Here is a 56,125-nt window from a genome sequence, read left to right on the forward strand (position 1 = left end):
CCGTGCGCAGTGCGGCCTTCGCCACCGGCCTGCTGAGCTTCGCGTAGGCCGCCCTGGTCAGCAGATAGAAGTCACTCACGGCTGCGCCTCCCATGCGGTGGCCAGCAGTTGGCGGGTGTCGCGCAGCAGCTGCGGAATGATCTTGGAGCCGCCGATGATGGTGATGAAGTTGGCGTCCCCACCCCAGCGCGGCACGACGTGCAGGTGCAGGTGCTCGGCAAGGGATCCCCCCGCGGACCTGCCGAGGTTCAGTCCGACGTTGAAGCCATGCGGCCGCGACACACCCTTGATGACGCGAATCGCCTTCTGCGTGAACGCCATCAGCTCGGCGCTCTCCTCGACCGTTAGGTCCTCGAGTTCGGACACCCGCCGGTAGGGCACCACCATCAGGTGTCCCGGGTTGTACGGGTAGAGGTTGAGCACCGCGTACACGAGTTCACCGCGGGCCACCACCAGGCCCTCTTCGTCGGACAGCGTCGGGATGTCGGTGAACGGTTCGGTGGACGCCGCCGAACCACCCTGCTCGCCCTTCTTCATCGGCGACTCGGCGATGTAGCTCATCCGGTGCGGCGTCCAGAGGCGCTGAAGATGGTCGGCTTCGCCTACACCGTGATCGACGATCCCGGTCTCATCGCTTCGCGCGGGGTCTTCCGTCACGGTTTGGCGCCCACCTCGAGCAGTTCCGCAGTGGGAGCGGCATTTTCGCGCGCGGCGATCCAGGCCGCGATGGCCTCGACCGCCTCGTCACGCGGCACCCCGTTGATCTGCGTGCGGTCGCCGAACCGGAAGCTGACCGCGCCCGCGTCGACGTCCTTGTCGCCGGCGAGCAACATGAATGGGACCTTCTGGTTGGTGTGGTTGACGATCTTCTTGGCCATGCGGTCGTCACTGGCGTCCACGTCGACTCGGATGCCGCGCGCCTTCAGTTGCGCCGCAACGCCTTCCAGATATTCCACGTGCGCATCGGAAACCGGGATGCCCACCACCTGTACCGGTGCCAGCCAGGCGGGGAACGCACCCGCATAGTGCTCGGTGAGGATGCCGAAGAACCGCTCGATCGAGCCGAACAGCGCACGGTGAATCATCACCGGGCGTTGCCGGGAACCGTCGGCGGCGGTGTACTCGAGCTCGAACCGCTCGGGGAAGTTGAAGTCCAGCTGGATGGTCGACATCTGCCAACTACGGCCGAGCGCGTCGCGGGCCTGCACCGAGATCTTCGGACCGTAGAACGCCGCGCCACCCGGGTCGGGCACGAGTTCCAGACCCGACTCGGCGGCCACCTCGGCGAGCGTGGTGGTGGCCTCCTCCCAGATCTCGTCGGAGCCGACGAACTTCTTTGGATCCTTCGTCGAGAGTTCCAGGTAGAAGTCCTGGAGGCCGTAGTCGCCCAGCAGATCGAGGATGAACTGCAGCAGCGAGGTGAGCTCACCGCGCATCTGATCGCGCGTGCAGAAGATGTGCGCGTCGTCCATGGTCAGGCCGCGCACCCGGGTCAACCCGTGCACCACGCCCGACTTCTCGTACCGGTATACGGAGCCAAACTCGAAGGCGCGCAGTGGAAGTTCACGATACGACCTGCCGCGAGCCCGGAAGATCAGGCAGTGCATCGGGCAGTTCATCGGCTTCAGGTAGTAGTCCTGACCGGGCTTGCGCACCGTGCCGTCCTCGTTGAACTCGGCGTCGATGTGCATCGGGGGGAACATCCCGTCCGCGTACCAGTCGAGGTGGCCCGAGGTGTGAAACAGCTGCGCCTTGGTGATGTGCGGGGTGTTGACGAACTCGTAGCCCGCCTCGATGTGCTTGCGCCGCGAGTAGTCCTCGAGTTCGCGGCGGACGATGCCGCCCTTGGGGTGGAAGACCGGCAGGCCGGATCCGATCTCGTCGGGGAAGCTGAACAGGTCCAGCTCGGCGCCGAGCCTGCGGTGGTCGCGGCGCTGCGCCTCCTCGAGCAGTTCGAGGTGGCGGTCGAGCGCCTCCTGCGACTCCCAGGCGGTGCCGTAGATGCGCTGCAGGCTGGCATTCTCTTGGTCACCGCGCCAGTACGCGGCAGAACTACGGGTCAGCTTGAACGCCGGGATGTACTTCGTCGTCGGGATGTGCGGTCCGCGGCACAAGTCGCCCCAAACTCGTTCCCTGGTGCGGGGATTCAGGTTGTCGTAGGCGGTCAGCTCAGCGCCGCCGACCTCCATGACGTCGGGGTCGCCGGACTTGTCGTCGATCAGCTCCAACTTGAATGGCTCGTTGGCCAATTCCTCGCGGGCTTGGTCCTTGGACTCGTAGACGCGCCGGTCGAACAGCTGCCCGTCCTTGACGATCTGGCGCATGCGCTTCTCGAGGGCCTCGAGGTCCTCCGGAGTGAAGGCCCGCGGCACGTCGAAGTCGTAGTAGAAGCCGTCGGTGATCGGCGGGCCGATGCCGAGCTTCGCCTCGGGAAACAGGGCCTGCACCGCCTGCGCGAGGACGTGCGCAGTCGAGTGCCGGATGACGCTGCGCCCGTCCTCGGTGTCGGCGGCGACGGGGGTCACCTCGACGTCGACTTCGGGTACCCAGGACAGATCACGCAGCTGGCCCTCGGCGTCGCGCACGACGACGACGGCGTCAGGCGCTCCCCTGGTCGGCAGCTCCGCAGCACGAACCGCCGCCCCTGCGGTCGTCCCGGCAGCGACCCGGATCGGGGCTGCTAGGGCTGGGCTGGCGGCGGCGCTCATCGGTGGATCTCCTCAATGCGGGTGTGCGGGGTTTTCTGACCGCGACCATGCTATCGGTGCGGGTGGTCAGGACCCCAGACCGATGGGGCTCTTCAGTGCCGCGGAGTCGAGGCCCACCAGACCCGCGGCCCAGGCGAGCGCTCCGAGCAGCCACAGCGTGCCGAGCACCACCGCGGCGGTGAACGCGACGCCCAGGGCCTGCACCCACAGGCCTTGCCGCTTGAACCAGGCCATCACGCGGTCGTAGCGGTCGCGGGTATATCGCAGCAGCCGGTGTGCCCACTCGAACTCGGTGGCCAGGATGGCCAGGCCGATGAAGACGATGGCCCAGCCGGGACCCGGGTACGGGATCGCCAGGATTCCCGCGACGAGCACGATCAATCCGATGACCCCGACCACGATGCGGTAGGTGAAGTCGGCGGCGGGCCGGTCGCGCAGCTTGTCGCGCCACCGAGCCCAGCGCCGCTTCAACTCGTTGGTCTTGCTCATGGCTGCCCCGGCTTCAATTTCACGAACAGTGCTTCGGCGTCGCAGAGCACCGCGTCGCCGTCGAGCAGGCGCCCCGAGACGAAGATCTTGCGGCCGTCGATCCGGTCGATACAAGACTCGACCTGCAGTTCCTTTTCGACCGGTGCGACCCGCCGGTAGTTCACGTGCAGGTAGGCCGTGCGTTGGTAGCGCGTCTTGCTGAGCTTGAACGCGGTGAAGCCCAGCAGCGAATCGAACAGCAGCGCCACGGCGCCGCCGTGCACCGCGGCGTTGCGGCCGAGGTGGAACCGGCGGAACTTCGCGGTGCCACCGACCCGGCCGTCTTCTGTGACGACGAGGTCGACGGGCACCTGCATGATGTTGCCCCGGTTGGGCAGGTCCATCCGCCGTCCCGACGGCGATTGCCACTCATCGGCGTCGTAGGGCGCCAGCAGGTGATTGAGGTCCTCGAGCATGTCGGCGGCCTTGGCGATCACGTCGTCGGGCGCGTCGGCGGCACGGGCGTGGTCCTGCAATGAGCGCACGGCCTCGACGAATCGCCCGTAGTCCGGGCCGCCGCGGTTGGTGGGCACCGGCGGGTTGAATCCGCCGCCGCGGTGCTCGTCTTCGGGATCGGGTTGCACCAGGCCACCGTATGCGTTCGCGGTGGGCCGTGACGGTGCCGGCATGTCGAAAAGCTCCCCATTCCGGTTCAAGTGCGGCTAGAAACTGACTCCGGGGAACGTTTCGGTGGGGGGTGCGTGATGACGCGTCAGCAGGGGGCGGGCCGCCCAGACGGCGGAGTGGATCTTTCACTTGCCGAGCGGGCCTTTTCGCGAGTCTCGGTTCCGCCGGGCTCGAGTCGGTGGAGAAAACCCGCCAGCGAGGAGCCGCCGCAGATTCGTCAGCGCCGTCGACTGCACGGGCTGTTCTGGGCTGGACTGGTCGTCGGCGGCGTGCTGGTGGCGATCGGCCTGTGGCTGACCCACATTCGCACCGCCGGATGCGCGGAATTCCAGATTGCGTCCCAGCTGGCCGGAACGTCGGATCGGCTGAAGAGCGCGGTGGTCGGCTGTGCGGCGAACCCGTCGGGCTGGGAGTTGGTGAAGTGGGACTTCCTCCTGCTCGTCGGGTACGGCCTCGTTGGCTGCCTGGTGTTGATCGCCGGCTGGTGGCGCTACGAGGCGCAGGCCTTGCGCCGCGCCTCGTTCGTCATCTGGCTGCCCGCCATTGCAGCGCTGTGCGACCTCGTCGAGAACTTCGTGTTGTGGGCGGTCATGAAACCAGGACCCGACAGGCACCCGGTATTCGACTATTCGGGTTGGCGCGTCCAATGGTTCTTCGAGACGGTGCTCCTCACCGCCGCATGGTTGAAGTGGATGTGCCTGGCCGTGGCGGCCGTCGCAATCGTCATGGCCATCTCGGTGTGGGTCGCCCGGCGTGCCGAGCTGTATCCCCTGTTGCCACTTGAAACAACGGTGACCGAGTCAGGAACCGAGACCCCCGCCGTTCCAGCCGCACCCGAAGGCGATGAGCGAGTGGTCGGTGTCTGCGTGAGCGGGGGTGGGATTCGCGCGAGCGCGTTCGCGCTCGGGGTGTTGAGCGAATTGGAGCCGGGGGGCTCGGCTGCGACGCCGGCGCGGAAAGCGGACGGTCCGACGGGACGGGTGGGCGCCGGAGTCGGTCGCGCGCTGGACACCGCATCTGCACCCGCGGATCAAACGAGGAGTGGTTCGATCACCGCAGATCCCGGCCGTCACGCCGACCGCCGCCGAGAGCTCGACCACCCCGGGGCGGACGACGATCCCGAACTCTTGCCGAGCGCGAGGACCGGGGCGCCGACGGCCACGAGCGTTCGGAGCGTCTCGCCCGACCACCACTCCGTCCCGGCGTTCGATCCGTGGGGCCCCTTGAGCGAGGCACGTTATCTGGCTGCGGTATCGGGTGGGGCGTGGGCGGCGACCGCTTGGACCCTGCAAGAAGCGTCTACGAATTCGCGAGAGAGCAATCCGTCGGCTGACCGCACCAACAGTGCCGACGCCGTGATCGACGGATTGGTCGCCCCATCGTTCTCGTCGCCCTACCAACGGCAGAAGTACTTGTTGAACAGCCGCCACGGCTTGTTGCCAACGCTTGCGTGGGTGCTGTGCTGCTCGACAACCAACATCCTGTACGTGTACTCGCTGCTCTTTCTCATCGCATGGCCGCTGGGCTGGTTCATCGATCGTCCGGTGATTTCGTGCAGGTACGCACCCGGCTGCCACGGTGGGGCAGGCGTTCCGGAAGCGCTATTTCCGAGCGCCGGGCTCGCAGTGGTTGCCGTTGTGGCCCTGCTCGCCTGCGGGATGCGTCCACGGTGGGCGGCCAAGTGGCCCATCGGTGCCGCGCTCCTTGGGCTTGCCCTGCTGTCCGCGGTGTTCTTGGCCGCCTTGCCCGCACTGTTCAAACTGATTGAGGACGGTGCGGACGCATGGGTCTCGCTGTGGTCCACGATCAGCACGTCGGTGGCGCTCAGCATCGGCGGGATCATCTGGAAGCTCTTTGGCGGCCCACTGCTGCATCAGGTGCAAGGACGAGTGGCCCGCATGCTGCCGCGCTTGTTGGGTGTGCTGCTGACGGTTCTGTTCGCCATCTGGCTGCTTACCGTGATGTACATCTCGGCGCAGGGCTGGTGGCCGACGTGGGTGGTCTTGATTCCGGTGGCACTGTTGCTTCTCATCTCCATGGTGCTGAGCCCGAACTGGCCGACGTTGCACAACGTCTTCTCCAAGCGTCTGCGCACGTCGTTCGATCCGACGGCCGATGCCTACCACGGCGAACCCAACTTGGCGGCCGCCTGGGACTGGGGCCGACTCGAAAGTCGCACTCGCGGAAGCGATGAGCCGGGACGCTCGGATACGGAGGTTGTACCCGAACTCCTGCTGTGCTGCGCCCAACAGCGCAACGGGATTGCACTCGGCGGACTCCGCGCAGAGACGTTCACCGTCTCTCCGAGGTGGATACGTCAGGGCGGCCGCACCATGCCCACGCAGGACTACCTGAACGTCGCCGCCGGCATCCGCCGGACCATGGGCAGGGGCGGATTCGAGGACTTGCAGTACGTCTCATCGTGGTTGGCGACGACGGGCGCAGCGTTCTCCTCTGCGATGGGCCGGTCCAGCCTGGGGAGCACGAACGCCTTTCTGGCAACCATCAATGCCGACCTCGGGATCTGGCTGCCCAGTGTGATCGGACTTCAAGAAGGTGGCCACCCGTCGTCTCAGACAGCGTGCCAGGCAGCCGCCAGCGACTCAGGCGGGTGGCGGCGAATTCGACACAGGTTGAGTGGTTCCACGCTGCCCCGACCACACATGGGCTATCTGCTCAAGGAGATTCTCGGCTGGTACAGCAATTACGACAAGTACGTCTTCGTGACCGATGGCGGGCACTGGGACAACCTCGGACTGGTTGAACTACTTCGCAGGAATTGCAACGTGATCTACTGCGTGGATGCCAGCGGCGATGCCATTGGTACCTTTGCGACGCTTCGCCAAGCGCTCACGTTGGCGTCCCTCGAACTGGACGGTTTCGAGGCTGACGACATGGACGTCGAAGACGCGCTGGCTCAACTGAAACCGGTCAACGACGGTATGGCGCTGACCAATGTCACCAAGATACCCATCCACCGCCGGATCGGCGGACAACCCATTACCGTCGAGATTCACTACGTGAAATTGCAGAGCTGCCAGGCAATGTCGAAGAATCTTCGTCGATATGCCATCGCCGATCCGGGCTTCCCCCACTACTCCACGGCCGATCAGTTTCTGACGCCCCGTCGCTTCGACCATCTGGTCGAGCTCGGGAGGGATTCGGGGTACCGGTTGCGCATGGCAAGGTGAATGGGGTGACTCGCCGGAACCGACTCAGCGACCTCGCCACCCTTCCCCTGACCTACACCGAGGTCGGTGCGACCGCAGGGCCGCTTCCCGCGGGCTACCACCACTTGGACGCATCCGCGATGATCGGGCACGGCAGGCAGCGCTTCGAGGAAGCCGCCGACGCGGTGATGCGGTGGGGCATGCTGCGGGACGCCGGAGTCCGGGTCGAGCCCACGACGGAGGTCGCGGCGGTCGGCTCTGAGGTGCTCGTCGGCCTCGGCCCGCTGCGGGCCCCCTGCCGGGTGGTGTACGTGATCGACGAACCCGATCGGCGCGGATTTGCCTACGGCACCCTGCCCGGGCATCCGGAGACCGGTGAGGAACTATTCGCCGTGCGCTACGACCCGGCGAGCCAGGCGGTGTACGCGGAGGTGACGGCGTTCTCCCGGCACGGAACCTGGTGGAGCCGTCTTGCCGGCCCGATCACGTCCGTGGCGCAACGCGTGATCAGCCGAAGGTACCTGCGGGCGCTGTAGGTGGTGAAGGTCCGCGAGCCATTGACGCACGCCGAAACTGCTGGGAGATCGCGAAAATCGCCCGATCGACGATCTCCTAGCAGTTTCGGCGCGGTATGTGGAGGTTGGGCGCGGCGGGTGGAGGTCGGGCGCGGTAGATGGCGCGTGAAGGTCCCCGAGCCATTGACGAACGCTGCTCATATCAGTAACTTGTTGGTCAACCAGTTAGTTACGACGACCGGAACGGGTGCCCATGCTGACCGAAGAACTACGTGAGCGCCGGCTGGCGGTCATCAAGGAACACATGGACACCGAGGTGACGCACGACTTCGACCGCACGCTGGCGACGTTCAACGGCCACCCGCACTACGAAATCATGGCCACCGGTCAGGTGTTCGACGGCGATGGCGACGTCATGGGCTACTACCGGACCACCAGAACGGCCTTCCCCGACCAGCGTCACGACAACTCCCGCTTCCACGTCGCCGACGACGCGGTCATCGTCGAATTCGACCTGCTCGGAACGAATCTCGGCGAGTTCTACGGGCTCCCGCCAACCGGGAAGGCGTTCCGCGTGCCCATCATCGCGGTGTTCTTCTTCGAAGGCGACCGCATCGTCAACGAACGCATCTACTTCGACTCCGCCAGCCTGGTGACGCAGATCGGGCGCGGTGAGCTGCTCGCCATGGCCGGCGTCCCGAATGCCGAATGACGGATTCCCGTCGCACACAGGAGGAACGCCGCGCCGAGGCCGAACAGCGCCTGCTCGCGGCCGCCGCGGAACTGATCGCCGAAATCGGGCCCACCCGCGTGACGCTCGCCAACATCGGCGAACGCTCGGGCTACAGCCGCGGACTGGCGACCCACCACTTCGGCTCCAAGGGCGCGATGATGCGGCGACTCGTCGACTCGGTGACCGTACGCTTCCGCGACGAGGTCGTCGCCTCGAGCGCGTCGGACTCGGCACTCGACGAGCTTCTGGGCTTGGTGCGCGCCTACTTTCAGGTGCTCGCAAATCCGAAGCCTGCCAACCGCGCACGGCTCGTGTTGTGGGCGGACGCGGCGGCCACCGACTCGCCCGACGTCCGACCCGCCATGGTCGCGTCGGACCGCGAGTTCCGCGAGGAACTGGCGAAGGGCATCGAACGGGGCGTCTCCTCCGGCGAGTTCGCGAAGTCGACGAATCCCATCGGTCTCGCCACCGTGGTGATCGGCACGTTGCGTGGTGTCGCGTTGCAATCGATGCTCGACGACGACGTCGACCTGGACGCGTGCCGCCGCGAAGTGGAGACACTGCTCATCGGAAGGCTCGCGCCATGAAGGTGCACCACCTCAACTGCGGCACGATGGACTTCCCCGGAAGCCCGCTCGTCTGCCACGTCCTGCTGCTTGAGACGGACAACGGGTTGGTACTCGTCGACTCCGGCTACGGGCTTCGCGAGTGCGCCGAGCCGTCGCTCATCGGGCCCCTGCGCCATCTCGTCCGGCCGCGATTCGACGTCGAGGAGACCGCCGCGCGCCAAGTGGAACGACTCGGGTTCCGCAGGGACGACGTCCGACACGTCATCACGACCCACTTCGACGTCGACCACATCGGCGGCATCGCCGACTTTCCCGACGCCCAGATCCACGTGACCGCCGCCGAGGCACTCGGAGCGATGCGGCCGCCCACCCTACGGGAGAAGATCCGCTTCAACTCGTACCAGTGGGCGCACGGCCCCAAGATCGTCGAGCACGACGCCGACGGCGAGCCGTGGCGAGGATTCGCCGCCGCCAAGGAACTGGTCGGGATCGCCCCGGGGATCGTCCTGGTGCCGCTTCCCGGGCACACGCGCGGCCACTCGTGCGTCGCGGTCGACGCAGGCCACCGCTGGATACTGCACTGCGGCGACGCGTTCTACCACCACGGTACGGTCGACGGCCATTCGCGCGTGCCGATCGGCGTCAAGCTCTTCGAGACGGTGGTCGCGTTCGACCTGAAACGCGTGCGCGACAACCACTCCCGGTTCGCCGAACTCAACGCCCGCGGTGAGCCCGACCTCTTCGTCGTCTCGTCGCACGATCCAGTTCTGTTCGCCGACGCGGTGGCCACCTCCGCGTAGCCGGTCTAGGCGATCGCTCCGGAATCCTTGAGCGCTTCGATGCGGTCCCAGTCGAGGCCCACCTCCATGAGCACGATCTCGGTGTGCTCCGACGCCTGCGGCGCCCGCGTCGTCTCCAGCGGCTCGTGGTTGAACTGAATGGGCCCACGCACCACCTTGAACGGCGCTCCCCCGTCGGCCGCCTCCACCTCGACGATCATGTCGTTGGCGATGGCCTGCTCGTCGGTGCCCAGATCGACCAAACTCTGGAACGGCGCCCACTGCCCCTTCATGGTCTTGAGGTGCTGGCGCCAGTAGTCGAAGGGCTTGCTGCGAATGGCCTGCGATATCAATTCAGCTGCCGCGTCGGCATTCTCGATCAGCGGAAGGACCTCGGAGAAGCGCGTGTCGTCGGCGGCCTCGGGAATGCCGAGGTGCTCGAAGGCATCGCGGATGTAGCCGGTGGGGCTGACGATGCACAGGTTGATGGTTCCACCGTCGGAGGTCGTGTAGTTACCGAGGAACGGGTTCACCGACGGGCCAGTCGAATTGGGCATCAGGGAGCGCATGGTCTCACCGGTCTCCATGCCCTGCGTCACGCTCGCACCCGCAGCCCACCAGGCCGTACTCAGCAGCGACACGTCGATCTCGCTGGGCTCGCCGGTACGCTCCCGGTGGAACAGTGCGGCGGAGATTCCGCCGGCGATGTTCATCCCGCCGATCGAGTCGCCGAAGGCCGGAATGCCCTGCGACAGTGCGCCACCCAGTTCTTCCGGAGTCAGGGCGTGGCCCACGCCACTGCGCGTCCAGAAGGCGGTGCCGTCGAAGCCGCCGGTGTCGCGTTCGGATCCCTTGTCGCCGTAGGCACTGCCGCGTGCATAGATGATGTTGGGGTTCACCGCCCTGATGTGTTCGACGTCGAACTTGTTCTTCTGGCGCTGCGCGGGCATGTAGTTGGTGAGGAACACGTCGGCGGTCTTGGCGATCTCGTAGAGCACCTCCTGGCCCTCCGGTTTCGACACGTCGATGCCGACGCTGCGCTTGCCGCGGTTGGGGTGCTCGATCAGCGGATGCCGGTCCGGGTTGAGTTCGAAGCCGCCCATGTTGATGAAGCCGCGCTGGGTGTCGCCGCGCACCGGGTGCTCGACCTTGATGACGTCGGCACCCCAGTCGGCGAGGATCGCCCCGGCGGCGGGCACGAACGTGAACTGGGCAACCTCGAGGACCCGAACGCCCTGCATCACCTTGGTCAACTCAACCCCTTACCGTAACGACGTCAGTTATATCGCCTCCCACCTTATGCACACCCGCAACGTCGGCGGCATACGGCTGGGCGGGGCGCCCTACGATCGTTGCCGCGCAGCGCATGAAGGTCCACCGCCGAGGTGTTCGGCGGTGGACCTTCAGGGGCCATTCCGGTCAGCCGGCCATGAACTGCGCGTACGCCGACGCGAGCTCGGGTGACAGGACCTGCACGTTGCACTGGCGCTGCTTGTCACCGAGCGGCGCGAGGATGCCGCGCAGCTCGTAGTACTCCTGCGGGTTGGCGGTGAAGTAGCCGCGCACGTTGGCCTCGGCCTGCGGTCGCGGCTGGGTGTAGGCCGCGGTCACAACCTGGTTGGCACCGGGGTGGTTGCCGAGGTACTGCTGCGCCGCCCCGGTCACCGAGCTGACGGTGGAGGCCACCGCGTCGGCGCTGCACGGGTCCGGCGCTGCGGACGCCGTGGGCGCGGCGATGGTCGCCGCGGCCAGCCCGCCACCGATGAGGCAGGCGGCCCCCATGCCGACGATCCGGCGACGCGTGTTGACACCAATGAATCTCATGATCGAATTTCCCTCACTTGCGAATGGTCACCAATGCCCCCGACCGCTCTCCAAGCTACCCACGCCGTCGGCCAGGTAGGAGGGAGGAAGAACCGCCGAGTGAGCAAGTGCCGCAGCGTTACAGGCTCGACGGGTGAATTGGATCCCAATATCGGTGGGTTCGATAAGCGTGCGACCAGACTTCGCCGTCGTTTCTAAGATTTCTTAAAGTATCGGTACGAATGAAGGAGTGCCGCCGAAACTGAATCGTTATGTCGCCATTCATGATCAAGCGGCGGCACACCGACGAGAGCGACGCGGTCAGCCGCTCTCGCCGGGCAGCGGGAATCGCATTTCGACGGTCGTCCCGGTCGGTGCGCGCTGCACCAACACGGATTCGCTGACCGCGTCCATCATCGGGAGTCCACGTCCCCGCAGTCGGGTGTCGCCCGAGGGCGTCTTCCACTTGCCGTCGTCGACGACGTGGACTTGAACGGCGCCGTCGACGATGCGGGCATCGACACCCATGATGCCCGCGACGCTGTCGACGTACGCATGCTCGACGCAATTCGTGGCAGCCTCGTTGACCACGAGCACGATGTCGCTGGCCAGCTCGTCGGGGATAGCCACCGCCCGCAGCCAGGACCAAAGTCGTTGGCGCACTTCGCTCAATCGCTCCGCCTCGGCGGGAAGCTCGAACCGAAGCGGCGCATGAAGGTCCCGGTACACCACGATTGCCACGTCGTCGTCGTACCCCTCGGCCGGCGCCATCTCGCGCAGCACTTCGTCGGCGACGGACTCGGCAGTCAGGCCCAACGTGTCGTTCAGGACTTCGGCGACCTGCTCCAGTCCGGCGTCGATCGAGCTGTCCCTGCGCTCGACGAGGCCGTCGGTGAAGAGGATCAACGTCGCCTCTGGCGCCAGTGTTCGCTGCGCCTGGGGGCGCGTCGTGCCGCCGCGTACGACGAGCGGCACGGATTCCGCATCGGTCAGCATCACCGCTGGCGAATCCGGCGAGGCGAGCACCGCGGGCATGTGGCCTGCGCTGCTGTACTGCAACACTCCGGTGCTGGTGTCGAGGATTGCCGCGAAAGCAGTGGCGCAGTAGGCATCTGGGATCAATGCCGCCACGGAGTCGAGTTCTTCGAGTAACCGTCCGGGTTCGGCCCCCGTCAGGAACAGCGCACGTGCCGAGCTGCGGAGCTGACCCATCACCGCAGCGGCGGCCAGTCCGCGCCCGACGCAGTCACCGACGATGATGCCGATGCGGTGCTCTCCGAGGGACAGCACGTCGTACCAGTCACCGCCGATCTCCAGCGGACGGACCGCCGGCTCGTAGCGCACCGCGAATCCGCGAAGCGGTCGCGTCGGCGGCAACATCGCCCGCTGCAGCGTCAACGACGCTTCGCGGCTGTACTCGAATTGCTTGACGTGTTGGATGGCCACGCTGAGGTGACCGACGAGGGCGGTGAGCAACAGCCGATCGTCGGCGCTGAACTCCCGGGGCCCTTCGTGTTCCAGCCACACCGTGACACCTGCGGAGTCGGAGAGTGCAACCACGATGCCGCGGACCATCCCGGAACCCCCCGGCGGGCGGGCCGGCTGGACCGTCAACGCGGGTGCCTCACGCGCGTCCTCGAGGATCGCACGCAGGCCCGGGTCGAGGTCTCGCCAACTCGAGACGAACGGCTCACCCGCCATCTGAATCGTCGGTTCGCCTTCGCTCGTCGGCCAGGTGACCGCCACCACCCGGCGAAGGTCGATGGCCGAGCGGCATTCCTGAAGCAGCATGGCCAACACCTCGGTGACGCTGTTCGCCTTCCCCGTCGCGGTGGCGAGGCGCATCACCGCGCTGCTCCGCGCCGCTGAGGCCCTGGCATCGGTCACGTCACGGACCGTGCCGACGAACGTCTGGCGGTCGGTCGCCGCGGCGGTCACCGCGTTGATGCTGACGGCAACCCAGGCCTGGTGCCCGTCGCCGCACCGGATTTGGGTCTCATAGGTGGCGCTGCCGGTTTCGATCAGTTGCGCGAGACGCTCCGCGGCGGTCGGTTGATCGGCCACCCACGGATGCGGCCACGCATAGGGCAGCCCGTCCTGGTGGTAGCCGGTGATCGCGCCGAACGCTTCGTTGACCTCGATCACGGTGCCTTCGTCGTTGGCGACGAAGAATCCTTCCTGGAGTGAGTTCACCAACGCCGTCCGGAAGGCGTCGCGGTCGGCGAGGTCGTCCGCCCGCGCCCGCTGTAGTTCGTAACGCCTTGTCCCGTCGACGAATCCGCGGGTGGCGACGTCGAACGTCGCCAAGGTCTGCAGCAGGAACTGCAGCGCCGTGGAGTGGTCGTCCTCGCTCAGCGGAGAGACGTCCTCGAGCAATCGGAAGTGGCCTTCGACGATCTCCAGCATGCTGAGCTGGGTCTGCAGCGCGAGCCGGCCCAGCTCGTGTCCCACGGCGAGGGTGGCTTCGTCGCGCATGCGTAGGTGGACGTGCAGCGCGTGCGCGTAGCGATCCTGGAAGCCGGCGTCGTTCGTCACGGGAGCCCCCGGTGGCGGGCCACCAGGACCAGCGCGTCGTCGGTGAACTTGCCGTATTGATCGAGGATGCGTTCAGCGGTGGCCTCGGCGGACGCGGCGAAGTCGAGGCCGGCGACGTGATCGTCGGCGATCCCGTCGCTCGCGACGACCAGCAGATGCCCCGGCCGGATCGCAATGTCCTCCGGTGTGGGCAGGTCGGGCAACTGGTAGCCGACGATGCCGCCGAGAAGACGCGCCGACGATCTGGTCTCCATGCCGCTGGACGCGCGCGCAACGAGCGTCGCCGTCACGTTTCCCACGCCCATCCAACGTAGGAGGTCGGCGCGTAGATCGATCTGTGCCAGCGTCATGGCGGCACCCCGGGTGCGAGCCAACTCGCGGTGGCAAGAACCGATCAGTACGTCGAGAGGATCGGCGGGCGTGCGGCTGAGCACTTGCGCGGCCCGCTTGGCCGCCGTGGCGGCTGCCGCCCCGTGGCCGAGTCCGTCGATCACGCCGAGCAGAGCCAGATCGCCGTCATGATCCACTGCGATCGCCCGGTCGCCGGACTCGGTTTGTCCGGACATCGGTTGCGATGCCGTGGCCCATTCGATGGGTCCCAGCCGTCCGTGTTCGACGATGGACTCACCCATGGCCGGGCGTCCATTTCCACATCTCGACGACGGTCCCTCGGCCTGGGGTCGACTCGATGAACATCCGGTCCATCAGTCGGCGCGCTCCTGGGAGCCCGAGTCCGAGGCCACGGCCGGTGGAGTATCCGTCCTCGAGCGCACGCTCGATGTCGACGATGCCGGGACCGTCGTCCTCGGCGCGTACCACCAGCGCCTTGCGTCCCTCCCGATCGGCGACCGCCACCCGGATCGCGCCACGTCCCGCGTAGCTGGTGATGTTGCGCGCGATCTCGGAGATCGCGGTCGCGATCATCGTGACGTCGGTCAGTGAGAAGCCGAGTTGGCGGGCCAGTTGGTGGCCCGCCTGGCGAGCGGCGACGATGTCGTCGGGGTTGTTGACGTGAACGACGACGTCATCCGCCACCATCGCGTCCATCCGTCAGCTTCTTCGGCTCGAGGTGGCGGTTGAGCAGCGCCAGGCCCTCCTCGAGGTCCAGCGCGGTATGCATGCCGTCGAACGCGAGCCCGAGTTGGACCATCGCGAACGCCACCTCGGGCTGCAGACCGACGATCACGGTGTCCGCACCCCGCAGCCGGGTCATGTGCGCGATGGTCCGCAGGGAGCGGGCCGCATACGAGTCCATGACGTCGATGGCGGTCAGGTCGACGATGATTCCGTGCGCACGGAAGCGACTGACGCGCTCCATCAGGTCGTAGCGCAGCCGCTCGGTGTCGGAGTCGGTGAGGGCCGCCTGCACCGTCGCGATGAGGATGGTGCCCTGTTTCAGAATCGGTACTGGCATGAAGTCTCACAGCTGCGTCGGAGGCCGGGGCCCTCTAGCCGTTTTGTTCTCCGGTGCGACTGACTTCGTAGCCCAGCAGGCGTTCGGCTTCTTCGATACCGCCCTGCAGGTCACCGACTGCGTTCATCTTCGAGAGGTCCAACCCGATCGTCACCAGGGTCAACGCGATTTCGGACGACAGGCCGGTGATGATGACGCTGGCACCCATCAGCCCCGAAGCATCGACGGTCTGCACGAGGTGGTTGGCCACGGTCGAGTCGATGGTCGGCACACCGGTGATGTCGATGACGACCACCTTGGCGCGGTTGGCGCGGATCGCCCGCAGCAGCTGTTCGGTGACCTGGCGGGCGCGCTGGCTGTCGAGCACGCCGATGATCGGCAGAATCAGCAGCTGTTCACGCACCTGCAGCACGGGGGTGGACAGCTCGCGGATGGCTTCCTGCTGCTGTCGAATGATGCGCTCGCGTTCCTGCACGAAGCCGACCGCCACGGTGTTCGCGATGCGGTTCGCCGCCGGCTCGTAGGCGTCGAGAACGCGGTTCAAGAGGTCGAAGTCGGTTTGGTACTTCTCGAACAGCGAGCGCGCCAGCACGTCGCGCAGCAACAGCACGATGCCAACGACTTCGTCGGTTTCGACGCCTCGCGGGATGATGCGTTCGGACAGGTCGCGCGCATAGTCCTGCAGCGCTTCGACGCTACCGGTCTCCAGCACCTCGACGTAGCTGTCGTACACCGTGGTGGCCTCGGAGAAGATCTCCTCCGGTGACATCGCGGTGAGGAGTTCGGCCTCGGTGATGCGGCGCGCCCACTCCTCGCGCAGCACGGTGCGATTCTGGCGCAGATGTTTGACGAGCTGTGGCAGCAGCCCTTCGCTGGAGCCGACGCCGCCAGCGGTGACGTCAGTCGGTGAATCGCTCAATGTGCTCTCCCGATCCCGCCCGCGCGTTGCTCACCGCGCGAGTTGCAGTGCTGAGACTAGCCTGAGCACCGAGGCCAAACAGGTGGTTTGTCAACGCCATACGATAGCGCGGGTTACGCTCCCCCGTGTTCGCTGCACACATGAAGGATGGTCGGTGCCCACACCCGATGCGATGAGTACGTCTGTCGAGCACCGCGGCGACATCGCGGTGCTCACGGTGAGTGGCGTGGTGGATCTGGCGACCGCGCCTGCACTCGAAGAGGTGACCGACCAACTCGTCGGCCAGAAGCCCAGCGCACTGGTCATCGACGTGCGCGAGGTGACGTTCCTTGCGTCGGTGGGCCTGAAGATCCTGGCGGCCACGCACCGTGACCTCGCGCCGACGGGATGTTTCGCGGTCGTTGCGGACGGCCCCGCGACCAGCAGGCCGATCAAGTTGACCCATCTCGACGAGGTCTTCCCGCTCTACGCCACGCTCGACGACGGATTGGCCGCGGTTCGCAACGAACTGTCCAATCGCTGAGCCATGACCGGACGTCGGTCACGACGTGTGAATGGTTGTCGCCTCGGCGGGTATTCGATGGAGCGTGAAGTCAAGCAGCGCTCTGGGCGGTGCCGCGGCGTTCGTGCCGGACACCGACGAACTGTCCAAGCTCGCGGATGCCGCGCAGTCGTGCCGCGGCTGCGAGCTGTTCAAAGCCGCCGACCAGACGGTGTTCGGTGCGGGCCCGAAGACGGCCAGGATGATGCTCGTCGGCGAGCAGCCGGGCGACCAGGAGGACCGGGCGGGCAAGCCGTTCATCGGGCCTGCAGGTCGGCTGCTGGACAAGGCACTGGATGCGGCCGGTGTCGACCGTGGACCCGTGTACGTGACCAACGCGGTCAAGCACTTCAAGTTCGTGCCGGCCGAACGTGGCAAGCGCCGCATCCACAAGACGCCCAGCCGCACTGAGGTGGTGGCCTGCCGCCCCTGGCTGCTGGCCGAGTTGCAGTCGATCCAGCCCGACGTCTTGGTCCTGCTCGGCGCGACGGCAGCGAAATCACTGTTGGGCAACGACTTCCGCCTCACCGCGCACCGCGGCGAGGTGATTCACCTGCCGTCGGACGACGCCATGGACACCGTCGATCCCGACGTGGTCGTCACGATCCACCCGTCCTCGGTGCTGCGCGGGCCGAGCGAGGCCCGCAACGAGGCGTTCGACGGCCTCGTTGCGGACCTGCGCTTGGCTGCGCGACTCCTCGCTAGTTGACGATTCCCGGGGTCTCACCACCGGAATCCCTTGCGGTGCGAGCGGTTTCGGTGTCGCGCGTGAGCACCACACCGAGCCCGATCATTCCGACCGATAGCACCAGATGCAGCCAGTTGTCCGCGACGTTCACCGGCACGAAGTTGGCGGCACTGTCGTGGTCGATGAACAGTCCGTACAGGAAGAGAACCAGGTAGATCACGCCGCCACCGATCAGAAACGCGCGGGCACCGGTGATCGACCGGGCCATGGCGACACCGGCGATGCCGAATAGCAAATGCACGACATTGTGCAGGATCGAGACGCCGAAGATGCCGAGAAGCGCGGCGTTCGACTCGTGGCCCGCGAACGTGAGCTGGTCGAAGTTGGACGTCACGCCTGGTACGAAACCGAGCACGCCGACGAGCAGGAACACTGCACCCACTGCGAGGCTGGCCCACTGGACCGGGTGCCGTCGCGTGGACACATTCGATGTGGAGGGACGATTCGGTGCACTCATCGGGGTGCCTTTCCACTAGCAGTTGTCGAGCGGGCACCGAATACCCGTGGCGTTGGCTGGCAAACAAACTAGGCGAGCTCGTGTTCCCCGCCGATCCCGGCCGAATGCTGCCGATCTTGTGGCGGCGGCCTCCGTCACGGCAAGCTCAACGCCAGGAGGTGAGGTCATGGCGGATCCAGACGACGTCAGCGCGACGGACGGCGGGTACCCACCGATCGGTCGAGGGGCGTTGCCGGTCGAGGACGTGGGCCGGCTGTTGTTGCGCTGTGCCGATCGGCCGGGCCTGGTGTCGGCCGTCAGCACCTTCCTCGCCGCGGCAGGCGCCAACATCGTCTCGCTGGATCAGCACTCCACCGAGCAGTCGGGTGGAACGTTCGTGCAGCGGACCATCTTTCACCTTCCCGGATTGACCGCCGCCCGAGACGCGTTGGAGCGCGACTTCCGAGAGCAGTTGGCCGCCCGGTTCGACATGGACTTCAGGCTCACGGAGGCGGCCAAACCCAAACGGGTGGCCATCATGGCGTCGAAGGACGACCACTGCCTACTGGACCTGTTGTGGCGCAACCGCCGTGGCGAGCTCGACATGTCGGTGGTGATGGTGATCTCCAACCATCCCGATCTTGCCGATCAGGTGCGCCCATTCGGTGTGCCGTTCCTGCATGTGCCCGCCACCAAGGACATTCGCGCGCACGCCGAACAACGCCAGCTTGACCTGTTGCGCGGCAACGTCGACCTGGTGGTGCTGGCCCGCTACATGCAGATCATCACGCCGACGTTTCTGGCCGACGTGGGGTGCCCGATGATCAACATTCATCACTCGTTCCTTCCGTCGTTCATCGGCGCGGCACCGTATCGGCGCGCCAGGGAGCGGGGCGTCAAGCTCGTCGGCGCCACCGCGCACTACGTGACCGAAGATCTCGACGAAGGACCGATCATCGAGCAGGACGTCGTGCGGGTGGACCACCGGCACGGCGTCAGCGACCTCGTCCGGCTCGGTGCCGACGTCGAACGCGCGGTGTTGTCACGGGCGGTGCTGTGGCACTGCGAGGACCGCATCATCCGATACGGCAACCAGACCATCGTCTTCTGAGCTATCGCGCTGCCACCATCGGCGTGTCGACCCCGATCGCACCGGTCGCTTGTGACCCGCCCGGCGCTCCGATCGGCGCGTCGCGCCCGGTGAGCACGTCGGTGAAGAACCGCCGGTTGTCCTCGACGAAGTCGAGGTCGTCGTCGCTCACCCGGCGGTCCTGACTGATCGCCTCCACCGGGCAGACCGGTTCGCAGGCACCGCAGTCGATGCATTCCTTCGGATTGATGTACAGCTTGCGGTCACCCTCGTAGATGCAGTCCACGGGGCATTCCTCCATGCAGGACTTGTCCATCACGTCGATGCACGGCCCTGCGATCACATACGGCATGTCGTCTCCTTCCCGTCCGGGGTGCTCACGCGGGGGCGAGCGTCGGCGCCGGTTGCTCGTCGGTGGAGTGACCGGGGAACAGTTGCGCGCGAGGGTCGATGTGCACGGCGGCGTTGTTGACCGCGGTTGCGACTTCACCGAAGCCGACGGAGATCAGCCGTACCTTGCCGTCGTAGTCGACGACGTCTCCCGCGGCGAAGACTCCCGCGCGTCCGGTCCGCATCGCCGAATCGACGACGATGTGCCGGTTGTCGCGGAGGTCGAGACCCCACTCGCGCAGCGGGCCCAGGTTGGCGATGAAACCCAGTGCTGCGACCACCCGCTGACACGCGATGCGACGGACGCCGTCGGTGCCCTTGATCGAGACGTCTGCATGCGCGACGGCGCCGTTGCCGCCAAGGGCGCTGACCTCGGCGTCGGTGATCACTTCGACGCCTGACCGCTCGACTTGAGCGACGGTGCCTGCGTGTGCGCGAAACGCGTTGCGACGATGCACGACCGTCACCGACGACGCGATGGGCTCCAACATGAGCGCCCAGTCGAGGGCCGAGTCACCACCACCGACGATCACCACGTCGGCCGCGGCGTATGGGCTGGGATCGGGAACGAAGTACTCGAGTCCGCGGCCAAGGAAGTCGTCCCCGGCGGGCAACTTGCGCGGCGTGAAGGTTCCTATACCCGCCGTGATCACGATTGCGCCACAGCGGATCTCATCCCCGCTGCTGGTCGTGATGGTGTGGGTGCCCGACGAATCGGTCGAAAGCTGCTGCGCCGCCTGGCCGAGCAGGTAGAGCGGGCTCGCCGACGTTGCCTGTGCGGCCAGTGCGTCGACCAGGTCGCGACCCTTCACGGCCGGGTAGCCGGCAACGTCGAAGATCTGCTTCTCCGGATACATCGCAGTGACCTGGCCACCGAGCTGGGAGAGCGAATCGATCAGGGCGACGCGCATTCCGCGCACTCCGGCGTAGTAGGCGCCGTAGAGGCCCACCGGTCCGGCTCCCACGATGAGTAGATCGATGGAGTGGATCGTCATTGCAGCACTTCCGTTCTGGCGCGCTCGAGCATGATCTCGCGGACGCGGAATCGCTGTAGTTTGCCGGTCGCAGTCTTCGGCAGCTCTTCGGCGAAGTCCACTGATCGCGGTCGCTTGAAGGCCGCGAGACCTTCACGGCACCAGGCGATCAGGTCGTCGGCGCAGACGTCGCCGTGACCGGGCGAGCGCACGATCAGGGCGGCGGGTTTGTCGATGCCATCGCCGTCGGGCAGTCCGACGACTGCGGCCTCGGCCACACCCTCGTGTTCGAGCAGGCGTTCCTCGACCTCGGTGGGAGCCACCCAGATCCCGCCCGCCTTGAGCAGATCGTTGGACCGGCCAAGGCAGTGGTAATAGCCGTCGTCGTCGAGCACGTACGTGTCTCCGGTACGCAGCCACTCCCCCTGGAACACAGTCCGATTGGCGTCGGCGCGTCGCCAGTATCCGAGCGCGATCGATTCGCCGCTGACGTAGAGATCCCCGGGTGTCCCGGGCGTCACCACCGCGTGCCCGTCGGCGTCGCGCAGTTCGACCTTGTAACCGGGAACCGGCTTTCCGGTGGTGCCCGGTCGAATGTCGTCGGGGTCATTCGACAGGAAGATGTGCAACGCCTCGGTGGAACCGATGCCATCGAGGATGTCCACACCGAACCGGTCCTTGAACCGGCTCTGCACCACCTCGGGCAACGTCTCACCCGCCGAAACACACATCCTGACCGAGGCGAACGCCTCGGCGGGCAGTTCGGAGGTCAGGAGGGCCGAGTAGAAGGTGGGCACCGCGAAGAACAGACTCGGCGACTCGGCGATCAACCGTTCGCCGATGGACTCCGGCGTCGGACGCAAGGGCTGCAGGATCGCCGTCGCCCCTGCACCGAGCGGGAAGAACAGGCTGTTTCCGATTCCGTAGGCGAAGAACATCTTCGCCACCGACAGGCAGCTGTCGTCGGCCTCGATTCCGAGAGTCTGCTGGCCGTACGTCTCGTACACGTGAAAGATGTTCGCGTGCCGATGCATTGCCGCCTTCGGTGTGCCGGTCGTTCCCGACGTATAGAGCCACAACGCCCACGAGTCGGGCTCGGTGGCCGCGGGCGGCTCGCCGGCACCCAGCAGGTCCGTCCATTTGGTGACGGTTACGTCCTCGGGGATCGACGGGGAAACGCCTTGGTAGTCCCCCGCGATCACCAGGTGTGCCACGTCGGGTGACCCGCCGACTGCTGATGCGACGGCGTCGAGGAACTCCCGCGTGGCGATGACGACCCGTGCGCCCGAGTCCGCAACGATCTTCGCGAGTTCGCGATCGTTGAGCATCGTCGACACCGGGACCGCGACGAAGCCACCGTGAAACGCGGCCAGGATGCTGGTGGCCATTTCGACGTCGTCGGCCATCACCAGCACGATGCGGTCGTCGCGGCGCAGACCGAGACCGCGCAGGCCGCTCGCCAGAGCCGCGACGTCACGCGCGAGTTCGCCGTACGTGCGCGTCCGCGAACCACTCAGTGCGAGCTTCTCTTCGGCTCCGTCTCGAACGTGGCGGTGCACCAGGAAGTCGGCGGCGTTGAAGGCGTTCACCGCTACACCCGCTTGGTGTCGAAGCTGGCACGCTGGCCGGTGCCGTATCGCCGCAACGCACCTTCCGGGCCGGCCGCGTTGGGCCGCACGAAGATCCAGTTCTGCCACGCGGTGAGCCGCCCGAAGATCTTGGTCTCCACCGTTTCGGGCCCGACGAATCGGTGATTCGCCTCCATACCGGTCAACGAGTCCGGCGACAGGGACGCCCGTTCCTCGAGCACGATGCGAAGCTCGTCGGCGAAGTCGATGTCGTCGAGGGCAGTGGTGACCAGACCGAGCGCGTCAGCGTCGGCCGCCACCAACGACGTATCGATGCGGTCGCTGATCGCCGCCAGTTGCTCGGGATGACCGTAAAAACGGGACTCGATGCGGGACAACCCATTGCCCATCGGGTAGGCGCCGAAGTTGGACTCGGTGACCTCGATCGCCGCAGGCGTCGCGTCCGGGTCGATGTCCTCGTACACGCCGTCCAACATGTATTGGCGGTCGCTGGCGAGCGCCAGCTCGAGCAGCAGTCCGACGAACGCGCTGCCGGGTTCGATGACCGCGAACAGGCTGCGGCTGGTGACGTCGAGGCGCTTCAACGTCCGCTTGTAGTACAGCCGCACCTCGTTGATGAACCAGTTGTCGGCGTGCTCTTGCAGTTGCCGGTCGTAGGCGCGGACGAGTTCGGTGTCGCCGACGACGCGGAAGACCCATGTTCCGAGTTCGGGCTCGTTGGTTCGCAGTTGCAGGATCAGGTCGTCGAGTTCACGTGTCATCGCCAACGGCCAATAGTCCACGCCTTGCGCGACGGCGCCTTCCGCGTCCGCAGGCGGTTCGGCGGTGGGTCCGGTGACCGTGATGTCGACGCGCCGGTCGGCACGGTTCAGCGTCGCATGGACGTGGTCGTACCGGATGACGTCGCCGTCGGTGTGCCGGGCCAACGGGGTGAGGGCGACACCGGTTGCGTCCGAGGGCCGCAACGATTTCAGGCTGGCTTCCGCGGCGCGGGCCTGCACCCGCTCGTCGAAGCGGGCGCGCGGCACGGCCTCGTCGACGAGTCCCCATTCGGCCGCGGTGGCGCCGCGCAGCCCCTCGGACCTGGTCGCGAAGACGTCGGCGCGATCCTTGCGTACCTTGCGTTTGTCGACGACGCGGGTCAAGCCGCCCGTGCCGGGAAGCACGCCGAGCAACGGCACCTCGGGCAGCGACACGGCCGACGAGCCGTCGTCGAGCAAGACGATCTGGTCGCACGCGGCGGCCAGCTCGTAGCCGCCGCCGGCGGACGTCCCGTTGAGTGCGGCGATGTACGTCTGACCGGAGTGCTCCGTCGCGTCCTCGATGCCGTTGCGCGTTTCATTGGTGAACTTGCAGAAGTTGACCTTCCACGCGTGCGTCGACTGCGCGAGCATGCGAATGTTGGCACCGGCACAGAACATCCGATCCAGACCACCGGTCACGACGACGGCCTTCACTTCCGGATGTTCGAACCGCAGACGCTGCACGGCGTCGTAGAGCTCGATGTCGACGCCGAGGTCATACGAGTTCATCTTCAGCTCGTAGCCGGGCACGAGGCCACCTTGCGGATCGACGGCCAACGTGAGCGTCGCCACCGCTCCGTCGAATTTCAGTCTCCAGTGCCGATACGCCGACGGCTCGGTGTCGAAGTCGACCACCGGGACGTCCGTCGCCGTCGACGGCTCGGGGATAAGCGTTGCTGTCATCAGTTCACTCTCTTCATTGATCCGGTGTCGAGCTGGAGGCCGTCAGGCCAGTGCTTCTTCGCGCAGGTGTACGTAGTCGAATTCGACTGGCTGGTCGTTGATTCCGGTCTTCGGCGCGGCGATCCAGCCCGCGAACTCACCTGGCTCGTAGTGGGCCACCATCAGTTCGGCGACTCGCGCACGGTCGTCGTCGCTGGGCAGCCACTGCGCCGCGTGGCGATTCCAGTCGTCCTCGCCGAGGACCTCGCCGCTGGGCGAGACGAAGTGACCGGAGAAATTGCCGACCCTGCGGTTGAAGCCTTCGTGCGGCAGGTACAGCCGCTGCTCGACACCGGCGTCCTCGAGCGCCTGGTTCCAGCGCCGAACACCGTTGCGGCAGTCCGCAACGTACTCGTCGCGCAGGTCGAGATTGAGTGCCGTCAGGTAGGGCACCTCTTCTTCGACGATGATGTCGTCGCGAACGGTCCGCACCGTGTACGTGGCATCCGCCAGGACGTGATCGTCCTTGCGGCGCGCCTCCTGCCAGCGTCCCTTCAAGCCCCCCGTGTAGTAGGCGGCGGCGTTGGTGGACTGCTCGGAGCCGAACAGGTCCATCGACACCGAGTATTGAAAGTTCAGGTAGCGCTGGATGACGTCGAGCGGTATCCCGCCGTGTTCGAAGATGTCAGCCGTCTGGTGCCTGGCCATCAGTTCGGCGGTGCGCTCCACGGTGCGCTGCACACCGGTGGTCCCGACGAACATGTGGTGAGCCTCTTCCTTGAGCATGAACTCACAGGTCCTGGCCAGCGGGTCGAACGCCGATTCCTTCAGCGTGCCGAGCTGATACTTTCCGTCCCGGTCGGTGAAGTAAGTGAACATGAAGAACTGCAGCCAGTCGGTGGTCTCCTCGTTGAAGGCGCCGAGGATGCGGGGTGAATCGAGGTCGCCGGAGTTTCGCTTGAGCAGTTGCTCGGCTTCTTCGCGGCCCTCGCGGCCGAAGTAGGCGTGCAGTAGGTACACCATCGCCCAGAGGTGGCGGCCCTCTTCGACGTTGACCTGGAACAGGTTTCGCAGATCGTAGAGACTGGGGGCGGTGTTGCCGAGGATGCGTTGCTGCTCGACGGAGGCCGGCTCGGTGTCGCCCTGCACCGTGATCAGCCGCATCAGCTCGGCTCGGTACTCGCCGGGCACCTCTTGCCACGCCGGCTCGCCTTTGTGCTGTCCGAACGCGATCGTGCGCTCGTCGTCGCGTTCCGCCAGGAAGATGCCCCAGCGGTACTCCTCCATCGGGACGTGGTCGAAGTGGGCCCACCCGTCGCGTCCGACCGCAATCGCCGTGCGCAGGTAGACGTCCTTGGTCTGCAGCGCCGGTCCGAGCGTCTTCCACCAGTCCAGGAACTTCGGCTGCCAGCCTTCGAGCGCGCGCTGCAGCCGCCGGTCCTCGGAGAGGTTGACGTTGTTGGGGATTCGCTCGCTGTAGTCGATCTTGCTCACCGGGCCGGTTGGCACCGGCGCGGCTCCGGTGCGTTCGTGGTCAACGGTCATGGTGTTCTCCTCCGACTGAATGCTTGTCATTCATTCTACACTTTCTCTGCGTAGCGTCCACTATTTTGTAGACTATTTCTCGATGCGTCAGCGGGTGCCGAGTTCGGCGAGGAAGTCGGGGCTCCCCTGCACGGCGGTGCGTTGCATGAAGTGCCCGAGACTGCGCAGGCCGGCCAGCTCCTCGCCGCCGCCGGCCCGGCCGGGACCTCCGTGCACGGCATGGGGAACGGCCGCACCATGACCGGTGCTTTCGGCCGCGTTGTCGGAGTTCAACACCAGTAGCCGACCGTGCCAGGGCGCGGTTGCGGCCACCGCGGTGTGCGCGATCGCGGCGTCGGAGGTGACGATGGATGCCACCAGGCTCCCGTCACCACGGGTCACCAGTTCCAACGCGTCGTCGAGACTCGCGTACGGCAGGATCGAACTCACCGGGCCGAAGGCCTCCGTGGTGTGGGGTTCCTGCTCCCGTGGGTCGTCGAACCGCAGCAGGACAGGTGATTGGAACGCTCCCCGCTCGGCGTCGGCTCCCGCCGACAGGTTCTGCGGCGCAGACTCGATGTCCCCGAAGACGATTCGGCCCGTCTTGGCGAGCCGCGCGGTTGCCGCACGGACGTCATCGCGCTGTCCGAGCCCCACCAGCGGCCCCATTCTGACCGTCTCGTCGCGCGGATCGCCGACGGTGAGCTTCGACAAGCGCTCGCACACGGCGGATTCCACGTCGTCGACGAGCGCTCGCGGTACGAAGGCGCGCCGGATCGCCGTGCACTTCTGCCCTGCCTTCTGGGTCATCTCGGTGACCAGCCCGCGGACGAAGATCTCGAACTCCGGACTGCCGGCCGTGACGTCCTCGCCGAGGATGCTGCTGTTGAGCGAATCCGCTTCTGCGGTGAACCGCACGGCGTTGCCTGCGATGGTGGGATGCCGGCGCAGAGTGCTGGCCGTCGCGTGTGAGCCCGTCACCGAAACCACGTCTTGACCGGTCAGCGATTCGAGGAGTCCGTCCGGTCGTGCGCACACCAATTGCAGGGCACCGTCGGGTAGCAGGCCGGAGGCGATGATCTCCCGAACGGCCAGTTCGGTGAGGTAGGCGGTCTGGCTGGCCGGTTTGACGATGCTGGGCATCCCGGCCAGGAAGGCGGGCGCGAACTTCTCGAGCATGCCCCACACGGGAAAGTTGAATGCGTTGATCTGGACGAGGGCACCGAGTAGCGGGCTCATCACGTGCTGGACACCGAAGGTGCCCTCCTTGCCAAGGGGTTCGAAGTCGCCGTCGCGCAGGATGTGTTGATCCGGCAGCTCCTTCACGCCCTTGCTGGCGTACACGAACAGCACGCCGATACCGCCGTCGACGTCGATTGCGGAATCGCGTCGGGTGGCGCCCGTACGCAGAGAGAGGTCGGTCAACTGCGGAATCCGCGCGGAGAGGTGCTTGCCGAGCGATTTCAGGATGCCTGCCCGTTGGTGGAACGTCATGTCGCGCAAAGCAGGACCACCGACGGTTCGGGCGTAGTCGAGCACCGCCGGATAGTCGAGCGCCTGATTGGATACCCGGACGATCGGTTCGGCGGTGGCCGCGTCAAGCAGGACCCTGCCCTGATCCGCAGGGTGTTGCCACTGGCCGCAGACGAAGCTGGGCAGAATGTCGGTCATCGCGGGGACGTCCTCTCAGGGGATCTCCGCCGGTCGAGGAATTCGCTCATCCGGCGGTACTTTTCGTCGTCTTCGAACAACATGGCCTGGATCGCCAGATCGAGCTGCGGATGCGCTTCCGGTGCGGCGTCGACGGCGAGTTTGGTCATCCGCAGGGCGATGGCCGAGCTGTGCAGCATCTGAGCGGCGAGTTGACGGGCGGCCTCGAGCAGCTGGTGAGGTTCGACGACGGAGTGCACCAGGCCGAGCTCGAGTGCGCGAGCCGCGGAAATTTGCACGCCCGCGAGAAGTACTTGCTTGGCGACGCTTTCGCCGACGAGCCGGACCAGGCGGTAGGTCGCGCCCGCGCCGGCGATGATTCCCAGCCTGGGCTCGGGTTGCCCGAACGCCGTCCTGGGAGTGACGATTCGGAGATCACAGGCGTACGCGAGTTCAGCGCCACCGCCGAGAGCCAACCCGTCGATGGCCGCAATCGTCGGCATCGGCAGCGCGCGAAGGCGGTCGAAGAGTCGGAGGTTGATTCCCGCCAACGCGTCATCGCGGCCGCGTGCGCGAAGTTGCGCGATGTCCGCACCACCGACGAACACACCGTCGGCGCCGCCGGTGATGATCGCCGGGCGGGGGTGGCGTTCGAGTTCGTCGCACACGGCGTGGAGCTCGCTGACCATGCCGGCGTCGATGGCGTTGCGCTGCGCCGGCCGATCCAAGACCACTTCGAGGACACCGTCGGATTCGGTGAGACGCAGGTATTCCCGTGCGGTCATCGAGCATCCCAGTCGTAGAAGCCGCGGCCCGACTTCTTGCCCAAGTCGCCGGAGGCCACCTTGTCGATCAGCAGCTGCGGCGGCGTGAATCGTGGGCCGAGGCTGTCGGCGAGCTGACGGGCGATGTGCAGCCGAACGTCCAGACCGACGAGGTCGGTCAAGCGCAGCGGGCCCATCGGGTGGCGGTATCCCAGCGCCATCGCCCGGTCGATGTCGTCGGCCGACGCCACCCCGTCCTCGAGCATGCGAATTGCTTCGAGTCCGAGCGCGACTCCCAGCCGGCTGGTGGCGAAGCCCGGATGGTCGCGTACGACGATGGTCTCCTTGCCGATGAGCCTGCCGATGTCGCGTGCGGTGTCGACGACGTCGTCGGGACTCGCCGAGCCACGCACGATCTCGAGGAGCGGCATCGTCCAGACCGGATTGAAGAAGTGCAGGCCGACGAGTCCTTGCGGACGGCGCAGGGACTTCGCCATCTGCGAGATGCTCAGTGCGCTGGTGTTGCTCGCGAGCAAGGCGGGTTCGCGGCACTCGGCGGCCGCGAGAATCGACTGCTTGAGGTCGAGATCCTCGGGCACCGCTTCGACGATCAGATCCAAGCCCATCGGTAGGTCATCGACGGAATCGACGGTGGCGATGGAGTCGCGGATGCGTTCGGCGGTCTCGGAGGGCAGCCGGTTCTCAGCGCGCAGCCGATCCGCCCTGGCGACGATCGTCTGGTGCGCGGCGAGGGCGCGCGTGCGATCCGGTTCGACGACGGTGACGGCGCAGCCGGCTTGAGCGAAGACGTAGGCGATGCCCACACCCATCGTGCCTGCCCCGATCACGCCGACCGCCGATACCGGGCTCACCGAGCCGCCTTCGGCTCGAACATCATGCGGGTGAAGATCTTTCGCGCATTTCCTGACAGCACTGCGGTGAGTGTCTCGTCGGGCAGACCAAGTCCCATCAGTGCTTCGACGTTGCGCCGCACTCCTGGGACGCCGGGCCAATCGGTTCCGAAGATCATCTTCTGCGCGATCTTGGCCAGGTCGAACCGTTGGTAGTACTCGGGCAGCTTCTTGGGCGGCAGGCCCGCGAGGTCGAGCCAGACGTTGCGCTTCGACTGCGCCATGAAGGCGGCGACGTCGTACCACCAGCCACGCCCACCGTGGGCGAACACGAACTGCAGGTCCGGGAAGTACTCGGTCGCGTCGAGCAGCAGTTCCGGGTTGCCGCAACTGGTCTGGGCTCCGGGAAAACTGGACACACCGGAATGCAATATCACCGGCACGCCGAGATCACTGCACCGCGCGAAGACCGGGTACAGCTCCTTGCCTCCCGGGTCGAACCGGGCGTGCACCGGATGCAGTTTGAGGGCGACAGCACCGAGGTCGAGCTGACGCTGCAACTCATCCACCAGAGGAAAGTGCAGGTGCGGGTTGATGTTCGCGACGAGGCTGAACCGGTCGCTGTTGAATCGCACGATCGGGACGACGTCCTCGATCGCCTGGATCCCCGTGGCGCGGGGGCTGTATTCGCAGAACAGCAGCGCATGATCGACGCCTTCGGCACCGAGCAGGGCGTCGAGTCCCGCCGGATCAGGCGTGTCCGCGTCATAGGCGTCCCGCCATGGATGGTCACGCGAGAACGTGTCGGCCCATTCCAGCCACGCCGGGTTCAGCGTGCTCAACAGCGGGGCGTGCACGTGTGCGTCGATGATTGTGCGGCCGTCGATCACTCCTAACACTCTACAGTTCTATCTCGGATTCACAATAGTTTGTAGTATGTTATCGATCTCGGCCAGCATCTTTGCCCGTGGTTGTACGCTCCACGGCATGAGTTTCGCCCGTTGGGTAAGGACGAGCGCGTGACTGCAGGTGAGCGCGCCGCGGAGGACGAGGCGCTGCCTGCCGGCTCACGGCGGCGCGAACTGGGGTCGGCAAGCGCGCGCAGCCTCTTGCTCACCGTGCTCGGCGAGTTCGTGCACCCGCGCGGGACGCCCGTCTGGACCGCCACCCTCGTCGCGGGTCTGGCGGCGCTCGGCGTCGAGGAGAAGTCTGCTCGCCAAGCGATCGCCCGGTCGGCCGCCGACGGGATGTTGGAGTCGGAGAAGTCGGGCCGCCGCGTGAGCTGGCACATCACCCAGCCCGGTACCCGGCTGCTCGCCGAAGGCACCAGGCGCATCTACGGTTTCATGAGCGAAACCCGACCGTGGGACGGCAGTTGGCTCGTCCTGTCGGTCGCCATCCCCGAGACCCAACGTCAACTTCGACACAAGCTGCGCACGCGGCTCACCTGGCTGGGGATGGGTTCGCCGAGCCCAGGGCTGTGGATTCTGCCCGACGCCAACAAGGTGGCCGACGTCGCTGCCGTGATCGACGAACTCGACCTCAACTCGCGCGCCTTCGCCTGGACGGGACAACGCGCGTCGATCGGCGACCCGGGCGCGCTCATCGCGGACGCCTGGTCGCTCGACGACGTCGAGCAGCGCTATGACGAATTTCTGGCCACCTTCGGCAAGGTTCGCGCGACCACGCCGCTACAGGCATTTCAGGATCAGGTGCGGCTGGTGCAGGAGTGGCGGCGTTTTCCGTTTCTCGACCCCGCACTCCCCCGCGAACTGCTCGATCACAACTGGCCCGGCCCGCGTGCCGCGAAGCTCTTCCATCGCCGCCACGACGAATGGCATGCGGCGGCGCAACGGTATTGGACCGAGCTGAGTTCACAAACCTCCTCGTAATCCCGCGCGAGGGGCTCACTTTTCTTTCGCGAGCAGACGCAAATGTCCCCGACACGCCGGTCATTTAGGGACATTTGCGTCTGCTCGCGAGGGTTCTCTAGCGGAGGTAGATGGACTTGAGCTGCTGGTAGTTGGCAAGGCCCTCCGGTCCGAGCTCGCGCCCCAGGCCGCTCGCCTTGGTACCACCGAACGGGGCGGCGGGGTCGGGCAGGTAGGTGTTGACACCGATGGTGCCCGTCTGGACTTGCTTGGCGACCGCGATCCCACGGTCGGGGTCACTGGTCCATACCGTCCCGCCGAGTCCGTAGTCGGAGTCATTGGCGATTCGCACGGCGTCCTGGTCGTCGACGTAGGGAATGATCGACAGCACGGGGCCGAAGATCTCTTGCTGCGCGATGGTGTGTTGGTTGTCGACATCGGCGAACACCGTCGGTTCGACGAACCAGCCCTTGTCCAATCCGGCGGGCCGACCGCCGCCGTATATGATGCGCGCGCCGTCGCCGCGACCTTTGGCGATGTAGCGCTCGACCCGATCCCGCTGTCCTTCGGTGGCCATGGGACCGATCTGGGTGGCGTCGTCAAGCGCATCGCCCACCCTCAGCGATTCCGCGAAAGCCGTGAAGAGATCGACCATTTCGGCATACCGACTACGTGGCGCCAGCACTCTGGTGCCAAGGAAGCACGTTTGGCCGTTGTTCAGCAGCGTGGCGGTGAAGAGGTCCTGGCCGATGGCCTCCAGATCGAGCTCCGCGTCATCGAGCACGATTGCCGCCGACTTGCCGCCGAGTTCGAGGGTCACGGGTTTCAGCAGCTTGCCGCACACTTCCCCGATCGCCCGGCCTGCCGCCGTCGAACCGGTGAACGCGATCTTGTCGACGGCTGGGTGCTCGACGAGGTAGGCGCCGACGTCGCGGCCACCGGGAACCACGTTGATCACGCCGGGCGGAAGTCCGGCTTCGGCCACGGCCTCGGCGAAAACATAAGAATCCAAGACGGTTTCGGGCGACGGCTTGATGACGAGGGTGCACCCGGCTGCCAACGCGGCCGCGTACTTGAATGCCGCCAGGGTTTGCGGGAAGTTCCACGGCACGATCGCGCCGACGACGCCGACTGGTTCCCGGCGTACCAGGATGTTGCCGCCGAACACCCCGGGCCGAAGGTCGTCGGCGCCGGCGTCGCGCGTCAGGCTCGCGTAATAGCGGAGCAACGCAACGGGAAACACGCCTTCGAGCTGTCGCGCCACCGCGACGGGCATGCCGTTCTGGGCGCTGACGCATTGCACGACGTCCTCGGCACGGCGCTCGAGCACGTCGGCGAGACGTTCCATGGTCGCCGCGCGATGCGCCGGTGCCCAGTGCGCCCACCCCGAGGGATCGTCGAACGCGCGACGGGCAGCCAAGACGGCCGCGTCGACGTCGAGTTCCTGCGCTTGCGGGGTCGAGCCGATCACTTCCTCGGTACTCGCCGAGACCGCCGTGATCCGCTGCGCCGAACTCGGCGGCGCCCATTGGCCATCGATGAACAGCTTGTCGTAATCCATGTTCAACCCCTAGAAGGTGATCACGCCGCGGAGATTGCGACCATCGCGCATGTCCTGATAGCCGGTGTTGATGTCGTCGAGTTTGTAGGTGCGCGTGGCGAGTTCGTCGAGCTTGAGATGGCCGCTCCGATAGAGGCTGAGCAGCTTCGGAATGTGCAACCGGGGGTTGGCTGTGCCGAAGAGGGAACCGACGACCTTCTTCTCCATCAGCACCAGATCCAGGGCATTCAGCGACACCGTTTCCTCGGTAGCGCGATGCAGGTTGGTCACCACCACGGTGCCCCGCTTGGCGGCCATGGCCAAGCTCTTGCCGATCTGATCGCCTTCACCGACGCCCATGGTGTTGACCACGACGTTCGCGCCGCGACCGTAGGTGAGTTCGTCGACCAGCGCGGCGGCCGCATCACTGCTCTCGACGGCGTGGGTGGCGCCGAATTCCAAAGCCTTCTCCCGCTTGAACGCAACCGGGTCCACGGCGACGACGTACTGAGATCCGGTCAGGGCGGCGCCCTGGACCGCGTTGATCCCGATGCCACCGGTGCCGATGACCACCGTTGTGTCACCCGCCTTGACGCCGCCGGCGAACACGGCTGAACCCCAGCCGGTCACGACGCCACAGCCCAGCAGGCAGGCCTTGTCCAGTGCGATGTCGTCGTCGAGTTTGATGCAGTTCGCCTCGCTGACCACGGTGTGTTGGGCGAAAGTTCCCAGCAGACACATGAGGCCGATGTCTTGGCCGCGGGCGTGATGGCGCGAGGTGTGGTCCGAGATCTGCGTGCCGTCGCCGAGATACTGGCCCAGCTCGCACAGGTTCTGCATCCCGGCCGAGCATGCCGAGCACCGCCCGCACGCCGGTATGAAGCCGAAGATGACGCGGTCGCCTGCGGCCAGTCCTTCGACACCCGGCCCCGTCTCGAGTACCGTGCCTGCACCCTCGTGCCCACCGATCATCGGTATCGGCCACGGCAGGTCCCCGGTGACGACATGTTCGTCGGAGTGGCACAGGCCGCTGCCGCCCATCTCGACGAGCACCTCACCGTGCTTGGGCGGATCGAGGTCGACCTCTTCGACACTCCATGCGCCACCTCGCTCCCACAGAATGGCCGCCTGCGTCTTCATCTGGAATCCTCACTCATGCCGAAGTAACTGCGGTATCGGTACTTTCGTCCAGCCTCACAGGAATCCCACCCGGCGCGTGTCCAACTTCTGGACACGGCCTATGACGCCGCAGCGAGCCCGTAGGAACGCAGCGCCTTGTACAGCGTCGTGCGGCTTATGCCCAGTTGTTGCGCGGCTGCCTTCTTGTTTCCTCCGGCGAGCCGGAGGGCAGTGGCAATCGCGTCGCGCTCCGCCTGCTCGATCGGACTCAGCCGTCTCCGGGGCGGGCTCTGGTAGCTCTCGGGGAGGTCGGCAACGGTGACGTCCCCGACGCGGCGCCTCACGCATACATCGCCCACGACGGAGCAGAGTTCGCGGAAGTTTCCTGGCCATTCGTGTCGTGCCAACGCCTCCAGCGCGGCGGGCGTGAACCGCAGCTGCGGTGCCGCGCCCAACTCGTCGAGGACGTTCTTGATCAGAAGGGGAATCTCGGCACGCCGCTGACGCAGCGCTGCCAGGTCCACCCTCTCCCGACAGTCGGCGAGGAGCGCCGCGTACTCCGGCCCCATCCAGTCGGGGGGAACACTGGTGAGGATCACCCGGGCCGTCGCGGATCTGATGGAGGCGGCCATGCGATGGACCGGCGCCGCAGGCAGGGTGTCGACGGATTCGATGACGACGCAGTCGCGTTCGCGCAGGCACTCGTCGAGGCGACGAAACCACGCACGTTCACCCAGCTCGAGGACTTCGCCGCAGTCGAACCATCGGGCAGCCGCGCCGGCCATGGTGCCCGCAGTCGTCGTCCTGCCCGAGCCTGGCTCACCGCAGATCAACGTCCTGGTCCGTGTGCCCGCGCTTACCGCGACGCGGCGGGGCGCGGCTTCGTCGGTCAGCGTGATGACGACGGCGGTGGTACCTGGCACCGGGCTCAGCGAAGCGATCACTTCGCGGCCGGAGACCAATCGGATCGGGAGCATCGCTTCCTGGTTCGTGGGAACGTCGACGGACGCTGCCCGCAGCACGGCCTGATCGTCCGGCTGGACCATCTGCATCGCCGCCGCGTTGGCGAGGAAGATGTCGTCACCGATCGCGATGACGGGCCGTGAGCGTGCCCGTGCGGCGGCATGCTGAAAGTTGTTGAACACGCGTCTTTCCGACTCGCGGGCGTGCTCCAGCAGGCGTTCCCCGACCTGGCGGGCCGAGCGGATCACGAACGGCGCTAGCAGTGGGTGGTCGTCCTCCACCAAGCAGGTGATGTCCAGCACGCCCTCCACCCGCTGGGTGACTGGATGAATGATCGGTTGGCCGTAGCAGCTGAACCGCTTCAAGGATTCGACGTAGTGCTCGTCGCCGCGCACCGCCACGCCCCGCCGGAGCTCGAAGGCGGTGGCAATCGAGTTGGTTCCCGTCGTTTCCTCGCGAAATCGGCGGCCCTCTACGGTGCCGACGTCGTGAAGTTTGGGCCGCAGCCGTTCTTGCCCGAAGCGGAAGTCGGTCAGCAAGGCGTTGCGGTCGGCGAGGATTACCGCGAAACGCGTGCCGGTCAGTTCGGCGGCCATCTCGTCGAGAACCGGTGTCGCCGCAACCATGAGCCGGCTGCGGCGGTCGATCTCCTCGATCGCCGCATCGTCGACCGACGCCGATGGACACAGGCCGCTCATCGCGACCCGACGCCAGGACGTTTCGATGAGCGCCCTGGTGGATCCTTCGAAGCTAGCCGTTGTCACGACATCCCTTGACGAGACTAATCTTTCGTGACGCGTCGCGATTCGCGACGACGTCTCGAACGGCGGCCACGAACTCCGCGGGCCTGTCCAGGTGTACGAGGTGGCTGGCACCGGGAATCACCACCGTGCGCATGTCGGGCCTGCGCCTCGCCACCCGAGCGTGCAGGCCGCCGATCCACGGCGCGCTTTCGGCACCCAGAATCCAGGTCATCGGCACCGGTATGGCCGCCACGGCTCGCAGCGGCACGTGCTCGGCCATCACACCGAAGTAGTACGGATCCCATTCCGCGAGCACGGGTGCGGAGTTCGCCAGCAGCCCCTTGCGCGCGTCGTCGTCGAGCATGTCGTAGACGTTGCCGCCCGACCGCAGGGCCGAGCCGAACCGGAGGAACGCTTCGGCGGCCTCGATCGGGCGGCCGCGCCATTGAGTTAGCTTGAGCCGCAAGGCCGTGGCGAGCACGGCGCGATCGGCATGGCGCAACCCGTGGAAGGGTGCTTCCACAGCGCACAGTGCCGAGAACAGTCCGGGATTCTTGACCGCGGCGGCAAGGGCGACGTTACCGCCCGAGCTCCACCCGACGACCGTTGCTGGGGCCGCCGCCACTTCCTGCAGAAGCAGTGTCAGATCTCGGGCATGAATGCGGTGATCACGAACCGGCCGGTGTCGCGACTGCCCGTAGCCGCGCCGGTCGTAGACGATGACCCGATGGTCCTGCGCAAGCTGGTCGATCACCCCGTCCCAGGTGGTCATGTCCGTGCTGGAGCCGTGCACCAGAACGAGTGGCGGCCCGTCCCCGGCGGTCCGGTAATGCAACGTGGCGCCGGGAGCGTCCAGTGTTGGCATGCGCTTCTTCCGTCGAGCGTCGGTAACCGTTGTGATCGCCGTCACTATGTAACACGATAGAGCTCGTTGTCAAGAAAGATGACACATTTGGTTCAGGTGCGCGTCGCCCGGACGTTTGACGAACCATCGGATGGACGATGTGGCAGCTCCTCATCACGTAACTCTCCGTACCGGCATTGCCGTGACACGGTTGTTGTTCGATGAATGACCGTTGTTACATTCCCCAGCTCGCTAGCTGGAGCGTTGAGCCGCCCGCCGATGGCGCAAGTTGTCACGGGCATGCAATGCCGTGACGCCGACCGGTATGAACAGCGGGGACAGCACGATCATGAAGATCGCGATCGGCAGCAACATGGTCTTCTCACATTTCTTCGCCAGCGACGAGTTAGGACTGAATCCGGCGCGCCACCCGGTAGCGAGCTACCGAAATGCCGCCTGGTTACCGAATTTCAGCGTCACACGGCGAGCCGACGCCGCGGTGTCCAGCTTCTGGACACGACGGGCAGGCCGGCAGGCGCTTCGGGGTGCTGAAAGGAAAGCTACGTTTCGGTGCGGCCGGAGCCGAAAGGCCTTGCGGCGGAATCACCCGGGTGAATCGGCGATCCGGATGACGACAACTCACCCCGGCCCTGGCCAGGATGTGCCCATGGCACCAACAGTTGACCACCTAGCAGACAGCGACTCATTGCTCGCTACGCGCGACCCAGAGCTGACCGCGAGGTTCATCAACGAGGCGCTCCCGCATCTGAGCCAACTCGACGACAGCGCCCGCCGACTGACCTGCAACTGCGTGGATGCCGAAGATCTCGTGCAGGAAACGATGCTCAAGGCGTACGCCGGCTTCAACACCCTCTCCGAGGGGGCGAACGTTCTGACGTGGCTGTTCCGCATCATGATCAGCACCTACATCAGTTACCTCGTCCGCGCGCATCACCGGCCGAGCGAGTACCTCATCGACCGACACCTAGCCACCCGGGATCGACAATCCCCGGACTGGCGACGTTCGTTCGAACTCGACTCGCTGGGCGCGTTGCCCGACATCTCACTAGCGGATTTCTTGTTCGCTACCGAGCCCGAACTCGGCGACCTACCGCTATTCCCATGAGACAAATCGTGTTTCGGGCGGTCTTGCTTCTGCCGTCGTGGGCGGCCGGACTCGTGGTTGCGGCGTGGATCGTTCCGGGAGTTTCGTCGTCGGTACCGGGCTTCGTCATCGCCGTCCTGGTGTTCGCGGTAACGCAGGCGATCCTGTCCTTCTCGATCTTGAAGTTGCCCCACCGGTATGCGTCGCTGCTCCTCGGGGGCACCGGATTGGCATTGACGATCATCGCGTTGATCCTCGCGTCGACTTTGACGAACGGCCTCACTATCGACGGCACGAAATCCTGGCTGGCCACGACGGCTGTGGTGTGGCTGGTGACGACGATCGGGGCGATTACGCTGCCCGAGTTGCTCTTCCGCGATGGGACCGGCTCCGCCTGACCGCATACTCACCGCGGCGGCCCCCGCTCATTGATTGAACTTGCGATTTCGCCCGACGACGAAGGGAGCGGTGATGGGAGACACCCATGATGATCCGACGGATCACTTTCGGACCACGCAACCGCACGCTGGCATCGTGTTGAAGGACAACTTCTTCTGGCCAGGGCTGATCCTGCTGGCCGTATCGACGTTCGGGTCGATCAGCACGGCGGTGGCTGCCGCCTATCGAAATTTCGAATGGTTGTCCACCACGATCCTCATCGCCGTTCTCGGCGCGGTCGCCGGAGCGCTGTGGTTCGTCGTGGAGAATCGCCGCGTGACCCGCATCGAAGCGCAGTGGGACGCCGCGCACCCAGGTAGTCGGCCGCCCCCGCGCTCTCGCTGATCACTTGCTGGCTTAACTGCGTACGGTCGTCGGCGGTTCCATGCTGAACTCGATCTCGCGGAACCCGGCTTGGTTGGGGTGATGGTGTTTGCGATTCGCGTCGAATATTCCGGTCTGTCGCCTCATTGAGCACAAAAGGCGGAGGTCGACGTCGGCAATGCAATATGTCGGCGTGGTTGAAAAGCGTTGTGATTCGGCTAGACACACGCCGTTTTCCCAGATCATGGTCTGGCCATCCCATGAGAGGTCGGTCGTCGATTCACCCTGCCCCGCCGACGCGTAGACGTACGCGGCGGTGCAGCGCAGCGACGCTGATCGAGCCAGCAGACCTCGATCTTCGGCGCGGCCGATGGTGACGGGGCTTCCAGACAGGTTGGTGAGCACCGTGGCGCCGGCCAGGGCGGCGTGAGCGCTGGGCGGAATGGGGATCCACATGTCTTCACAGATCTCAACGTGAAGCGTGAAGCCGGTCATGTCGGACGCGGTGAACAGCAGGTCGGGACCGAACGGCGCTCTTACGCGGGTTGTGCCGCGCCCCAGGGCGATTTCGCCGCAGATGTCGTCGCCTGCCGCCATCTGGCGAAGTTCGTAGAACTCACGGTAGGTCGGTAGATAGGACTTTGGCGCGACGCCCAGTATGCGGCCGCGGTGGACCACGACGGCGGTGTTGTAGATGCGGTGCCGATGGCGCAGCGGGGCGCCGACCACCAGAACCGGGATCAACCCGATGGAAGCTTGGACAATGCGTCGAAGTCCGTCTTCGACGCCGTCCAGGACGGTGTCTTGCATCAGGATGTCGTCGAGGGAGTAGCCGGACATTGCTAGTTCGGGGAAAACCGCCAGTGCGGCGCGTTCGTCGTGGCATTGGCGCGCGATGTCGAGCACCGCTTCTGCGTTGGCCGCTGGATCGCCCAGCGTGGTTCGCATGGTGCACGCCGCGACGCGGACGGTGCGCGCTCGATCGTGGGAGTCGTAGACGTCCATAGCTGAGTGTTCCAGGTGCTGGTCTGTCCGGCGGCGGGAAGTCGCGGTCAGGCGGCTTCTGGGTTTTCCAGAATCATTGCCACCCCTTGCCCTGAGCCGATGCACACGCCGATGGCGCCGTAGCGGAGCTGTCGTTCGCGCAGCTCGGTGGCTAGTGTCAGGACGTACCGTGCACCCGTGGCTCCGAACGGATGCCCGATGGCCACGGCTCCCCCGTTCGGGGTGAGTTTGTCGTCGGGGACCTGAAATCCGTCGAGTTGGTTGGGCAGCTCTCGTATTACACCGAGAGCTTGCGCGCTGAAGGCCTCGTGGATTTCCCACACGTCGATCTGTTCAGGGCTCAAGCCCGCGCGTCGCAGCGCCAGCGGTAGCGCCCACGCCGGCGCGATGCCCATCAACAATGGATCGTTGCCGTAGACGGCCGTGGACACCACCCGGGCCAACGGGTTGACGCCGAGTTCGTCGGTCCGTGCGGGCGAGGCCAGGATCAGCGCGGCGGCCCCGTCGGACAGCGGTGTGGAGTTGCCGGCGGTCATTTGGGTGGTCCCGGGCTGGGCGGGTAGGGCTGCCAGCAGCTCGCGGGTGGTGTCATCGCGGATGAACTCGTCGTGACTTACGGTGCGGAGTGGGGTCTTTCGGGTCGCGGGGATCGTGACGGGCATGATCTCCTTGGCGAGCCTGCCCGAGTCTCGGGCGGCGCGCGCATGCTGCTGGGAGCGCAGCGCGAATGCGTCGATCTCTTCGCGACTGAGTTGGTAGCGATCGGCGACGTTCTGCGCTGTTTCGATCATGCCGATGTAGGCGTTGCGACCCAGCAACGAGGGGTTGGGCGGGCCGCCGGCGCCGGACCACATGGTGTCGAGTAGCAGTTGGGGTCCGCGCGGGCTGAACGGGGCCTCGCCTTTCATGTACGCGAACCCCGAGCGGGACATCGACTCGGCGCCGCAGGCGATCCCGACACCGAGGTCGCCGGCTTTGATCGCATGCGCGATCATGGCCGTGGCGCTCAGCGAGGATCCGCAGAATCTGTTGACCGTCACTCCCGCTGCCCGGTCGGGGAAGCCGGCGGCCAGCGCCGCCCAACGGGCGAGATCTCCCATGCCTTCATGCGCGGGGTTTACACACCCGGCGACGACGTCTTCGACCTGGTCGCGATCAACACCGACGCGTTCACAGGCCCCAGCCATGGCGAGCCCGAGCAGGTCGTCGAGCCGCAGGTGCGACAAGCCTCCGCCGTAGCGGGCGAAGGGGGTGCGCACCCCGCCGAGCAAATAGGCCTCGGTCACCGTGTTCTCCTGTCGTGCACTCGTCCTGACGGGCGGCGGCTTGGGTAAGAGATCACTATCCGTCTGCACGGGACGAGTTGTCTTCATCCGGCTGTCTTTTCACCCGGGTGAGAGGCTGATCGTTTCGTCAAGGTCAACGCATGTTCGAGACGGTGAAGAGTCCGACCATGCCCAGTCCGTACAGGATGACGACGGCCAACGAGTCCACCCCCAGGCGGGCGATGCGGCGGCGGGGCCGAAACAGCAGACCCGCCGCGTAGATCAGTGTCAACGCGATCCCGAGCGCCGTGAGATAGATGTCGGTGCGCTGCGCAGCCGGCAACACCGCGTGCCCCGACAGCAGCGTCGCAGGGACGAAGAGCACCGGCAGGAAGGCGTTCCCGCCGAAGATGTCCGATACCGCGAGTTGGTAGTCGCCATGACGCACCGACCGCAGGGCGGAGGACAGTTCGGGTAGCGAGGTGGCCGCGGCCAACACGGTTGCCCCGAACAGCACACCGGACAGACCGATCTGGTCGGCGATGGCGTCACCGCTGCGCTCCAACACGACGCCGGCGATCAGCGTGACCGCGGCGGCGAGGCCGAAGCTCATCACCGCCCTGGCAGTTCTGGTGCCCGCGGCAGTGGCCCGCCGCTCGGTCATCGCGGTGCGGTGTCCACAGGGCTGCTGCTGGCCGTCGGGCGGCTGTCCCGACTCCTGCCAGGGCAAGGACCGTGCTGCCCGCTGCAACAGGACCACGCCAAGCACCCACACCAGCAGGATCAGCACCGGGGCGGGTGTCAGTCGCACTGTGATCAGCGTTGCGGGCAGCTGGGTGCCGCCGATCACAATGGCCAACACCGCGACCACCAGCGCGGCCTCCAGCACCAACACAAGCGACGCCGCGCGATAGGTGAGCGGCCTCGATCCGCGCACGCCGAAGGCGTCGATAGCCACCAGCACCACCGTCTGGATGGCGATGCCGCCGAGGATGTTGCCCACCGCCACACCGATATTGCCCGACACAGCCGCGGCGCCGACTATGGCGATCTCGGGCAGATTGGTGGCGATGGCCAACAGGATCAGGCCGCCGAGCGCCGAGCCGAGGCCCAGCCGCATCGTCAGCACATCCGTTTGGTCCGATAGCTGTATGCCCGCCGCCCAGATCGCCGCTCCCGCAGCGAGAAACATCACCACGAGCAGCCACACCGGTAATCCGCTCACGACGCAGTCTTGCGTCCGCGGTTCGCAGACCACCTCAGTATCGGCCGTGCCGTCATGGCGCTTCGGTTCTCCTACGCACTAGAAGGTTTCCGCTGCCTCCCAGCATGTTTGGGGCTTCGCCTCTGATGGTGGCGATCTCCGCCGCGTCCTCGAACGCGACTTGGTTGGCGGCGTGGAGTACAGCGCGCACGTCGCCGGCCGGTATGACCGCGGCGCCGGAGGCATCGGCGAAGACGTAATCACCGGGACGGATTGCCACCCCGCCGATCACCACCGGACCGTTCGCCTCGTAGGGGGTGACGGTGTCACCGCCCCATCGCGTTGTTTCACCACGGCAGTAGATGGCCAGGTCGTAGTGCTCGAGTTCAGCAAAGTCGCGCACCCGCCCGTCGGCAAGAATGCCTGCAAGCCCATGGTTTTGGACACGCGACAGCTTGGTTCCGCCGCCCAGTGACGCATCGGTGTAGCCGTTGCTCGCCAAGACTAGAACGCGGCCGTCGGCACCGTCTTCGATGGCTTTGTAGAACACCCTCTTGAAGTTGTAGCGCTCGGGCGGCAAGGCGGTCCCGCACGCCGGGAAATAGGAGATGGTCACGGCGGGGCCGAACAGCCGACGACCGGGCGTGGGGCTCACCAGGTCGAGGAGATGACAACGATGACGGTGCAGTCGCCCCATCGCGTCGACGATCTCGGCGGTGCGCACCCGACTGGCGAGTGCGTCGAGGGACTCCATCATCGGGCCGGGAAAGGGATGCGCCAGGACTGGGCGCCGCGCAGGTCAAGCCGTACGTCGGTCGGGGTTTGCACTAGCCGGGCCAGCACGTGGTCGCATCCCGGGCAGCGCACCACGAGGCCCGGGGCGCGGTGATAGACGTGACTCTCCGCGAAGACCCCGACACGACCACATCCCGCGCAGGTCAGCGTGGCGGTGGTGACATCGAATCCCAGCACGTCCGCGAAGGCACCCGCGGCGGCGTTACCGTCGACGTGTGTTGGTTCTGTCATGATTCCTTCTTCCTCGATTAGCTGCTCGGGCCGAACCGCTCGGTCCGGATGTCTGATGGCTGGTGCCCCTGTCCAATCAGCATTGCCGTCACCGATTCTACGAATGCCGTTGGGCCGCAGACGTAAACGCGGATGCGGTCGCCGCGGGCCCATCCCGGCAATGCGAGGTCACTGACGCCGATCCGGCCGGGCGGCCGGGCGGTCTGCGGTGCGGCCGCCCGGGTATAGACCACGGCGACGTGCAGCCAGTCACAGTCGCGCTCGAGGCGGGCCAGCTCTTGGGCGTAGTAGACGTCGGCGGGACTGCGCGCCGAGTACACGAGCCGAAACTCCGCACCGCCCAGCAGCATCCGCTGTCGCAACATCGCCATCAACGGTACGATGCCCGATCCGCCAGCGACCAATAGAATCCGCGTCTCATCGGTGGGTCGCCAAACGAACCAGCCGCCGATGGGTCCGCGAAGCTCGATTTCCTCGCCTGGGCCCACTCCCGTGAGATAGGGCGAGACCTCTCCGTCGGCGATCTGCTGCACGGTGAGCTCGATGCGCTCACCGTCGGTCGGCCTGCTCAGCGAATAACTGCGTTGTGCGCTGTACCCGTCCTCTGCGGTGAGCTTCAGATCAATGTGTTGACCAGCCAAGTGGCCGCGCCAACCCGGCACGGCAAGCCCGATCGTCTGTGCAGAGGCGGTCTCGGGTTCGGAAGCCACCACACGCGCAACCCGCCACCGTAGCTTCGACGTCAAACCATCGTCCACGACTCAATCTCCGGTGTAGCGTTGTTCGCGCCACGGGTCACCGTAGTTGTGATAACCCAAACCCTCCCAGAATCCGGCTGTGTCGCTGTTGCGCAACTCAATGGATCGCACCCACTTCGCGGACTTCCAGAAATACAAGTGCGGCACCAGTAACCGCGCCGGGCCTCCGTGCACCGGGCTCAGCGGTTCGCCCTGGTAGCCGTAGACGATCCAGGCCTTCCCGCCGAGAAGATCGACTACCGGGATGTTGGTGGTGTAGCCGCCGTAGGAACCGATCAGCGCGAATTCGGCGGTGGTGTCGATCGTTTCGAGAAGTGTGTCGAGCGAAACGCCTTCCCATTTGGTATCCAGTTTGGACCAGGTGGTGACGCAGTGGATGTCGACAGTGAGCTGCTCGCTGGGCAGTAGGTTCAGCTGGGCCCACGTCCAGCCGTGTTGGCCGCCATGCTCGTCGCGAATCGTGAATCGCCAGTCGTCGAGGTCGATCTGCGGAGTCGGTCCTGCTTGCAGTACCGGGAAGTCCGCAGTCAGATGCTGGCCGGGTGGCAACGGGCGGGCCGGCTCAGTGCGGCGCCCGCGAAACCCTCTGTTGGAAACAGTCATTAGCGTTCCTTGTCGTGCTGAGTCATGGATCGAGTTCGGCTCGTTTTCATCCGCTATCCGGTGTTTTCCCTGTTTCCGGGGATGGCCGTCGGAGCCATTGGTGCACGCACCGTCGGCGTGAACTTGTTTCCTCCGGTGGGGTTGATGCTCTTCTCGGTCGGCGCGGTGGGCGGCGCACCCGGGGCCGGGGATTGCGTGGTGATGGTTGTCGTCGTTGACGATTGGGTGGTCGACGGCGCGTTCGAGTCGTTACCGCTACAACTGGCGATCGACGCCGCCAACCCAGCCAGAACCGCCACACCTCCCACGACACGTGCCAGGCGAACGGCATTCGAGTTTTCCATCATGACATCTCCAATCGATTCGTTTTGATAGCTGACTCACCGCAGTGGTGCGGGTGAGAACCTTTGGTAGCCTGGTTTATTCATGCTCGTATCAGCCGCTTCCAGGCAGCTCAGTGGACGCGCCGGAACCCCGCATGATGCAGAGGGCTAGGCGTGCCAACGGAAGTGGAGAGCCGGCCGTCGCATCCAGTCGCATGGAATGCCCCTACACCCGATATACGGCACGCGCGCCGTCGGCCAAGGTGCTGAACGGATGAAAGCATTCCGCGCAGTACCGCTGGTAGAGCGGGCGCTGTAGATGCTGCTCGTGGCACGGGTCGCACGCCAGTGCCTGGACCCCGCAGCACTTCATCACGTAGATCCATTCGGCTGGTTTGAAACACTGACCGATCACCCTGAAGGGACGCACCGTGTTGTCGACCGTCTTGGTGTCACAAAGGCGTTCGTCCTCACCGATGTCCAGGATCTCGTCGACAGGACGTTCCAGGAGACGTACGGCCATCACGGTGCCCTCCTTTCCGACGATGCGCCGACCGCCGCCGCGTGATTACGACGTGTGTCGCGGCGGGTGCGGCGGACATGGGCCTCGTCGCGCGTCCGCTGAACCATGTGTGGGTAATGCAGCTCGAATGCCGGTCGCACCGAGCGGATTCGGGGCAGTTCGGTGAAGTTGTGCCGCGGCGGCGGACAAGTGGTGGCCCACTCCAGCGAGTTGCCGTAACCCCACGGATCGTCGACCATGACCGGTTCGCCGTAACGGGAGCTCTTGAATACGTTCCATACGAACGGCAGTACGGATGCGCCAAGGATGAACGCGCCGATCGTCGATACCACATTCAGCGTCGTGAATCCGTCGGTAGCCGAATAGTCGGCATAGCGGCGCGGCATGCCGGCAGCGCCGAGCCAGTGGTGCACCAAGAACGTGGCGTGAAAACCGATCAGGGTCAGCCAGAAATGCAGCTTGCCCAACCGCTCATCCAAGAGCCGACCGGTCATCTTCGGAAACCAAAAGTAGATGCCCGCGTAGGTCGCGAACACGATCGTGCCGAACAAGACGTAGTGAAAGTGCGCCACGACGAAGTACGAGTCGGTGACGTGGAAGTCGATCGGCGGGCTGGCCAGCAACACACCCGACAGGCCACCGAGCAGGAAGGTGACCAGGAAGCCCACCGAGAACAACATTGGCGTCTCGAACGTCAACTGGCCCTTCCACATCGTGCCGATCCAGTTGAAGAACTTGATGCCAGTCGGCACCGCGATCAGGAACGTCATGAAGCTGAAGAACGGCAGCAACACCGCACCGGTCGCGTACAGGTGATGCGCCCACACCGCGATCGACAAACCGCCGATCGAGGTGGTCGCATAGACCATTCCCGTGTAGCCGAACAGTGGTTTGCGTGAGAACACCGGGATGATCTCGGTGACGATGCCGAAGAACGGCAGCGCGATGATGTACACCTCGGGGTGGCCGAAGAACCAGAACAGATGCTCCCACAGCATGGTCCCGCCGTTGGCCGGGTCGAAGATGTGCGCGCCCAGGTGGCGATCGGCGGCCAACCCGAACAGCGCAGAGGTCAGGAGCGGGAACGCGACCAGGACTATCACGCTCGTCACCAGGATGTTCCAGGTGAAGATCGGCAACCGGAACATCGTCATACCCGGGGCGCGCAGGCACACCACGGTGGTGATCATGTTGACTGCGCCCAAAATGGTCCCAAGACCACCGACGATCAGGCCCATGATCCACAGATCCCCTCCCGCACCCGGCGAGTGGACGGCATTCGATAGCGGGGTGTAGGCGGTCCAGCCGAAGTCGGCGGGACCGCCAGGGGAAGCAAAGCCCCCCAATGCGATCAGCGCGCCGAGCAGAAACAGCCAGAAGGACAACGCATTCAACCGGGGGAACGCCACGTCGGGAGCGCCGATCTGAAGTGGCAGAACCAGGTTGGCGAACCCGAACACGATCGGAGTCGCGTAGAACAGCAGCATTACCGTGCCGTGCATGGTGAACAGCTGGTTGTACTGCTCGTTGGACAGGAACTGCAAGCCAGGCGAGGCCAGTTCGGTGCGCATCAACAGCGCCATCAGCCCGCCGACGAAGAAGAACGCGAAGCAGGTGACGACGTACATCATGCCGATCACCTTGTGATCGGTGGTCGTCACCAGCTTGTAGAGCAGTGTGCCCTTGGCGCCCAATCGCGCTGGAAAGGGACGCCCGGGCTGCAGCTCGCCGATGAAGGGTGCGTGGATTGTCAACGGTCCGGTTCTCCACTGCCCTGCGCACTTTGGGCGCTCCCCGCAGATGCGGGGAGCGCGTCGAGCAGTTGATGCCAGCAGGCCGCGAACGGCGTCACCACATCATCGAACCCAGGATTTCCCATCTGTGCCCCCCTCCATTCCCGATCGCGATCGCGCCACGCAGCGCCGCCCGCTGCCCTAATCGGACACTTGGAGACCGTTGCGTCGGCTCCCGGCAATGAGCATGCCGCGCGGCGAGGCGAGCTGTCCTCGCCCGGCCGCATCATTCACCCGGGTGAGAAGCCTTCCTAGACTTCGGTTCCGGCATGGGGATGCCCTCGCTGGCGTGGAAGCGCGCATCCTTTTCCGACGACAGCCCGATCGAGACGACTGAACGATCGAAGAAGAGGTCGGTCAGGTAGGCCAGCCCCACCGCCCAGCGATTGACGAACCGCGGGATCGCATAGAGGTGGTAGGCGCGGGTGACAACTTTGGCCGCGAGCCCGGACAACTGGACGTTGAGGGGGTTGGCCACGGCGTGGCGAGGGCCGAGGTCGACCACCAGTCCCAAGTTGCGGTGTTTGTAGATCTTTTTCCTGCCGTAGCCGAGGCTCGCAGCGACGTTGTGCCCCAGAACCTTTCCCTGCCGCGTCGCGTGTTGTGCGGTCGGCGGGGTGATCTTGCCGGGCTGGGTGAGGTCGGGCACCGCTGCGGCGTCCCCGGCTGCGAACACGTGCGGATGGCCGGGTACCCGTAGGTCGGAATGCACCCTGAGCCGACCCTTCTCGGTCGGCAGGCCGAGTTCCTCGATCAGCGGAGCACCGGTCACACCGGTCACCCATGCCACGGTGTGGGTTCGGATCAGCGAATCATCGCTGAGCACAACGTGTGCTGCGTGGACTTCCTTCAGTGTGACGCCCAGCCGGACGTCGATGCCACGGATCTCCAGCACGCGCCGCGCTGCCGCGCCGAGCTTCTCCCCCACTTCGGGCATCACTTGTTCGGCCAGGTCCAGCAACACGAACCGGACGTCGTCCCGGTCGAGGTTCATCTGTTTGGCGGCTGAATCGGCCAGCGCCCGCAGCTGCAGCACCAGTTCGGTCCCTGAATACGATGCGCCGACAACCACGATCGTTCGCCGCGCCGCCGCCCTACCGGCGTCGTCGTCAACGTCGGCCAATTCCAGTTGTTCCAATAGGTGGTCGCGCAGATATAGCGCCTCAGCCGTCGACTTCAGCCCCCGCGCGTACTCTGCGAGCCCGGGCACGTCGAACAGTCGGGTCACCGATCCCGGCGTCAGGACGAGGCGATCCCACGACATGGTCCGCATGCGCTCTTCTGGGTCGGTGAACATGACTGTGCGCCCGTCGAAGTCAACACTGTCGACCCTGCCGCGGATGTGCTGCACGCCGCGCAGCGTGTTGGCGAGCGGAATCGCGACGAAGCGGGCGTCGAGAACGCCGCCCGCCACATCGGGTAGCAGCGGTGTGTACAGCATGTAATCGACCGGCGAGATGACCGAGATATCGGCCGACGCGTTGTGTTTGCGGAGCTGCCGCACCAGATGACGGGTGCACTCGAAACCGGTGAACCCGCCGCCGACGATTACGACAGAAGTCATGATGACGAGCGCTTTACTCGGTGCGGCCGCAATTGGGTCAACACCCGTCGGGGCAGCCGTCGTTGATCCACAACTCGATCGAGCGTATGGCGTCGTCCGGTACTGGGTCGAAACCAACTGGCATGCGGGGGAACTTCGCATCAGGACCGGAGCCGAATGGCGGCTCGCCTTTCAAGGACAGGATCAAGTTCGAGTGCGCTCCGTCACCGAGAACCAGGATCGGGTGTCCAAGCACCTTCGTTGCGACGAACTCATCGCGAGTGACATCGCGCCAGAAGGCGTGGTGCGGTGGACCCACCTCAGTTCCTGGACCGTTGACGGCCGCGTCGAGAATATCAACGACCTCGCGAAAAGTACTGATGCCCATCTCTTCTCTACTCTCTGGTTGCGGTTCACGCCGCACCTTCTCAAGGTTTAACGTTCACTCTTTTGGATGTTGTCCCGCGCTGAGGTGGGGTACGCGTCGAGCAGTTGCCGCCAGGAGGCTGCGAACTTGGCGACGCCGTCGTCTTCCAACACCGCGAAGACGTCGGCGAGGTCGACGCCGACGTCGCTGACGCGGTCGAGCACCGCTCGTGCGTGAGAGGCCGTGCCGGTGATGGTGTCGGCGACGATGACGCCGTGGTCGGCGACTGCCTCCAGAGTGTGTTCCGGGATGGTGCTCACAGTGTGCGGTGCGATCAGTTCGGTGACGTACATGGTGTCGGGGTAGGCGGGGTTCTTCACCCCCGTGGATGCCCACAGCGGCCTCTGCACGTGGGCACCGGCGTAACTGAGTGGTGCATAACGCGCTCCGGCTTCGAATACGTCCTGGTAGGCCGCATAGGCCAGGCGAGCATTCGCAATTGCCGCCTGTCCGCGCAGCGCCATGGCGGAATCAGTGCCGATCGCTTCCAAGCGCCGATCGATTTCGGTATCGACGCGGGAGACGAACAGAGAAGCCACCGAATGGATTCCGGCGAGGTCACGCCCAGCCTGTTGCGCGGCTTCCAGTCCGACCAGATATGCATCCATCACCTGCCGGTGACGCTCGAGGGAGAAGATGAGTGTCACGTTGACCGAAATGCCCTCGGCCACTGTGGCGGTGATCGCCGCCATCCCGGCCGTCGTGGCGGGAATCTTGATGAAGAGGTTGGGCCGGTCGACGATCTTCCACAGCTCGGCGGCTTGGCTGACCGTCGCCTCGGTGTCGTGAGCCAGCCGCGGATCGACCTCGATCGATACCCGCCCATCCACGCCGCAGGAGGCTTCCCACTGCGGTCGAAGGACGTCGCAGGCAGCCCGCACGTCGTCGGTGATGATGGTGCGGATCGCCGACTCGGGCCGCACGCCGCGTTCGGACAATTGGGCGAGCTGCCGCGCGTAGGCCTGCCCGTGTGAGATCGCGTGCTGAAAGATCGACGGATTCGTGGTTACGCCCACGACGTTTCTGGTGTCGATCAGCTGCTGCAGGTTGCCTGATGCCAGGCGGTCACGGGATAGGTCATCCAGCCAGACCGATACCCCCGCCGCTGACAATGCGTTCAGAGTGAGGTTCTGCATCATTGCGGAGCCGCCTGCACCTGGTCGCGGCGCGTTCGCACGCCGATCAAGACGGCGCCGAACACGATAACCGGCAAGATGGCGGCGGCCAGCATCTGCCGATCGCGCGCCGACACGTGCTGACACCGAGCAGGGCAGCGCTCAGTCATCGCTGCTCGACTCAACCGTGGCCGCCTGTGCTCCACCAGATCTGCTGTGGGAAGCGAGCTTCCATTCGGGACGCACATAGTGGCAGGTGTAACCGCCGGGGTAACGCTGCAGATAGTCCTGATGTTCTGGTTCGGCTTCCCAGAAGGCACCTGCCGGCGTCACCTCCGTGACCACCTTGGCGGGCCACCGCCCGGATGCGTCGACATCGGCGATGGTGTCGCGCGCGATGCGCTTCTGATCGTCATCGAGATAGAAGATCGCCGACCGGTAGCTGGTGCCGACGTCGTTGCCTTGGCGGTTCTTCGTCGTCGGGTCGTGGATTCGGAAGAAGAATTCGAGCAGGGTGCGGTAATCGGTTTTGGCGGGGTCGTAGGCGATCTCGATCGCCTCGGCATGGCCGGGGTGGTTGCGATACGTGGGATGCTCGTTTTGGCCGCCGGTATAGCCGACCCGGGTCGATTCGACGCCGGGCAGCTGTCGGATGAGGTCCTGGACGCCCCAGAAGCATCCGCCTGCGAGAATCGCGACTTTGGTGTCGGTCATCGTTGCTTCTCGGCGAGTTCGGAATCATTGTGCTGTGCCGAGTTGTTGGTGGTTTCGAAGATGCTCAGGTAGTGCCCGTAGCCTTCGTCCTCGAGATCGTCCCGGTGGATGAAGCGCAGTGCTGCGGAGTTGATGCAGTAGCGCAGGCCGCCCTCGTTGCGAGGTCCGTCGGTGAAGACGTGGCCCAGGTGGCTGTCGCCATGGCGCGAGCGTACTTCGGTGCGCAGCATGATGTGGCGGTGGTCGGGCTTTTCGACGATGTTGTCGCCGTCGATCGGCTTGGTGAAACTTGGCCAGCCGGTGCCGCTGTCGAACTTGTCGACCGAGGCGAACAACGGCTCACCAGATACCACGTCGACATAGATGCCGGGTTCGTGGTTATCGAGGTATTCGCCGGTGAAGGGGCGCTCGGTGCCGCCTTGCTGGGTGACGTAGTACTGCTCGGCGTGCAACGCGCAAATCGCCGCCGGATTCTTCTGGTAGTCGTGTGTCACAGGTGCTCCTCGTGGTGAGTGTGGGGCTTGGTTTGCCGCCGCTACGCCAATGGTCTAGTTGCGGCCGGCCATGATGCCGCCATCGACGTTGAGAATCGTGCCGGTGATCCAGCTTGCTTCCTCGGAGAGCAGAAAGGTGATGGCGTTGGCGACGTCGCCGGCGGTTCCGACGCGGCCGAGGGGATGAAGTGGTGCGAATGTCGCCAGCGTGTCATCGATCTCGCCTTTGGGGATGAACCGCTCATAGAGAGGTGTTTTCACCACCGCCGGTGCGACCGCGTTGACGCGGATCTTATGGCCGGCCAGTTCGATGGCCAGGTTGTGTGTGAGGGCGTGTAGCCCTGCCTTCTGCATCGAGTACCCCGACGATGGCGTCGCGCCGATGGCCTGATGCGCCCACATGGCGCCGATGTTGACGATTGACCCGCCATTGCCTTCGGCGACCATGCCGGCGACCACTGTCTGGGTGAGGAAGAACAACGCGAAGTTCAGATCGAGGTAGGAATCATAGGCCTGGGAGTCGTAGTCCAGGAATGGCTTCGGGATGAAGTACCCGGCCGCGTTGACCATCAGCGTTGCGTCGCCGTGCTGCTCCGATAGTGCGCGCTGGACATCGGTAACCGCGGATCGGTCGGTCAGCTCGGCGGCGATCCCCCAGGCATGGCCTCGTCGGTTCAGCTGGTCCACGGTGTCATCAACACGATCTTTCGAGCGTCCGATGATTATCGCGCTGCCACCGCGATCGATGACGTCAAGCGCGACTTGGCGTCCCATGCCGGCACTGCCGCCAACGACAATGATCTTCTTACCCTCGAACTCTGCGCCCATCGGTGAGGCTCCTTTGTTTCATTTCTTCACCTGCTACGCCGCGTTGAACGTTTCGTTGTCGTGACGCCGAAACATTTGTCGACGGCCGTGCAGGTCTGTCGGAAGTCAAGCCTGGCCCGCCTAGGGGTGAGCTGTCGTCACCCCGCAACGCCAATCACCCGGGTGAGTGCGAGCGAGAAGTGATGGGCCGAGATCCGCATGCGGTTCCGCATGTACAGCCGATGCGCCGTAGCCCGATCGCTTCCCACGCCGGAATCCAGGTGGACTCCTTCGCACCGGCGACGCCCGGCCTCAGCGATCACCCAGCGCAGAAGTTCGTCGGCAAATCCCTTGCCACGCGCCGTCTCCAGCGTGCTCAGATCGTCGATGTACACGTGGTATCCGCAAGCGGTCGACCACAACTCGCGGAAACCAACGATTGATACCGCCGCACCCGAGGAATGCTCGAAAACACCGACCAGCCGATAGCCCGTGGGTCGAAGCTTGGTGTCGATCAAGTCGATAACGGCGCCGACCGTCTTCCAGCGAGGCCTGAGCAACAGCATTGCCTCGGCGGCTTGCGCCGTCTCGCCTTCCATGATCTCGCGGATCAGAGCCACGGATTGAGGTCATCCCAGGCCAGGGTGTCGTCTTCGTCGACGATGTGCATGGCTGCTTCCTCGGCCGACGCAGCGCCGCCGTCGATCCCCACATCGTGGGCGCGGTAATCGGTGGTGGGATCCGTCGGGTCGACGCCGAAGGCGACGAGCCGCCCTGCACGGCTGTCCCCGACCTGATCGTCGATCGGCTCGCCGTCGCCGTCGGTGCTGTCGCCGATTCCGTCGCCATCCCACCGGTCGGTCACGTCGGGCACCTCACGGGCCAGCCGGCGCGCCAGAGGTTCATGGGTGCGCGCTTCATCGACGGTCAGTCCCCACACCCCGAGTTCGCGCGGACTTTCCGGGGGTGAGTAGCCTTCATCGAGGTCGATGCCCGTCTGTTCTGAGTCCAGGCTTTCTTCAGGTTCGAGCAGATGGGCTGCCACGTCGTCGAACTCAGAAATCCCCATCGGCGCGGTCTCCGTTTCCTATCGCGGTCTCGCCGCACAGCGCGCTCGGCTGTACCGGCTTTCGGCCATGAGCGTCCCGCGCAGTGGGGCGAGCTGTCCTCGCCCACTGCGTGATTCACCCGGGTGAGAAGCCTTGTGCGCTTCTGCGAAGCGGTTCAAAGATGGTCCCTCAGTTCGCCGAGGAGGGTGGATTTACTGCGTGCTCCAACCATCCGGGCGACCGGTTGGCCATCCTTGAACACGATCAGGGTGGGAATCGACACCACTTGGTACTGCCGAGCCGTCACGGGGTTGGCGTCGACGTCGAGCTTTGCCACAGTGAGGCGTTCGACATTCTCGGCAGCGATTTGTTCGAGCACTGGCGCCACCGCGCGGCAGGGACCGCACCATTGAGCCCAGAAGTCCACCAGTACGGGTGTGGCGCTGTCCAGGACGTCGGCCGTGAACGAGGCATCGGTGACAGTGATCGGATGGGGCTGGGTCATTTTGGGATGGTGTCCTTCCTGATTGTGACATCGGTTGTGGCACTGTCTGACTGGTCGAGCCAGCGCTGCGCGTCCAGCGCGGCTTGGCAGCCGGTCGCGGCGGCGGTGACGGCTTGGCGATACCGGCGGTCGATCAGGTCGCCGGCGGCGAAAACGCCATCGACATGGGTGTGGGTACCCTGCCCCCGGGTCAGGACATAGCCGCTGGCGTCGACGTCGACCAATCCCACCAACAGCTCAGAGCGCGGCGTCTGACCTATGGCCACGAACACCGCGGCGAGGTCGATGTCGTACTCGGCGGCTGAGTGCAACCCGCGTACCCGCAGCCCTGTCACGTGGCGCCGGCCCTTTACGGCGAGCACTTTCGTGGAGCCGACGACAGCGACATTGGGCTGAGCACGCAGCCGGGCAACCATGGCAGTGGATGCGCGCAGCCGGGGCCGATTGTGGATGACGGTCACCCGGCGGGCGAGCGGCGCGAGAAACAGAGCCTCTTCGGTGGCAGCGTCGCCGCCGCCGATGACGGCGACCTCGCGGTCGGCGAACTGCTCACCATCGTGTTTGGCGCTGGCGCTGACTCCATTGCCTTGCAGCTCGTGCTCCCCCGGCACGTTGAGGGCCCGGTTGACTGAACCCATCGCAAGGATCAGGGCGGATGCGTGACGCAGCTCGTCGTCGACGGCGACTGACTTGACCTCACCGTCCACATCGAACCCGTCGACGTCGCCGGTGTGAAACTCGGCGCCGAAACGGTGTGCTTGTGCGCGCATCTCGCGCGCAAGGGTGGGTCCGCACACCGGCGCAGAATGGCCGGGGTAATTGTCGATCTGCCCCGCGGCCATCAGGTTTCCGCCGGGCACATGGCCCTCGACGACCAGGGTGTCGAGTCCTGCCCGCGCGGCGTAGATGGCCGCGGTGTAGCCGGCGGGACCCGAGCCGATGATGAGGACGTCACGAATTCGGCCCGCTCCCTCGATCAAAGCGGGACGCCTACGCTGCACGCAGGCGTAGCGGTGAGCCGTACATCGCCGCATTGCGTGCGCAATGGGATCGGTTCGAACTGCCGGCACCGAATCTCGGCAAGCATTGCGCGAAGTCGCGGTTCTTCTTGGCTGCCGATGTACCCGTCTAGCCACTGGGTCAGCCTGTGGAATACCGCCGCCGGCAACGTGATCCGGCTGGACACAACGGCGTTGAGGATTCGATCGATCGCGAGATGATCTTCGCCGGAGCCCAATTCAACAAATGTAATGGTGCGCTCATAGCCCGCCAGGCACGCGTCTGCGGCATCGGCAAGCAACCACGCCATGTTCGCATCCGAGATGATCGACGAGTCAGACGTGGTCAGCGTCGGCGATGACGACCCAGGGGGTCTAACCCTGAAGGTTGGAACCAATGTCGCAGTCACGTCAGGCCGCGCTGTCCGCCGGCATGGCAATGCGATGGGTTGCAGGCCAGGTGATGTCGCAGTGAACGCCGTAGCGACGCGGCCGCGAATGAACGTAAGTTGCCCACCTGTCCGGCATCACAGTGCCACCACTGCCTGCAGGATGTCGGACGCGCTGAGAAGCGTCTTCCCACACGTCGGGCATTGAGCGACACGATTGAACAGCCACCGCGACAGGGCCGTGGGCCGCATCTCTGCCGTCGTGCATTGCGCGGTGTACTCCAGCGCGTCTAGATGGTCGGCGCACACGTAGCCACAGGCGTTGCCGTGCGCGTCACAGTCGAAGCGTTGACAGTGCCCGACCATGTGAAATTCCACGTACGCCACTGCCGTTACAGCGCAACGGAATCCGTTGTCGAGGAACCCGAGCCCACACTGTGGGGCGGGGGCAGCGTGACCGTCGGCGGCACCAACACCAGCCGGACGAATCATCAGCGGAGTGCGGTTTGATGTTCGATTCGGTGCGAGGCATGCCGCCTCGACGTCTGAACGCATGTTCTGTTTCCTTCCCAGACTGGGTTCATGGCGGACGACCGTTTGCTATTCAGCGTCTTCATGAGGATGCGGTCGCCGCGCCGTTGCGGCGGCCGTTCTTCAACGTGCCGGTGTAATCAGAGCTCGCAGAACGCCTGCTGTAGATGAGGTTGCCGCCGGGCGGGGTGAATGGTCATCACCCTTACTGCCTGTTCACCCGGGTGATTGCTCCGAACTCTCCATCCCCGCGAGGGTGTGAGACGGGCCCGGATCGGGCGGGGCGGCGCTGGTGGGCTAGAGCAGCCCGAGCTCGCGGGCTCGAGTGACCGCGGCGGCGCGGTTCTCAACGCCGAGTTTGCGGTAAAGCGCGCGTTGGTGAGTTTTCACCGTGTTCAGTGAGACATAGAGCCGCTGGCCGATTTCACGGCGCGACAATCGGGTGGCCAGCAGCCGAAGGACCTCTTGTTCTTTGGCCGTGAGCTCTTCGGCGACCATGTCTGCCTGGTTGCGGGGACTCACCGCGGCCGCAACGGCCTTATTGCGCCGAGCCGTGGTGAGCATCGTTTGCGCTATTCCGGTGTGCGCACAAGCTCTAAGCAGCGCGCCAGCCTCATTCTGGCTCACCGCAGCCATCTCGGAATCACCGAGGTCCCCCAGGATCTTGGCTCTGACCATCAGCGCCTTGGCGACTTCGAGGATTCCTGCACCATTGCGAGCCAAACTGACGGCCAGGTGAGCCGCGTCCGCGGCAGCAGTCCTGTCACCACGCATCTCAAGGACGGTGGCCGCCGCTAGCGGCACGATCGCATTGACGAACTGCCCGCCGCCAGCCGAGTCCGTACCAGCGCCCGTTGCCCGGCGAATCTGCTGCTCGGCATCTTGGAGGTGACCCGATTCGGCCGCGATCAGAGCGAGATAGCCCAGCGCGTAGATACGGCGGCGTCGATCGCCTATCTTCTCGGCCAACCGCACGGCCCGTCGGAAGATGGCTTGGGCTTCGTCGATGTTGCCCGAAAAGTACAGCGCTGCTCCATAGATGCAGTTGGCCGCAGACCGCGCTTGCAGTGCGTCGTCGAAGTCGAGGGTAATCGCTCGACGAGCCGCCTCGAGCGCCGCAGCAACGTCACCGGTCTTGAATGCGTGGACCTCACGCAACGCGACGAGTCGAGCGTCGAGTCTGCGATGATCGTTGACGTCGACCGCGGAGCCGGCTTCGAACGCCTCGATCCACGAGTGCGCGTCATCGAACTGGCCAACATTCAACGCGATCCATGCGCGAGCTTCGCACAGCCGCGGATCCTCTCGAACAGACTCGTCGGGCAGCAGATCGAGCCAGCCGGAGACCGTCGACAGTCCGCCGCTGTTGAATTCGTTGACCCAGTCCGCGGCGATCAGATCCGCACTCGCCGCGATGTCACCCGCAGCGACGAGGTGGCGCACCGCCTCATCGACAAGGCCCTCGGCCTCGAACCAGTTCGCGGCTCGTCGGTGCAGGCCCGGCACGACATCGGGCTCGCTGCGTTGCAGTTCGGTGCGCAGCAATTCCCCGAACAGGTGGTGG

General features: G+C 65.5%; 60 protein-coding genes and 1 pseudogene (2 of these 61 only partly in view). 13 read left to right on the forward strand and 48 right to left on the reverse strand.

Annotated elements, in window-relative coordinates:
• The 5 genes from pgsA to N536_RS0109550 form a co-directional block, all read right to left on the reverse strand.
• Positions 1 to 79, reverse strand: partial view of a phosphatidylinositol phosphate synthase gene (gene pgsA / locus N536_RS0109530; RefSeq protein ID WP_029113400.1) — the 5' end (the start) only. The gene continues 608 nt to the left of window position 1, outside the view; the window shows 79 of its 687 coding nt (coding positions 1–79); the start codon lies at positions 77 to 79; the stop codon falls past the left edge of the window.
• Positions 76 to 657 carry an HIT domain-containing protein gene (locus N536_RS0109535; RefSeq protein WP_029113401.1) on the reverse strand — a complete coding sequence of 194 codons (582 nt, stop codon included), beginning with the start codon at positions 655 to 657 and terminating at the stop codon, positions 76 to 78. Before N536_RS0109535 ends, pgsA begins: the two co-directional genes overlap by 4 nt.
• On the reverse strand, positions 654 to 2,708 hold the full coding sequence (gene thrS / locus N536_RS0109540; protein WP_029113402.1) for a threonine--tRNA ligase: 2,055 nt from the start codon (positions 2,706 to 2,708) through the stop codon (positions 654 to 656). Before thrS ends, N536_RS0109535 begins: the two co-directional genes overlap by 4 nt.
• Before the next feature lie 66 nt (positions 2,709 to 2,774).
• On the reverse strand, positions 2,775 to 3,197 hold the full coding sequence (locus N536_RS0109545; protein WP_029113403.1) for a TIGR02611 family protein: 423 nt from the start codon (positions 3,195 to 3,197) through the stop codon (positions 2,775 to 2,777).
• Complete coding sequence (locus N536_RS0109550) at positions 3,194 to 3,865, reverse strand: PaaI family thioesterase (protein WP_051574375.1); 672 nt, start codon at positions 3,863 to 3,865, stop codon at positions 3,194 to 3,196. The genes N536_RS0109545 and N536_RS0109550 overlap by 4 nt, the downstream gene beginning before the upstream one ends.
• A 75-nt stretch (positions 3,866 to 3,940) precedes the next feature.
• On the opposite strand from N536_RS0109550, the gene N536_RS0109555 reads away from it, so the two are divergent.
• The 5 genes from N536_RS0109555 (at position 3,941) to N536_RS0109575 (ending at position 9,650) form a co-directional block, all read left to right on the forward strand.
• Positions 3,941 to 7,054: a hypothetical protein gene (locus N536_RS0109555; RefSeq protein WP_155948530.1), complete on the forward strand. Its 3,114-nt coding sequence runs from the start codon at positions 3,941 to 3,943 to the stop codon at positions 7,052 to 7,054.
• A 5-nt stretch (positions 7,055 to 7,059) separates the two neighbouring features.
• Complete coding sequence (locus N536_RS0109560; RefSeq protein ID WP_036435921.1) at positions 7,060 to 7,569, forward strand: DUF1990 domain-containing protein; 510 nt, start codon at positions 7,060 to 7,062, stop codon at positions 7,567 to 7,569.
• A gap of 232 nt (positions 7,570 to 7,801) precedes the next feature.
• A complete protein-coding gene (locus tag N536_RS0109565; RefSeq protein ID WP_029113407.1) occupies positions 7,802 to 8,260 on the forward strand; it encodes an ester cyclase in 459 nt (152 codons plus the stop codon).
• Positions 8,257 to 8,868 carry a TetR/AcrR family transcriptional regulator gene (locus tag N536_RS0109570; protein ID WP_029113408.1) on the forward strand — a complete coding sequence of 204 codons (612 nt, stop codon included), beginning with the start codon at positions 8,257 to 8,259 and terminating at the stop codon, positions 8,866 to 8,868. Before N536_RS0109565 ends, N536_RS0109570 begins: the two co-directional genes overlap by 4 nt.
• Positions 8,865 to 9,650 carry an MBL fold metallo-hydrolase gene (locus N536_RS0109575; RefSeq protein WP_029113409.1) on the forward strand — a complete coding sequence of 262 codons (786 nt, stop codon included), beginning with the start codon at positions 8,865 to 8,867 and terminating at the stop codon, positions 9,648 to 9,650. Before N536_RS0109570 ends, N536_RS0109575 begins: the two co-directional genes overlap by 4 nt.
• A 5-nt stretch (positions 9,651 to 9,655) precedes the next feature.
• Here the strand turns inward: N536_RS0109575 and N536_RS0109580 are convergent, their stop codons facing one another.
• From N536_RS0109580 to N536_RS0109610, 7 genes are all read right to left on the reverse strand, one after another.
• Positions 9,656 to 10,870 (reverse strand): CaiB/BaiF CoA-transferase family protein, encoded by a 1,215-nt coding sequence (locus tag N536_RS0109580; protein ID WP_029113410.1) that lies wholly within the window; start codon positions 10,868 to 10,870, stop codon positions 9,656 to 9,658.
• Between the two features lie 178 nt (positions 10,871 to 11,048).
• A complete protein-coding gene (locus N536_RS0109585) occupies positions 11,049 to 11,453 on the reverse strand; it encodes a heme-binding protein (RefSeq protein ID WP_029113411.1) in 405 nt (134 codons plus the stop codon).
• Positions 11,454 to 11,753: 300 nt separating this feature from the next.
• Positions 11,754 to 13,967, reverse strand: coding sequence for a SpoIIE family protein phosphatase (locus N536_RS0109590; RefSeq protein WP_029113412.1), 2,214 nt, complete (start codon positions 13,965 to 13,967; stop codon positions 11,754 to 11,756).
• On the reverse strand, positions 13,964 to 14,587 hold the full coding sequence (locus N536_RS0109595) for a SpoIIE family protein phosphatase (RefSeq protein WP_029113413.1): 624 nt from the start codon (positions 14,585 to 14,587) through the stop codon (positions 13,964 to 13,966). The genes N536_RS0109590 and N536_RS0109595 overlap by 4 nt, the downstream gene beginning before the upstream one ends.
• A gap of 4 nt (positions 14,588 to 14,591) precedes the next feature.
• On the reverse strand, positions 14,592 to 15,002 hold the full coding sequence (locus N536_RS0109600; RefSeq protein ID WP_029113414.1) for an anti-sigma regulatory factor: 411 nt from the start codon (positions 15,000 to 15,002) through the stop codon (positions 14,592 to 14,594).
• Positions 14,992 to 15,381, reverse strand: a complete 390-nt coding sequence (locus N536_RS0109605; RefSeq protein WP_029113415.1) for an STAS domain-containing protein — start codon at positions 15,379 to 15,381, stop codon at positions 14,992 to 14,994. The genes N536_RS0109600 and N536_RS0109605 overlap by 11 nt, the downstream gene beginning before the upstream one ends.
• 34 nt (positions 15,382 to 15,415) lie before the next feature.
• Entirely contained in the window at positions 15,416 to 16,300 is an 885-nt protein-coding gene (locus N536_RS0109610) for an STAS domain-containing protein (protein WP_029113416.1), read from the reverse strand.
• A gap of 172 nt (positions 16,301 to 16,472) precedes the next feature.
• On the opposite strand from N536_RS0109610, the gene N536_RS0109615 reads away from it, so the two are divergent.
• Both N536_RS0109615 and N536_RS0109620 read left to right on the forward strand, forming a co-directional pair.
• On the forward strand, positions 16,473 to 16,823 hold the full coding sequence (locus N536_RS0109615; protein ID WP_029113417.1) for an STAS domain-containing protein: 351 nt from the start codon (positions 16,473 to 16,475) through the stop codon (positions 16,821 to 16,823).
• 64 nt (positions 16,824 to 16,887) lie between these two features.
• Positions 16,888 to 17,550 (forward strand): UdgX family uracil-DNA binding protein, encoded by a 663-nt coding sequence (locus N536_RS0109620; RefSeq protein ID WP_029113418.1) that lies wholly within the window; start codon positions 16,888 to 16,890, stop codon positions 17,548 to 17,550.
• Here N536_RS0109620 and N536_RS0109625 read toward each other — a convergent pair.
• Positions 17,543 to 18,046, reverse strand: coding sequence for a DUF4383 domain-containing protein (locus N536_RS0109625; RefSeq protein ID WP_051574377.1), 504 nt, complete (start codon positions 18,044 to 18,046; stop codon positions 17,543 to 17,545). The two genes, N536_RS0109620 and N536_RS0109625, sit on opposite strands and share 8 nt — an antisense overlap.
• Positions 18,047 to 18,164: 118 nt before the next feature.
• Between N536_RS0109625 and purU the strand changes: the two genes are divergently transcribed.
• Positions 18,165 to 19,136, forward strand: coding sequence for a formyltetrahydrofolate deformylase (gene purU, locus N536_RS0109630; protein ID WP_369798407.1), 972 nt, complete (start codon positions 18,165 to 18,167; stop codon positions 19,134 to 19,136).
• A 1-nt stretch (position 19,137) separates the two neighbouring features.
• Here purU and fdxA read toward each other — a convergent pair whose 3' ends face one another.
• The 9 genes from fdxA to N536_RS0109675 all read right to left on the reverse strand — a co-directional run bounded on the left by fdxA (position 19,138) and on the right by N536_RS0109675 (position 29,432).
• Complete coding sequence (gene fdxA, locus N536_RS0109635) at positions 19,138 to 19,467, reverse strand: ferredoxin (RefSeq protein ID WP_029113421.1); 330 nt, start codon at positions 19,465 to 19,467, stop codon at positions 19,138 to 19,140.
• A gap of 25 nt (positions 19,468 to 19,492) precedes the next feature.
• Positions 19,493 to 20,500, reverse strand: coding sequence for an NAD(P)/FAD-dependent oxidoreductase (locus N536_RS0109640; RefSeq protein ID WP_029113422.1), 1,008 nt, complete (start codon positions 20,498 to 20,500; stop codon positions 19,493 to 19,495).
• Positions 20,497 to 22,068 carry a benzoate-CoA ligase family protein gene (locus N536_RS0109645; protein ID WP_029113423.1) on the reverse strand — a complete coding sequence of 524 codons (1,572 nt, stop codon included), beginning with the start codon at positions 22,066 to 22,068 and terminating at the stop codon, positions 20,497 to 20,499. The genes N536_RS0109640 and N536_RS0109645 overlap by 4 nt, the downstream gene beginning before the upstream one ends.
• A gap of 2 nt (positions 22,069 to 22,070) precedes the next feature.
• Positions 22,071 to 23,774 (reverse strand): 2,3-epoxybenzoyl-CoA dihydrolase, encoded by a 1,704-nt coding sequence (gene boxC / locus N536_RS0109650; RefSeq protein ID WP_029113424.1) that lies wholly within the window; start codon positions 23,772 to 23,774, stop codon positions 22,071 to 22,073.
• Between the two features lie 42 nt (positions 23,775 to 23,816).
• Positions 23,817 to 25,298 carry a benzoyl-CoA 2,3-epoxidase subunit BoxB gene (gene boxB / locus N536_RS0109655; protein ID WP_029113425.1) on the reverse strand — a complete coding sequence of 494 codons (1,482 nt, stop codon included), beginning with the start codon at positions 25,296 to 25,298 and terminating at the stop codon, positions 23,817 to 23,819.
• A gap of 87 nt (positions 25,299 to 25,385) precedes the next feature.
• Positions 25,386 to 26,948 (reverse strand): phenylacetic acid degradation bifunctional protein PaaZ, encoded by a 1,563-nt coding sequence (gene paaZ, locus N536_RS37915; protein ID WP_051574379.1) that lies wholly within the window; start codon positions 26,946 to 26,948, stop codon positions 25,386 to 25,388.
• Positions 26,945 to 27,712, reverse strand: coding sequence for an enoyl-CoA hydratase/isomerase family protein (locus N536_RS0109665; protein WP_029113426.1), 768 nt, complete (start codon positions 27,710 to 27,712; stop codon positions 26,945 to 26,947). The genes paaZ and N536_RS0109665 overlap by 4 nt, the downstream gene beginning before the upstream one ends.
• A complete protein-coding gene (locus tag N536_RS0109670; RefSeq protein WP_029113427.1) occupies positions 27,709 to 28,563 on the reverse strand; it encodes a 3-hydroxyacyl-CoA dehydrogenase family protein in 855 nt (284 codons plus the stop codon). Before N536_RS0109670 ends, N536_RS0109665 begins: the two co-directional genes overlap by 4 nt.
• The gene (locus N536_RS0109675) at positions 28,560 to 29,432 is read right to left on the reverse strand and encodes an amidohydrolase family protein (RefSeq protein ID WP_029113428.1); all 873 of its coding nucleotides are present in this window, start codon (positions 29,430 to 29,432) and stop codon (positions 28,560 to 28,562) included. The genes N536_RS0109670 and N536_RS0109675 overlap by 4 nt, the downstream gene beginning before the upstream one ends.
• A 129-nt stretch (positions 29,433 to 29,561) precedes the next feature.
• Here N536_RS0109675 and N536_RS0109680 point away from each other — a divergent pair, with 129 nt between their 5' ends.
• A complete protein-coding gene (locus tag N536_RS0109680) occupies positions 29,562 to 30,434 on the forward strand; it encodes a PaaX family transcriptional regulator C-terminal domain-containing protein (RefSeq protein ID WP_036435923.1) in 873 nt (290 codons plus the stop codon).
• A 97-nt stretch (positions 30,435 to 30,531) separates the two neighbouring features.
• On the opposite strand, the gene N536_RS0109685 is transcribed toward N536_RS0109680, so the two are convergent.
• The 4 genes from N536_RS0109685 to N536_RS37920 all read right to left on the reverse strand — a co-directional run bounded on the left by N536_RS0109685 (position 30,532) and on the right by N536_RS37920 (position 35,643).
• On the reverse strand, positions 30,532 to 31,974 hold the full coding sequence (locus tag N536_RS0109685) for an aldehyde dehydrogenase (RefSeq protein WP_036435925.1): 1,443 nt from the start codon (positions 31,972 to 31,974) through the stop codon (positions 30,532 to 30,534).
• A gap of 9 nt (positions 31,975 to 31,983) precedes the next feature.
• Positions 31,984 to 33,093, reverse strand: a complete 1,110-nt coding sequence (locus tag N536_RS0109690; RefSeq protein WP_029113431.1) for an NDMA-dependent alcohol dehydrogenase — start codon at positions 33,091 to 33,093, stop codon at positions 31,984 to 31,986.
• 98 nt (positions 33,094 to 33,191) lie between these two features.
• Positions 33,192 to 34,799 (reverse strand): sigma-54-dependent Fis family transcriptional regulator, encoded by a 1,608-nt coding sequence (locus N536_RS0109695; RefSeq protein ID WP_155948532.1) that lies wholly within the window; start codon positions 34,797 to 34,799, stop codon positions 33,192 to 33,194.
• On the reverse strand, positions 34,786 to 35,643 hold the full coding sequence (locus tag N536_RS37920; protein ID WP_081809132.1) for an alpha/beta fold hydrolase: 858 nt from the start codon (positions 35,641 to 35,643) through the stop codon (positions 34,786 to 34,788). The genes N536_RS0109695 and N536_RS37920 overlap by 14 nt, the downstream gene beginning before the upstream one ends.
• A gap of 328 nt (positions 35,644 to 35,971) precedes the next feature.
• Here N536_RS37920 and N536_RS42915 point away from each other — a divergent pair, with 328 nt between their 5' ends.
• The 3 genes from N536_RS42915 to usfY all read left to right on the forward strand — a co-directional run bounded on the left by N536_RS42915 (position 35,972) and on the right by usfY (position 37,510).
• Entirely contained in the window at positions 35,972 to 36,748 is a 777-nt protein-coding gene (locus N536_RS42915) for a sigma factor (RefSeq protein WP_231514466.1), read from the forward strand.
• Positions 36,745 to 37,125, forward strand: a complete 381-nt coding sequence (locus N536_RS0109715; protein ID WP_029113433.1) for a phage holin family protein — start codon at positions 36,745 to 36,747, stop codon at positions 37,123 to 37,125. The genes N536_RS42915 and N536_RS0109715 overlap by 4 nt, the downstream gene beginning before the upstream one ends.
• Positions 37,126 to 37,198: 73 nt before the next feature.
• The gene (gene usfY / locus N536_RS37930) at positions 37,199 to 37,510 is read left to right on the forward strand and encodes a protein UsfY (protein WP_029113434.1); all 312 of its coding nucleotides are present in this window, start codon (positions 37,199 to 37,201) and stop codon (positions 37,508 to 37,510) included.
• Positions 37,511 to 37,540: 30 nt separating this feature from the next.
• Here usfY and N536_RS0109725 read toward each other — a convergent pair.
• The 7 genes and pseudogenes from N536_RS0109725 to N536_RS0109755 form a co-directional block, all read right to left on the reverse strand.
• A pseudogene (locus N536_RS0109725) lies at positions 37,541 to 38,494 on the reverse strand (nitrilase-related carbon-nitrogen hydrolase); the annotation flags it as partial.
• A gap of 47 nt (positions 38,495 to 38,541) precedes the next feature.
• Positions 38,542 to 39,780 (reverse strand): thiolase family protein, encoded by a 1,239-nt coding sequence (locus tag N536_RS0109730; protein ID WP_029113436.1) that lies wholly within the window; start codon positions 39,778 to 39,780, stop codon positions 38,542 to 38,544.
• Positions 39,781 to 39,913: 133 nt separating this feature from the next.
• Complete coding sequence (locus tag N536_RS0109735) at positions 39,914 to 40,984, reverse strand: sodium:calcium antiporter (RefSeq protein WP_029113437.1); 1,071 nt, start codon at positions 40,982 to 40,984, stop codon at positions 39,914 to 39,916.
• Positions 40,985 to 41,036: 52 nt separating this feature from the next.
• Positions 41,037 to 41,687 (reverse strand): RraA family protein, encoded by a 651-nt coding sequence (locus tag N536_RS0109740; protein ID WP_231514467.1) that lies wholly within the window; start codon positions 41,685 to 41,687, stop codon positions 41,037 to 41,039.
• Positions 41,688 to 41,716: 29 nt separating this feature from the next.
• Positions 41,717 to 41,989 (reverse strand): DUF6510 family protein, encoded by a 273-nt coding sequence (locus N536_RS0109745; RefSeq protein ID WP_029113439.1) that lies wholly within the window; start codon positions 41,987 to 41,989, stop codon positions 41,717 to 41,719.
• Positions 41,990 to 42,006: 17 nt separating this feature from the next.
• A complete protein-coding gene (locus N536_RS0109750; protein WP_029113440.1) occupies positions 42,007 to 42,747 on the reverse strand; it encodes a ferredoxin reductase in 741 nt (246 codons plus the stop codon).
• Between the two features lie 3 nt (positions 42,748 to 42,750).
• On the reverse strand, positions 42,751 to 43,350 hold the full coding sequence (locus tag N536_RS0109755) for a sulfite oxidase-like oxidoreductase (RefSeq protein WP_029113441.1): 600 nt from the start codon (positions 43,348 to 43,350) through the stop codon (positions 42,751 to 42,753).
• A 24-nt stretch (positions 43,351 to 43,374) separates the two neighbouring features.
• On the opposite strand from N536_RS0109755, the gene N536_RS43505 reads away from it, so the two are divergent.
• The gene (locus tag N536_RS43505) at positions 43,375 to 43,722 is read left to right on the forward strand and encodes a hypothetical protein (protein ID WP_029113442.1); all 348 of its coding nucleotides are present in this window, start codon (positions 43,375 to 43,377) and stop codon (positions 43,720 to 43,722) included.
• A gap of 177 nt (positions 43,723 to 43,899) precedes the next feature.
• Here N536_RS43505 and N536_RS0109765 read toward each other — a convergent pair whose 3' ends face one another.
• The 15 genes from N536_RS0109765 to N536_RS0109840 all read right to left on the reverse strand — a co-directional run.
• A complete protein-coding gene (locus tag N536_RS0109765) occupies positions 43,900 to 44,196 on the reverse strand; it encodes a hypothetical protein (protein WP_029113443.1) in 297 nt (98 codons plus the stop codon).
• Entirely contained in the window at positions 44,196 to 45,950 is a 1,755-nt protein-coding gene (ctaD, locus tag N536_RS0109770; protein ID WP_029113444.1) for a cytochrome c oxidase subunit I, read from the reverse strand. Before ctaD ends, N536_RS0109765 begins: the two co-directional genes overlap by 1 nt.
• A gap of 265 nt (positions 45,951 to 46,215) precedes the next feature.
• A complete protein-coding gene (locus N536_RS0109775; RefSeq protein WP_029113445.1) occupies positions 46,216 to 47,553 on the reverse strand; it encodes an NAD(P)/FAD-dependent oxidoreductase in 1,338 nt (445 codons plus the stop codon).
• Positions 47,554 to 47,590: 37 nt separating this feature from the next.
• Positions 47,591 to 47,920 carry a hypothetical protein gene (locus tag N536_RS0109780; protein ID WP_029113446.1) on the reverse strand — a complete coding sequence of 110 codons (330 nt, stop codon included), beginning with the start codon at positions 47,918 to 47,920 and terminating at the stop codon, positions 47,591 to 47,593.
• 47 nt (positions 47,921 to 47,967) lie between these two features.
• A complete protein-coding gene (gene tal / locus N536_RS0109785; protein ID WP_029113447.1) occupies positions 47,968 to 49,098 on the reverse strand; it encodes a transaldolase in 1,131 nt (376 codons plus the stop codon).
• A 138-nt stretch (positions 49,099 to 49,236) separates the two neighbouring features.
• Complete coding sequence (gene msrA / locus N536_RS0109795) at positions 49,237 to 49,788, reverse strand: peptide-methionine (S)-S-oxide reductase MsrA (RefSeq protein ID WP_029113448.1); 552 nt, start codon at positions 49,786 to 49,788, stop codon at positions 49,237 to 49,239.
• Positions 49,785 to 50,282 carry a peptide-methionine (R)-S-oxide reductase MsrB gene (msrB, locus tag N536_RS0109800; RefSeq protein ID WP_029113449.1) on the reverse strand — a complete coding sequence of 166 codons (498 nt, stop codon included), beginning with the start codon at positions 50,280 to 50,282 and terminating at the stop codon, positions 49,785 to 49,787. The genes msrA and msrB overlap by 4 nt, the downstream gene beginning before the upstream one ends.
• A 54-nt stretch (positions 50,283 to 50,336) precedes the next feature.
• Positions 50,337 to 51,110, reverse strand: a complete 774-nt coding sequence (locus tag N536_RS0109805) for an SDR family NAD(P)-dependent oxidoreductase (RefSeq protein WP_029113450.1) — start codon at positions 51,108 to 51,110, stop codon at positions 50,337 to 50,339.
• Between the two features lie 137 nt (positions 51,111 to 51,247).
• On the reverse strand, positions 51,248 to 51,709 hold the full coding sequence (locus tag N536_RS0109810; protein ID WP_029113451.1) for an N-acetyltransferase: 462 nt from the start codon (positions 51,707 to 51,709) through the stop codon (positions 51,248 to 51,250).
• The gene (locus tag N536_RS0109815) at positions 51,700 to 52,158 is read right to left on the reverse strand and encodes a DUF5709 domain-containing protein (RefSeq protein WP_036435927.1); all 459 of its coding nucleotides are present in this window, start codon (positions 52,156 to 52,158) and stop codon (positions 51,700 to 51,702) included. Before N536_RS0109815 ends, N536_RS0109810 begins: the two co-directional genes overlap by 10 nt.
• Positions 52,159 to 52,313: 155 nt before the next feature.
• Entirely contained in the window at positions 52,314 to 52,643 is a 330-nt protein-coding gene (gene trxA, locus N536_RS0109820; RefSeq protein WP_029113453.1) for a thioredoxin, read from the reverse strand.
• The gene (locus tag N536_RS0109825; protein ID WP_029113454.1) at positions 52,640 to 53,623 is read right to left on the reverse strand and encodes an NAD(P)/FAD-dependent oxidoreductase; all 984 of its coding nucleotides are present in this window, start codon (positions 53,621 to 53,623) and stop codon (positions 52,640 to 52,642) included. The genes trxA and N536_RS0109825 overlap by 4 nt, the downstream gene beginning before the upstream one ends.
• Entirely contained in the window at positions 53,620 to 53,952 is a 333-nt protein-coding gene (locus N536_RS37935) for a hypothetical protein (RefSeq protein WP_064751530.1), read from the reverse strand. The genes N536_RS0109825 and N536_RS37935 overlap by 4 nt, the downstream gene beginning before the upstream one ends.
• Before the next feature lie 216 nt (positions 53,953 to 54,168).
• Positions 54,169 to 54,396, reverse strand: coding sequence for a hypothetical protein (locus N536_RS42925; protein ID WP_231514468.1), 228 nt, complete (start codon positions 54,394 to 54,396; stop codon positions 54,169 to 54,171).
• Between the two features lie 462 nt (positions 54,397 to 54,858).
• Positions 54,859 to 56,125 carry the 3' end of a LuxR C-terminal-related transcriptional regulator gene (locus tag N536_RS0109840; protein WP_231514469.1) on the reverse strand. It continues 1,295 nt past the right edge of the window, so the window shows 1,267 of its 2,562 coding nt (coding positions 1,296–2,562); its start codon lies off the right edge, out of view; it ends in the stop codon at positions 54,859 to 54,861.

This window comes from Mycobacterium sp. URHB0044, assembly GCF_000620625.1.
In the GTDB taxonomy this organism is placed as follows: domain Bacteria; phylum Actinomycetota; class Actinomycetes; order Mycobacteriales; family Mycobacteriaceae; genus Mycobacterium.

Excerpts from the sequence above, each read along its gene's own strand:
- msrA (WP_029113448.1), bottom strand. The coding sequence starts at position 49,788 with ATGACCGACACCAAAGTCGCGATTCTCGCAGGCGGATGCTTCTGGGGC.
- N536_RS0109745 (WP_029113439.1), bottom strand. The coding sequence starts at position 41,989 with ATGACAGAACCAACACACGTCGACGGTAACGCCGCCGCGGGTGCCTTC.
- N536_RS37920 (WP_081809132.1), bottom strand. The coding sequence starts at position 35,643 with ATGCCAACACTGGACGCTCCCGGCGCCACGTTGCATTACCGGACCGCC.
- N536_RS0109585 (WP_029113411.1), bottom strand. The coding sequence starts at position 11,453 with ATGAGATTCATTGGTGTCAACACGCGTCGCCGGATCGTCGGCATGGGG.
- N536_RS37935 (WP_064751530.1), bottom strand. The coding sequence starts at position 53,952 with ATGGCGTGGTTGCTTGCCGATGCCGCAGACGCGTGCCTGGCGGGCTAT.
- N536_RS42915 (WP_231514466.1), top strand. The coding sequence starts at position 35,972 with ATGAAGATCGCGATCGGCAGCAACATGGTCTTCTCACATTTCTTCGCC.
- N536_RS0109545 (WP_029113403.1), bottom strand. The coding sequence starts at position 3,197 with ATGAGCAAGACCAACGAGTTGAAGCGGCGCTGGGCTCGGTGGCGCGAC.
- N536_RS0109570 (WP_029113408.1), top strand. The coding sequence starts at position 8,257 with ATGACGGATTCCCGTCGCACACAGGAGGAACGCCGCGCCGAGGCCGAA.
- N536_RS0109550 (WP_051574375.1), bottom strand. The coding sequence starts at position 3,865 with ATGCCGGCACCGTCACGGCCCACCGCGAACGCATACGGTGGCCTGGTG.
- N536_RS0109575 (WP_029113409.1), top strand. The coding sequence starts at position 8,865 with ATGAAGGTGCACCACCTCAACTGCGGCACGATGGACTTCCCCGGAAGC.
- N536_RS0109665 (WP_029113426.1), bottom strand. The coding sequence starts at position 27,712 with ATGACCGCACGGGAATACCTGCGTCTCACCGAATCCGACGGTGTCCTC.
- fdxA (WP_029113421.1), bottom strand. The coding sequence starts at position 19,467 with ATGCCGTATGTGATCGCAGGGCCGTGCATCGACGTGATGGACAAGTCC.
- N536_RS0109805 (WP_029113450.1), bottom strand. The coding sequence starts at position 51,110 with ATGGGCGCAGAGTTCGAGGGTAAGAAGATCATTGTCGTTGGCGGCAGT.
- N536_RS0109780 (WP_029113446.1), bottom strand. The coding sequence starts at position 47,920 with ATGGGCATCAGTACTTTTCGCGAGGTCGTTGATATTCTCGACGCGGCC.
- N536_RS0109625 (WP_051574377.1), bottom strand. The coding sequence starts at position 18,046 with ATGAGTGCACCGAATCGTCCCTCCACATCGAATGTGTCCACGCGACGG.
- boxB (WP_029113425.1), bottom strand. The coding sequence starts at position 25,298 with ATGACCGTTGACCACGAACGCACCGGAGCCGCGCCGGTGCCAACCGGC.
- N536_RS0109765 (WP_029113443.1), bottom strand. The coding sequence starts at position 44,196 with ATGGCCGTACGTCTCCTGGAACGTCCTGTCGACGAGATCCTGGACATC.
- N536_RS0109580 (WP_029113410.1), bottom strand. The coding sequence starts at position 10,870 with ATGCAGGGCGTTCGGGTCCTCGAGGTTGCCCAGTTCACGTTCGTGCCC.
- trxA (WP_029113453.1), bottom strand. The coding sequence starts at position 52,643 with ATGACCCAGCCCCATCCGATCACTGTCACCGATGCCTCGTTCACGGCC.
- N536_RS0109715 (WP_029113433.1), top strand. The coding sequence starts at position 36,745 with ATGAGACAAATCGTGTTTCGGGCGGTCTTGCTTCTGCCGTCGTGGGCG.
- N536_RS0109640 (WP_029113422.1), bottom strand. The coding sequence starts at position 20,500 with ATGACGATCCACTCCATCGATCTACTCATCGTGGGAGCCGGACCGGTG.
- tal (WP_029113447.1), bottom strand. The coding sequence starts at position 49,098 with ATGATGCAGAACCTCACTCTGAACGCATTGTCAGCGGCGGGGGTATCG.
- N536_RS0109685 (WP_036435925.1), bottom strand. The coding sequence starts at position 31,974 with ATGGATTACGACAAGCTGTTCATCGATGGCCAATGGGCGCCGCCGAGT.
- N536_RS43505 (WP_029113442.1), top strand. The coding sequence starts at position 43,375 with ATGGATCGAGTTCGGCTCGTTTTCATCCGCTATCCGGTGTTTTCCCTG.
- usfY (WP_029113434.1), top strand. The coding sequence starts at position 37,199 with ATGGGAGACACCCATGATGATCCGACGGATCACTTTCGGACCACGCAA.
- N536_RS0109555 (WP_155948530.1), top strand. The coding sequence starts at position 3,941 with ATGACGCGTCAGCAGGGGGCGGGCCGCCCAGACGGCGGAGTGGATCTT.
- paaZ (WP_051574379.1), bottom strand. The coding sequence starts at position 26,948 with ATGACCGACATTCTGCCCAGCTTCGTCTGCGGCCAGTGGCAACACCCT.
- N536_RS0109815 (WP_036435927.1), bottom strand. The coding sequence starts at position 52,158 with ATGGGGATTTCTGAGTTCGACGACGTGGCAGCCCATCTGCTCGAACCT.
- N536_RS0109775 (WP_029113445.1), bottom strand. The coding sequence starts at position 47,553 with ATGACTTCTGTCGTAATCGTCGGCGGCGGGTTCACCGGTTTCGAGTGC.
- N536_RS42925 (WP_231514468.1), bottom strand. The coding sequence starts at position 54,396 with ATGGTCGGGCACTGTCAACGCTTCGACTGTGACGCGCACGGCAACGCC.
- N536_RS0109755 (WP_029113441.1), bottom strand. The coding sequence starts at position 43,350 with ATGACTGTTTCCAACAGAGGGTTTCGCGGGCGCCGCACTGAGCCGGCC.
- thrS (WP_029113402.1), bottom strand. The coding sequence starts at position 2,708 with ATGAGCGCCGCCGCCAGCCCAGCCCTAGCAGCCCCGATCCGGGTCGCT.
- N536_RS0109565 (WP_029113407.1), top strand. The coding sequence starts at position 7,802 with ATGCTGACCGAAGAACTACGTGAGCGCCGGCTGGCGGTCATCAAGGAA.
- N536_RS0109615 (WP_029113417.1), top strand. The coding sequence starts at position 16,473 with ATGAGTACGTCTGTCGAGCACCGCGGCGACATCGCGGTGCTCACGGTG.
- boxC (WP_029113424.1), bottom strand. The coding sequence starts at position 23,774 with ATGACAGCAACGCTTATCCCCGAGCCGTCGACGGCGACGGACGTCCCG.
- N536_RS0109605 (WP_029113415.1), bottom strand. The coding sequence starts at position 15,381 with ATGCCAGTACCGATTCTGAAACAGGGCACCATCCTCATCGCGACGGTG.
- N536_RS0109690 (WP_029113431.1), bottom strand. The coding sequence starts at position 33,093 with ATGAAGACGCAGGCGGCCATTCTGTGGGAGCGAGGTGGCGCATGGAGT.